The organism is Nostoc favosum CHAB5714 (genome assembly GCF_020829495.1).
Classification (GTDB): Bacteria; Cyanobacteriota; Cyanobacteriia; order Cyanobacteriales; family Nostocaceae; genus Nostoc; species Nostoc favosum.
On the sequence record NZ_JAIVFQ010000021.1, the window covers coordinates 1 to 57,671 of the forward strand.

The 57,671-nt window shown below is 42.8% G+C and carries 32 protein-coding genes and 3 pseudogenes (1 of these 35 running past the window's edge); 28 read left to right on the forward strand and 7 right to left on the reverse strand.

What is annotated here, in order from left to right:
* Positions 1-122: 122 nt before the first annotated feature.
* Positions 123-863 (forward strand): annotated as a pseudogene (locus LC586_RS16015) (CHAT domain-containing protein); the annotation flags it as partial.
* On the opposite strand, the gene LC586_RS16020 reads toward LC586_RS16015, so the two are convergent.
* The 3 genes from LC586_RS16020 to LC586_RS16030 all read right to left on the reverse strand — a co-directional run bounded on the left by LC586_RS16020 (position 860) and on the right by LC586_RS16030 (position 6,108).
* Entirely contained in the window at positions 860-4,033 is a 3,174-nt protein-coding gene (locus LC586_RS16020) for an efflux RND transporter permease subunit (protein WP_229485766.1), read from the reverse strand. The pseudogene LC586_RS16015 and the gene LC586_RS16020 overlap by 4 nt on opposite strands.
* 157 nt (positions 4,034-4,190) lie before the next feature.
* Positions 4,191-5,540: an efflux RND transporter periplasmic adaptor subunit gene (locus LC586_RS16025; protein ID WP_229485767.1), complete on the reverse strand. Its 1,350-nt coding sequence runs from the start codon at positions 5,538-5,540 to the stop codon at positions 4,191-4,193.
* Between the two features lie 178 nt (positions 5,541-5,718).
* Positions 5,719-6,108, reverse strand: coding sequence for a hypothetical protein (locus LC586_RS16030; RefSeq protein ID WP_229485768.1), 390 nt, complete (start codon positions 6,106-6,108; stop codon positions 5,719-5,721).
* An 86-nt stretch (positions 6,109-6,194) separates the two neighbouring features.
* Here LC586_RS16030 and LC586_RS16035 point away from each other — a divergent pair, with 86 nt between their 5' ends.
* The 7 genes from LC586_RS16035 to LC586_RS16065 all read left to right on the forward strand — a co-directional run bounded on the left by LC586_RS16035 (position 6,195) and on the right by LC586_RS16065 (position 13,779).
* The gene (locus tag LC586_RS16035) at positions 6,195-6,869 is read left to right on the forward strand and encodes a response regulator transcription factor (protein ID WP_229485769.1); all 675 of its coding nucleotides are present in this window, start codon (positions 6,195-6,197) and stop codon (positions 6,867-6,869) included.
* Between the two features lie 101 nt (positions 6,870-6,970).
* Positions 6,971-8,245 (forward strand): sensor histidine kinase, encoded by a 1,275-nt coding sequence (locus tag LC586_RS16040; protein WP_229485770.1) that lies wholly within the window; start codon positions 6,971-6,973, stop codon positions 8,243-8,245.
* A gap of 990 nt (positions 8,246-9,235) precedes the next feature.
* The gene (locus tag LC586_RS16045; protein ID WP_229485771.1) at positions 9,236-10,267 is read left to right on the forward strand and encodes a FecCD family ABC transporter permease; all 1,032 of its coding nucleotides are present in this window, start codon (positions 9,236-9,238) and stop codon (positions 10,265-10,267) included.
* On the forward strand, positions 10,264-11,304 hold the full coding sequence (locus tag LC586_RS16050; protein WP_229485772.1) for a FecCD family ABC transporter permease: 1,041 nt from the start codon (positions 10,264-10,266) through the stop codon (positions 11,302-11,304). Before LC586_RS16045 ends, LC586_RS16050 begins: the two co-directional genes overlap by 4 nt.
* Before the next feature lie 84 nt (positions 11,305-11,388).
* Entirely contained in the window at positions 11,389-12,240 is an 852-nt protein-coding gene (locus tag LC586_RS16055; protein ID WP_229485773.1) for an ABC transporter ATP-binding protein, read from the forward strand.
* A 37-nt stretch (positions 12,241-12,277) separates the two neighbouring features.
* Positions 12,278-12,979 carry an ABC transporter ATP-binding protein gene (locus LC586_RS16060; RefSeq protein WP_229485774.1) on the forward strand — a complete coding sequence of 234 codons (702 nt, stop codon included), beginning with the start codon at positions 12,278-12,280 and terminating at the stop codon, positions 12,977-12,979.
* A complete protein-coding gene (locus LC586_RS16065; RefSeq protein WP_229485775.1) occupies positions 12,979-13,779 on the forward strand; it encodes an ABC transporter permease in 801 nt (266 codons plus the stop codon). The genes LC586_RS16060 and LC586_RS16065 overlap by 1 nt, the downstream gene beginning before the upstream one ends.
* 95 nt (positions 13,780-13,874) lie before the next feature.
* Here LC586_RS16065 and LC586_RS16070 read toward each other — a convergent pair.
* Together LC586_RS16070 and LC586_RS16075 are read right to left on the reverse strand one after the other, a co-directional pair.
* Positions 13,875-14,093: pseudogene (locus LC586_RS16070) on the reverse strand (sulfurtransferase); the annotation flags it as partial.
* Between the two features lie 747 nt (positions 14,094-14,840).
* Entirely contained in the window at positions 14,841-15,029 is a 189-nt protein-coding gene (locus LC586_RS16075) for a hypothetical protein (protein WP_229485776.1), read from the reverse strand.
* Positions 15,030-17,453: 2,424 nt separating this feature from the next.
* Between LC586_RS16075 and LC586_RS16080 the strand changes: the two genes are divergently transcribed.
* From LC586_RS16080 to LC586_RS16140, 13 genes are all read left to right on the forward strand, one after another.
* Positions 17,454-19,310: a fatty acyl-AMP ligase gene (locus LC586_RS16080; protein ID WP_229485777.1), complete on the forward strand. Its 1,857-nt coding sequence runs from the start codon at positions 17,454-17,456 to the stop codon at positions 19,308-19,310.
* Positions 19,311-19,446: 136 nt separating this feature from the next.
* Positions 19,447-19,752 carry an acyl carrier protein gene (locus tag LC586_RS16085; protein WP_229485778.1) on the forward strand — a complete coding sequence of 102 codons (306 nt, stop codon included), beginning with the start codon at positions 19,447-19,449 and terminating at the stop codon, positions 19,750-19,752.
* A gap of 41 nt (positions 19,753-19,793) precedes the next feature.
* On the forward strand, positions 19,794-21,197 hold the full coding sequence (locus tag LC586_RS16090) for a hypothetical protein (protein ID WP_229485779.1): 1,404 nt from the start codon (positions 19,794-19,796) through the stop codon (positions 21,195-21,197).
* Positions 21,198-21,224: 27 nt separating this feature from the next.
* Positions 21,225-25,976 carry a type I polyketide synthase gene (locus LC586_RS16095; protein ID WP_229485780.1) on the forward strand — a complete coding sequence of 1,584 codons (4,752 nt, stop codon included), beginning with the start codon at positions 21,225-21,227 and terminating at the stop codon, positions 25,974-25,976.
* Positions 25,977-25,980: 4 nt separating this feature from the next.
* Entirely contained in the window at positions 25,981-28,878 is a 2,898-nt protein-coding gene (locus LC586_RS16100; protein ID WP_229485781.1) for a type I polyketide synthase, read from the forward strand.
* 164 nt (positions 28,879-29,042) lie between these two features.
* Positions 29,043-30,908, forward strand: coding sequence for a TubC N-terminal docking domain-related protein (locus LC586_RS16105; RefSeq protein WP_229485782.1), 1,866 nt, complete (start codon positions 29,043-29,045; stop codon positions 30,906-30,908).
* A 155-nt stretch (positions 30,909-31,063) separates the two neighbouring features.
* Positions 31,064-31,960, forward strand: a complete 897-nt coding sequence (locus tag LC586_RS16110) for an SDR family NAD(P)-dependent oxidoreductase (protein WP_229485783.1) — start codon at positions 31,064-31,066, stop codon at positions 31,958-31,960.
* Between the two features lie 70 nt (positions 31,961-32,030).
* Entirely contained in the window at positions 32,031-33,206 is a 1,176-nt protein-coding gene (locus LC586_RS16115; protein ID WP_229485784.1) for an MGDG synthase family glycosyltransferase, read from the forward strand.
* A 41-nt stretch (positions 33,207-33,247) separates the two neighbouring features.
* A complete protein-coding gene (locus LC586_RS16120) occupies positions 33,248-33,574 on the forward strand; it encodes an NAD(P)-binding protein (RefSeq protein WP_267921686.1) in 327 nt (108 codons plus the stop codon).
* Positions 33,575-33,941: 367 nt separating this feature from the next.
* Positions 33,942-34,862 carry a methyltransferase domain-containing protein gene (locus LC586_RS16125; RefSeq protein ID WP_229485785.1) on the forward strand — a complete coding sequence of 307 codons (921 nt, stop codon included), beginning with the start codon at positions 33,942-33,944 and terminating at the stop codon, positions 34,860-34,862.
* Positions 34,863-34,976: 114 nt separating this feature from the next.
* Complete coding sequence (locus LC586_RS16130) at positions 34,977-36,200, forward strand: MGDG synthase family glycosyltransferase (RefSeq protein WP_229485786.1); 1,224 nt, start codon at positions 34,977-34,979, stop codon at positions 36,198-36,200.
* A gap of 8 nt (positions 36,201-36,208) precedes the next feature.
* The gene (locus tag LC586_RS16135; protein WP_229485787.1) at positions 36,209-37,774 is read left to right on the forward strand and encodes an MFS transporter; all 1,566 of its coding nucleotides are present in this window, start codon (positions 36,209-36,211) and stop codon (positions 37,772-37,774) included.
* 601 nt (positions 37,775-38,375) lie between these two features.
* Entirely contained in the window at positions 38,376-40,709 is a 2,334-nt protein-coding gene (locus LC586_RS16140; RefSeq protein ID WP_229485788.1) for an SBBP repeat-containing protein, read from the forward strand.
* Between the two features lie 34 nt (positions 40,710-40,743).
* On the opposite strand, the pseudogene LC586_RS16145 reads toward LC586_RS16140, so the two are convergent.
* Positions 40,744-41,085: pseudogene (locus LC586_RS16145) on the reverse strand (FAD binding domain-containing protein); the annotation flags it as partial.
* Positions 41,086-41,410: 325 nt separating this feature from the next.
* On the opposite strand from LC586_RS16145, the gene LC586_RS16150 reads away from it, so the two are divergent.
* The 5 genes from LC586_RS16150 to LC586_RS16170 all read left to right on the forward strand — a co-directional run bounded on the left by LC586_RS16150 (position 41,411) and on the right by LC586_RS16170 (position 48,204).
* Positions 41,411-42,106, forward strand: a complete 696-nt coding sequence (locus LC586_RS16150) for a response regulator transcription factor (RefSeq protein ID WP_229485789.1) — start codon at positions 41,411-41,413, stop codon at positions 42,104-42,106.
* A gap of 63 nt (positions 42,107-42,169) precedes the next feature.
* On the forward strand, positions 42,170-44,071 hold the full coding sequence (locus LC586_RS16155) for a sensor histidine kinase (RefSeq protein ID WP_229485790.1): 1,902 nt from the start codon (positions 42,170-42,172) through the stop codon (positions 44,069-44,071).
* 116 nt (positions 44,072-44,187) lie between these two features.
* Complete coding sequence (locus LC586_RS16160; protein WP_229485791.1) at positions 44,188-44,919, forward strand: DUF928 domain-containing protein; 732 nt, start codon at positions 44,188-44,190, stop codon at positions 44,917-44,919.
* 600 nt (positions 44,920-45,519) lie between these two features.
* Positions 45,520-47,196, forward strand: a complete 1,677-nt coding sequence (locus LC586_RS16165) for a filamentous hemagglutinin N-terminal domain-containing protein (protein ID WP_229485792.1) — start codon at positions 45,520-45,522, stop codon at positions 47,194-47,196.
* A 384-nt stretch (positions 47,197-47,580) separates the two neighbouring features.
* On the forward strand, positions 47,581-48,204 hold the full coding sequence (locus tag LC586_RS16170; protein WP_229485793.1) for a hypothetical protein: 624 nt from the start codon (positions 47,581-47,583) through the stop codon (positions 48,202-48,204).
* 243 nt (positions 48,205-48,447) lie between these two features.
* Here the strand turns inward: LC586_RS16170 and LC586_RS16175 are convergent, their stop codons facing one another.
* Positions 48,448-51,249 (reverse strand): CHAT domain-containing protein, encoded by a 2,802-nt coding sequence (locus LC586_RS16175; RefSeq protein WP_229485794.1) that lies wholly within the window; start codon positions 51,247-51,249, stop codon positions 48,448-48,450.
* A gap of 441 nt (positions 51,250-51,690) precedes the next feature.
* Here LC586_RS16175 and LC586_RS16180 point away from each other — a divergent pair, with 441 nt between their 5' ends.
* The gene (locus LC586_RS16180) at positions 51,691-51,840 is read left to right on the forward strand and encodes a hypothetical protein (protein WP_229485795.1); all 150 of its coding nucleotides are present in this window, start codon (positions 51,691-51,693) and stop codon (positions 51,838-51,840) included.
* 401 nt (positions 51,841-52,241) lie between these two features.
* On the forward strand, positions 52,242-57,671 hold the 5' portion of the coding sequence (locus tag LC586_RS16185; RefSeq protein WP_229485796.1) for a two-partner secretion domain-containing protein. Its footprint extends 741 nt past the window's final position; 5,430 of the gene's 6,171 nt are visible here — the first part of the coding sequence; it begins with the start codon at positions 52,242-52,244; its stop codon lies beyond the right edge, outside the window.

Consider the following 57,671-nt stretch of genomic DNA (forward strand, 5'->3'; position numbering starts at 1 on the left):
GGTAGATTCGGTAGCGGAAGTTCATGGTTAACATTCCGCTATTTTAACATATTTAGTGGAGAATCTGACTCTAGTAAATCAAAGCCGTGCTAGAAGCACGGGGTTTTAAACCCATTTTTCTGATAAAAATTTTGCAAACGGCTAAACCCTCTGCCGATGCGATTATCTGGGCGCAAATACTGAATACTCAAGCAAATTTACAACTACATACAGACAAAACTGAAGCCGCCCTAGAAATTTGGCAACAAGCTCAAAAATATTATGAGCAGGCAGGCGATAAAATGGGCAGCTTAGGCAGTCAAATCAACCAAGCACAAGCCTTACAAAGTTTGGGATTTTACCGCCGCTCGAAACAACAATTGGAGGCGCTAACGCAAAACCTGGCAGCAATGCCAGATTCGGAAATCAAAGTTAGTGGGTTGCGATCGCTGGGTTTAGCTTTGCACGCGATCGGTGATAATAAAAGCCAGCAAGTTTTAGAACAAAGTTTAGCCACAGCGAACAAAATTGCCGCTAAAACCCAGTTAAGTTCTATTCTTTCGAGTCTAGGGAAAGTTGCCTCTGACTTCCAAGATCCAGAAGCAGCATTAAATTATTTTGAAGATGCCCAAACAGCAGCTACGAACCCGAATGAAGCTTTACAAGCGCGTTTAGCTCGTTTCAAATTATTGGTACTGAGTGCCTGCGATACCGCAACGGGAGACGATCGCGCCGTTCTTGGACTAGCAGGCTTGGCTGTTAAATCCGGTGCGCGTTCCACCATTGCCACACTTTGGCCAGTCAAAGATAAGGCAGCCCAAATGCTCATGACTCGCTTCTATGACCAACTACGGCAACCCAGAATTACTAAAGCTGAATGCTAGTTAGTAGCTAGTTTGTCCGGCTTTTTTGCAGTTGCCGATCGCGGCGATTTACGTCCAGAAAGATCGTACAGTAAACCCATAAGTGCGGGTACAACAGTAGGAGTCAAAATAGTAGAAAAAGCCAGACCACCTGTTAAGACAATGCCTAACCCCTGATATAACTCTGAACCCTGACCTGGTAAAACTGCTAGCGGTAACATCCCCAACACACTAGTTCCAGCAGACATGAAAATCGCCCGTAGGCGATCGCTCGTCGCATTATATAAGGATGCATCAAAATCTTCACCTGCTTGCTGGAGTTGCAAGGCGCGATCGACTAGCAAAATGGCGTTGTTAACAACCACACCTGTAAGGATCACAAATCCCAAGGCTGTAATCATGTCCAATGCCACATTCATTCCTGGAATCAGGTTAGCAATCACTAGGCTCAATAGTGCGCCACTCATACCCATCGGCACTGTTGCCATAATCACCACGGGGTAAAGGAATGAGCGATACAACGCCACCAGTAACAAGTAAGTAATCAAAATCGAAAATGCAAAGGCAGCAGCTAATTGACCAACAGTTGTTGCTAACTGATCTGCTGAACCTGACAGTTCTAGCCGATAGCCTGTTGGTAAACTGGCACGCAGAGGAGCGAGAATTTCCTCTTCGGTACGTTCTACTAGCGTAGCAAGAGGGGCATCGGGTGCAAGGGAGACAGTGAGGCTAATTGAGCGCTCTAAATCAACGTGGTTAATGGCATCGGCTCCCGTTGTTTCCACGACTTCGGCAATATCCCCCAGTTGCACTTGTCGTCCTCGCGCATATAGAGGCAGTTGGCGCAGTTGCTCTGGGGTTTCCACAGCAGTATTTTGTAGTTCCACTGAGACATCTAATTCTTCTTTGCCATCAATGTAATCGGAGGCAACTTTACCACCCAATGCTGCTTCTACCATCGAACCAATTTCCGCTTCCGATAGTCCTACTTCAGCGATGCGTTCGCGGTTGGGAATCACTTGTAATTCACTTGCACCCAATACAAAGTTTGAGCGCACATTCTGCACCCCAGCTAGCGATCGCAATTTTCCGGTAATTTGCTTTTCTAAGTCACCAATCTGATTTAAATCAGCCCCAACAATATCCACTTCAAATTCTTTACCCGGATCGCGGAATATAGAAATCCGTGTTGGGATCACAAAACGGTATCCCGCAAAGCTACTGCTTTGGGCCCGTAACCGATCCACCATATCAGCGAGTCCTGTAGTGGTGGCAAATTCTGGTTTTAAAATAGTTGCAATACCTCGCAGTGCCCCTGGACGGTCAACATACATGATGCGCTCAACTTCTGGTTGCGATCGCAGAAATTTTTGCACAGGTTCAGATTGCCGAATCGCTTCTGGGATACTGGTTCCCGGCAACGGTTCCGCCCGCAATACAACTAAGTTACGATTTCCTTCGGGTAGATAATCGGCAGGTGGTAAAAGAAAAATACTAGTCACTAATAAAACAATAGGAATCGACAGCACAATTAACCTGCGACCAATACGCTTACGCCCCAGCGACCAACTAACAGTAGAAGCGAGAAAGTTTTCCAGTTTGCTTTGAAAATGACGAAACACCGCAGAGGTTTTGGCCACCATGCGCTCAAACCAATTGCCGCCTTGATATTCACCACCCTGGATCATTTGCATGGCTTCCGATTGTTTAAGGAACAATCCCGATAGCATTGGGACTAAAGTTAATGCCGCAAACAGCGAGAACAGAGAAGAGGCAGAAAGAGCGATCGCCATATCGGTGTAGAGTTGCCCGGCTTCACCTGTCACCATTAACAGTGGTACAAAAACCACTACGTTGCTTAAGGTAGAACCAAGCATTGCCCCCCAAACTTCTTGCGTACCTTCAATGGCTGCCCGTATGGCACTTTTACCTTGCTGCATGTGGGTGAAGACATTCTCAATCACAACAATCGAGTTATCTACAACCATACCCACAGAAAATGCTAGTCCTGCTAAACTGATGATGTTCAATGTGCGTCCAAATACAGACATGACAATGAACACAATAATTGTACCGATAGGAATGGTGATTGCAACTACAGCAACAGTTCGCATTGAGCCAAGGAATAGAACTAAGACGATAGTTGCTAGTAATGCTCCACTGATCAAGTTATCTCGAACGAACGTTACCGATTGATTGATGTACTCACTTTCGTCATAATTGTAGACAAAGCGAATACCTTGGTTTTGCCGGTCAAATTCAGTTTGCAGTGCAGCAATTTCCGCCCGAATGCCTTTAGCCACCTCTGGCACATTCGCCCCAATTTGCCGAATTACACCGACTGCTACCCCAGGTTTGCCGTTGAACACCAACGCACTATCTTGGGGTTTGCGTCCCATCTGTACTTTTGCTACATCTCGCAAGTAAACTGTGCCTGATTGGTCGCGTCGTAGTACAAAACCTTCAATTTGCGATAAATCTTGCGATCGGCTGATTGTGCGGACTCGATATTCCCGTCGTCCTAAAATTAACGGCCCACCCCGAATATCGCGGTTGTTTTCTTGAAGAACTCGGACTACATCGCCAATTGCGAGGTTGCGATCGCTTAATGCTTTCGGATCAACCTTTACCTCGACTTCTCGTTCTTGTCCACCCACTAACAAAAATTGTCCAGTTCCCTCGACTCGCCGCAAACGGGGAATCACTACTTCGTCTGCTAAGTCCCGATAACGGTCTGCATCTGGTTGAAATCCTTCTTTGGTATCAAACGGAATCCACATCATCGGTGAACTGTTACCACCCACCAGTTCTACATTCGATTCTTGCGCTTCTGGAGGCAAGCTTTCCACCTGTTGCAAGCGGTTGAGAACATCTATCATCCGTTCTCTGGCGTTGGCATCCTGAGCAAATTCTAAGGTAATGCTGCTGCGTCCAGCACGAGAAGTACTGCTAATTTCTTGGACACCTAGCACCTCTTGCATCTGTTCTTCGATGGGGCGGGTAATCAGGTCTTCTACTTCTGTTGGCCCTGCGCCGGGATAGGTAGTTGTGATCGTAATTTCAGGGCGATCGCCTCCTGGTTGCAATTCTAGGGGTAACTTTAGTAGGCAGAACACCCCGAACATTCCTAGCAAGCAAAACAAAACAAAAGTTCCATGTCGCCAACGAACGGCGGTTTCAATAAAACTCATAACTAATTCGTAATTCGTAATTCGTAATTCAGAAAGTCATATTTAAACTGGGTTTCCAGTATTTTGAAGAAGGAAAGGCTAAAGGAGAAAGAGATGATTCTTTCTCTTTAACCGACTTCTGCAAGAAGTCTATGGAAGTGTAGGTACAACCTATGTTTTAAGTTGGATCAACTATCTTTACAGGCGCACCATCTTGCAATCCATCACCGCCACGTAGCACAATACGTTGACCGGTGCGTAAAGTGGGATGATAAATTGCGACATTTTTACCCATGTCAGAAACCATCTCGACTGGAATTTGTTTAGCTTTGCCCTCAGCAACTGCAAAAACTAGCCACTCGTTTTGCCTTCTGGTTAATGCATCTCGTGATACTACAAAGCTAGAGCGGTTCGAGGGCATATTTAGGTTGCCTGCGATCGCCATTCCTGGTATTAATCCTGACGGGGGCTTGTTAATTTGGACACGCACACGCTGGCGACGGGAGGCTGTATCGGCAGAAGGGACTACAGCAGTGATGGTGGCGCGTTGTTTCCATTGCGGTAGGGCGCGAGTTGTGAGATCGATTGTCATACCTGGGGTTACAGAACCACTGAGTTCTTCGGGTAACTCTAGGAAAATATCGAAGCGATCGCCTGCTACTAAGGTGACAATTTGATCAGAACTTTGGACTAAATCACCATTGCTAATATGACGAGTCTGGACTATACCCGATTCCGATGCCAAAATCCGAGTTCGCTGTTTTGCTAATTCTGCTTGAGCTAAGGTGGCTTTAGCTGCTTCTACATTTGCCCGTTGAGCGGCGATTTCTTCCTGAATCGGCCCAGCTTTAGCTTCGGCAAGTTCTGCCTCGGCTTCTAACCGTTCTCCCTGAATGTTATTTAATTGTGCTTGAGCTTCCACTAACAATCTTTGAGACAAAGCACCCTCTTTGACAAGATCACTCGTGCGTTTCAGGTTATCCCGTGCTTCCAGTTCTCGCGCTTTAGCAGATGTGACAGCCGCTTGACGTTGAGCAATGATTTCTTTTCGAGTACCGACTTCCAAACGTGCCAGATTGCTCCGTTGTTGTGCCAGTTGCGCTCGTGCTTGGCTAATTGCCAATTGCTGATCGGTATCGTCGAGTAAAGCGATCGCCATGCCTATTGTCACGCGATCGCCTGGTTGCACTGATATTTGCTTTACAATTCCACTAGTTTGAGCGCGGATTGTTGACTGCTGAGTGGCTTCTACTTGTCCCAACAACTGGACACTTCTTGTAGCACTTCCAGTTGCGAGAGAGATTGTTTCAATTGGTCTTGGAGGTGGCCCTTGTTGCTGTGCAACAGAGGAGCGTGGTGCGCCACCAGGAGCTAACATCCGCCATAGAATAATGCCACCGGTTGCCAGAAATAGAATCAGCAATCTCCAGAACCAAGGTTTACGCGAACGAGTAGGCGCTAGCTCAGAAGGCACAGAACTATCTGATTGGGTTTCAACCGTTGAAACTTGATTTTCAGAAGTATCCATAGCGATTAACGGTGGGCTACTGAGGGTTAAGGGCTAAAGATTAACCTTTGAAAGTGAACAATGAATAGTCAAATGTTCGCTATCAACAGTCAATTATTTAGATAAAAGTAAAATTACGTTACTTTTCTTGTAGTTTATTAGATAAATATGACAGAGAAATGTCAAGGTTAGTCAGTTGTCATTTGTCATTCGACTCAACTATTAGTTCTTTAACGCGATCGCGCGGTAAGCCTAACTCCTGACTAAGAGCGGCTTCAAGTTTGCTTATATCTGTGATTGGAAATTCAAATACTATCGTTGTGAGAACTGAGTTATTTGTTTTAACGTTTACCCGTGAAATTCCTTTTTGGGGAAGAATTTCCACTTTGATCGCTACTATTCTTTTCATAATCTGTCGTGCCGATTGGGTATCTGCTAGCAGATATTTCTTGGTGAGGTTGGAACGACTTAAAATCTGATCTCCGACAAAGTTGCTCCCCAGCCAAAAAACTAACCCAATCAACGGCAAGGACAACCAAAACACAAAGCCTAATGATCGCAACGCTTGAAAAAGTTGAAGTTGCTGCATGAAAGGTATAAGGTTGAGTGTTTCCCGTCACTTTTACTTTAATCTAAAATTAGCAAGCAAAAATTACGGCAACCTGAGCAAATAGGATGTTGATCTTACTAGTCGAAGATGACCCATCGCAGTTAGAGCCACTGCGGGCAGCGTTATTGAAGGTGGGGCATACAGTCGATGCGATCGCTGATGGGGAAACAGCACAGTGGTTTGCCTTTCGCAAAGACTATGACTTGCTGATTTTAGATTGGATGTTGCCTAAAGTGAGTGGCGTAGAATTGTGTCAAGTATATCGACGGGCAGGTAAGCTGGCTCCTGTATTGATGCTGACGGCGAAAGACACGGTTTTAGATAAGGTAATGGGTTTAGATGCTGGAGCCGATGATTACTTGGTAAAGCCTGTGGATGTCCTGGAGTTATTGGCACGAGTGCGGGCACTAGGACGGCGATCGCCTATGTGGCAAGGAGATATACTTAGCTTAGGCGATTTGCAACTTCATTTATCCAGTTTGACGCTCGAACTTGGTTCGTTGACAACTCAACTTTCTAGCCGGGAGTTTCAATTGATGGAGTATTTAATGCGTCATCCCCGCCAGATATTATCTCATAATCAAATTGAACAAGCCCTTTGGAGTTGCGGAGAGGAACCAGAAAGTAACGCGGTTACTACCTTGGTTCGCCGCTTGCGCCAGCGCCTACAAACCATTGGTGTGAAAGATTGGATAGAAACAGTACATCGGATGGGCTATCGAATAAATCCGCCTTTCTAAGCCGTTAGGAGGCAGGGGGCAGGGGAGCAGGGGAGCAGAGGAGGAAAAACTAATGACAAACGACAAATGACTAATGACTAATGACTAATGACTAATGACTAATGTTTGATCGTAGCCGCCGTAATCTTGCTCACTGGTTTGCCCTGTCAATGGGTGGAATTTTGTTCGCTTTTGCAGGGGTGGGCTATTGTCTGAGTGTAGAAGAACAGTTGCGAGTTTTTGACGACGAACTCTTTTCACAAAGTAAAGCCTTTGCCGTCAAAACCCAATACTCGCTTTATCAAAGTCAATGGCAAAATCAGCGCGGCCAGACTCCTGTAGAAAGCGGTGTATCGTTGAATGGCGGGTTAATGTACGCGCGGTGGTATAACTCTAATAAACAACTTTTGCAGTTTATCGGTTCATCGGGTGGCAAACAGTTGACCGCAGAACCTGGATTTCAAACAATAGAAACACCAATAGGCTCAGAGTCATCTACTACAAGAACCTGGGTTCGCCAAGTTACACTTCCTGTTTTGGAAGGTAAGGTGCTGATTGGCTACTTCCAAACGGCGGCTCCAATGAACTCTCTACGCGTTGGGCTAAATCAAGCCCGCTTGTTTTTAACTTTCGGGGTTCCCGTGACCTTTGGTGTAATAGGCATTACAGGTTGGTTTTTGGGCGGATTGGCAATGCGACCAAGCCTTCGTGCTTATCAGCAATTGCAGCGATTTACAGCCGATGCTTCTCATGAACTACGTACACCCGTTGCTACGATATTGAGCAATGCCCAAGTTGCCCTGATACCCCCCGAAGACCCCTTGGAGCAAAGATTGCGGTTGCAAAATATCGCCCAAACTGCTAAGTCTATGAGTACGCTGATCAATGATTTGCTTTTTTTGTCGCGTCATGATGGTTCCCTTGCGGAAACCGGATTAAAACCCGTTGATTTGTGTGAGATATTGCGATCGCTTGCCCAGGAATTCGCAGCCCTTGCTCCTGCCCCAAGTCTCAATTTCAATGCTCACCTTCCAGAGCATCCCATCATGTTAAAAGCCGATGCTAATTTGCTCAAACAAGCTGTGATTAATCTTCTGACTAATGCCTTCAAGTATACACCAGCAGACGGTAAGGTAGAATTACATCTTTTTACCCAGTCTCACTACGCGGTAATTCAGGTCAAAGACAACGGGATTGGCATTCCGTCCACTGATTTGCCATATATATTTGATCGTTTTTATCGTGTAGATACTGTCCGATCTCGGCAAACAGGCGGCTTTGGACTTGGACTTGCGATCGCTCAACAAATTGTGCAACGATACGGAGGGCAAATTACTGTAAATAGTATGCTAGGTCAAGGTTCCACATTTCAAATTAGCCTTCCCCTGAAACTTTGACAAAAATAATTCAAAATGTTTTTCGCTTTCGGCTAGGAAGAGAATAGGACTTACGCATTGACAAGAAATACCAAATATGGATTAAGGTTAAAAACCATATCTTTCGTAAGGGCACAGCAAAAGCTTAGCCCCTACAGCATCGTCTATTTACGATCGCAGGATAATTAAGAAAAGCCTGAAAACTTCCCATTTTAGGTAATGCACATCACGATGCATTTGTACAGTGCGTAAGTCCTAGAGAACTTGAGATAGCGGTTTAGTCCTAAGTTTATAAAATTGAAAACATCTTAATTAGCTCAAGAAAGTTTAGTTTACCGGAAAAAATGAGATTGACAACTATTAACAAAAAGCAAAGTTAATTACAGGATGGCAGGATGGCGCTTATTTAGAGAAGACAAACATTGGTATTTCCCCTTAAAAAAGCTTCAGAAGTACTAAACCTTTTTCAAGGATACGAAATTGACCCAAAAATAGAAGTCTTTCTGGCTCTAATCAAAAATCACCCAAAAGCACTGCAACCAAATAAGCTGTTACGCATTTAACTTGCACATTTACCTGATGACTGTTGACTGTTGACCGTTGACTGATGACCGATAACTGTCAACCGTCAACCGTCAACGATTATAAAGAATGTTTATATAATTTAGACGCATATCAGCTTATCTTGGTTTATATTATTTTATCTTATCAGTTGAAAAATAATTGCAATAAGTTTAAAGTAATATCTTAATTTCCCATGTAATACCACTTCTTTTTAAGGCTGCGCTTAATTCGACCCCCTATAGTCCCCTCTTAGTAAGGGAGGCGGGAGGTAAATATAGTGCAGCTTCACAGAGAAAGGGTATAACACTTAAAAAATAGCGATCCAAAACTAGTATATTTGGTTACTTTTTTCAAGTTAATAGCCAAAAATTTTATCAAACTATCAAAAATTATTATCAATTTGATGGCTAATAAACAGTTAAGTGTTGAGAGAGTACATAAATAGCAATGATAAAAGCGTCCACAACGTCGCCTAGAGAATGGAAAAAGCTTCAAATATCACCCTTAGCTGGTCTGGTTTTGGGGCTGGTTATCTTGTTGATTTGCTTGGTATACAGTGTCACGCTAGGTGCAGCAGAAATACCTCTAGATAAGGTTTTGACATCTTTTATAACCTTTGATGGTTCATATCAACACTTAGTAATTCAAACTGTGAGATTACCGCGATCGCTGATTGCTATCCTTGTAGGATCAGCCTTGGCAGTATCAGGGGCGTTAATGCAAGGCTTGACGCGCAACCCCCTAGCAGATCCAGGGATTTTGGGTATTCAGTCGGGGGCTGCATTAGCTGTAGTTGGCACAATTTTTGTTTTTGGCAGCTCGGACTTGAGTGTTTTAACCATTGTGGCCTTTTTGGGTGCAGGAGCCACAGCAATTTTAGTCTACTTCCTTGGTTCTCTAGGAAAAGGAGGGCCTACACCATTAAATCTCACAGTAGCAGGCGCAGCATTGACGGCTCTGATTTCTTCCCTGACCACTGCTATCCTTATTGTCAGTCAACGCACCTTAGAAGAAATTAGATTTTGGTTAGCAGGTTCACTGGCTGGGCGCGATATCAATATGTTCTTGCAAGCACTGCCCTTCGTCGCCCTTGGATTAGTCGTTGCTTTTGCCCTTGGTAGACAAATTACTACCATGAGTCTCGGTGAAGATATAGCAAAAGGCTTAGGTCAACAGACAGCTTGGGTGAAAATCATCACGGCTATTAGCGTTGTTTTACTGGCGGGAACTTCCGTATCTATTGCCGGGCCAATCGGCTTTATCGGCTTAGTTGTTCCCCATATCGTGAGATTTTTCATTAAAGCGGATTACCGTTGGATTTTGCCTTATTCCGCAGTGTTGGGCGCAACTTTACTTCTGGTTGCAGATGTTGCGGCGCGTATATTACTCAAACCCCAGGAATTACCTGTGGGTGTGATGACAGCACTTGTTGGCGCACCCTTTTTTGTGTACCTGGCTAAATCAAAGGTGAAAAAATGAAGTTGGATTGGCTAGTCATTCGTTCCGAGACAATATCTTTTCGCATAGACCGACGTGTACCACCAATCCTGGTATGTTTGGCAGTAGTGATTGTAGTGGCGATGGTGATGAATGTGGGCAGAGGTGAATATCCCATTTCGCCCTTGGATATCGTCAAAACTGTATTTGGTTTAGATACAGGGAACCCAGACCATGCTTTCGTGATTCACAACCTACGGCTACCCCGCACCCTTGTCGCTTTTATGGTGGGAGTGGCCTTTGCTATTTCTGGCACTATCTTTCAAGGTTTAACACGCAATCCCTTAGCTGACCCTGGTATTATCGGCATCAATGCTGGGGCAAGTTTAGCAGCAGTGACAGTAATTGTCCTATTTCCATCAGCACCGATTTATACATTGCCTGTTTCAGCCTTTGCAGGTGCTTTATTGATGGCTGTTTTAATTTACTCCCTGGCTTGGAATAACGGTAGTTCGCCGATTTTACTAATTTTAATGGGTGTGGGGTTGTCTGCGATCGCCAGTGCATTCACCAGCTTGATGATTACCTTTGGGGATATTTATGATGTTAGTAATGCTTTGGTTTGGTTAGCTGGCAGTGTCTACGGCCGGACTTGGGAGCAAGTCTTTTCCTTCTTACCTTGGTTGATTGTTTTCGTACCAATGGCGTTGACATTGGCAAGACATTTGAACGTCTTAAATTTAGGAGATGATGTCGCCAAAGGTTTAGGTACTCGCGTGGAATGGCACCGTGGTTTGCTAGTGCTGGTGGGTGTAGCTTTAGCAGGTGCAGGAGTCGCTACTGCCGGAATGATTGGTTTTGTCGGTTTAATTGCACCTCATTTAGGCAGACAGTTGGTAGGTACAAATCATGAAGGGTTAATTCCTACTTCTGCATTGTTAGGGGGTGTGATTGTTGTAGTCGCAGACTTGCTAGGAAGAACCCTATTTGCACCTATCGAACTTCCTTGTGGAGTGGTAACTGCTGCTATTGGCGCTCCTTATTTTCTTTTTTTGTTAATTCGTAACCGGAAAAAATAAGGGACGAATCAATTCAAAATTCAAGAATTCTCGCTCCTATCCTTCTGTCTCCTGCGTTCTTCAAGATTCAAAATGGTATCAACTATGAAAGGATTATCAACCAAAAGTCTGTCTTTAGCTTATGATGGTGTGCCAATTATTAAAGATTTAAATTTGGCCATTCCTACCGGACAAATTAGTGCTTTAGTTGGTGCTAATGGTTGTGGTAAATCAACTTTGTTAAGAGGTCTGGCCAGACTTCTCAAGCCAGATCACGGTACAGTATATCTTGACAGCACCTCAATTTTTAAGCTTTCCACCAAGGAAGTAGCGCAGCAGTTGGGTATTTTGCCCCAAGGGCCAGTAGCGCCGGAAGGGTTAACAGTCAGAGATTTGGTAGCACAAGGGCGTTACCCTTATCAAAATTGGTTGCAGCAGTGGTCAGCCAAAGATGAAAAAATCGTGCAGCAGGCACTCTTAATTACAAATTTACTGGAGTTGGCACATAGAGCATTAGATACTTTGTCTGGTGGACAACGACAGCGAGCTTGGATTGCAATGGCGCTAGCGCAAGATACAGAGATTTTACTTTTGGATGAGCCGACTACTTTTTTGGATTTGGCACACCAGATAGAGATTTTAGATTTGTTGTATGAGTTGAACCAAAGTCAGGGAAGGACGATTGTGATGGTATTGCATGACTTAAATCAGGCGTGCCGTTATGCTGATTATCTGATTGCTGTCAAAGATGGTCGAATTTTTGCTGCTGGGGAACCAAAGCTAGTGATGAGTGAGCAAATGGTACAGGAGGTTTTTGAGTTAGAGTGCCGGATTATTCCTGACCCGATTCTGGGAACGCCAATGTGTGTACCCATAGGACGTAAGGGAAAGTTAACTGACTCACAAACAAACAGTTTTTCTTCAAAATTCCAAATAGAGTCAAACCATCCGCTATGAACTTTTGTGTCTGCATCTGAGGATTCTGGAAACAGCAATGAAAGATCAACTTATCACTAGCCAAAGTTCTGAGCTAAAATTATCTCCCAACAACCCTATTCTCTCGGTACAAGACTTAGGTCGAAGACTTGAGAAGCAGTGGGTTTGGAGTCACCTTAGTTTTCAATTATTTCCAGGGGAGCGAGTAGCGGTGGTAGGTGCTTCTGGCTCTGGGAAAAGCTTACTGCTACGAGCCTTAGCTGGTCTTGAACCAGTACAAGCAGGACAAATCATTTTTCAGGGACAGCTGATGAATTCCTGGTTTATGCCCAGCTATCGTTCCCAAATTATCTATTTACACCAACGACCAGCTCTTTTGGAAGGAACTGTAGAGGAAAATCTCCAGCTAGTTTACCGATTAGCAGTTCACCACCATCAAGTTTACAACCGCAAGTTGATTTTAGACTATCTGCATCTTTTGCATAAAACGGCTGACTTTTTGCAGCGTCCGATTAGTGCTATTTCTGGTGGTGAGGCGCAGATTGTCGCCTTTTTACGAGCTTTGCAACTTTCACCAAAAGTACTACTACTGGATGAACCTACTGCCTCACTGGATGCTGGAACTAGCAAAAGTTTGGAAGCTTTAGTTACAGTTTGGCAAAATCAAGACCCGCAACGGGCATATCTCTGGACAAGTCATGACCCAACTCAGTTGTCACGCATTACCAACCGCCAAATTACCTTGAAGGAAAAAGATTGATGGAGACTACTAATTATATCCAGATTAGTTACGGACAACTGGCTTTAGCGACTTTGTTTATTCTGATCAATATAGGGCTTTCCTTGAGTTTGCGGTTAGGGCTAGAGCAGAGTCTGGGGATAGCTTCGCTACGAATGGTAGTGCAGTTGTTATTAGTGGGGTATATATTGGAGTGGGTATTTACTCTCAGTAACCCTATATTGGTAATACTTTTGGCTTTGGGTATGACGGTTATAGCTGGTGTATCTAGTGTTAACCGCACACGTAGACGGTTTTCCAGTATTTATTGGAATAATTTTATTTCGCTTTTGAGTGGTTCCTTTTTAGTCACAGGGATAGTACTTGGTGGTATTTTACGCGTCCAACCTTGGTATGAGCCTCAGTATCTCATTCCCCTTTTGGGTATGGTGTTGGGTAATGCCCTTACGGGTACGTCTTTGAGTTTAGATCGGTTTATGGAAGACTTGACTAATCGGCGGCAAGAAATAGAGGCGCTACTGACTTTGGGCGCAACCCGTTGGGAAGCTGCACATCAAACTATTAAAGAAGCCCTCAGAACAGGAATGATTCCTACTATTAACTCAATGATGGTGATGGGATTAGTTAGCCTACCGGGAATGATGACTGGTCAAATTCTGGCTGGGGCTAGTCCTAATGATGCCATACGTTACCAGATTGTGATTATTTTTGCACAGGCATCAGGAGTTGCGATCGCGACAATCGGCGTTGTTATACTAGCTTTTCTGGCTCTGTTTAATCGAAATCATCAGTTTACACATTTGTTAAGTAAGCTTGGTTAGCTGGATGGTAATACGGTTCGGATAACAAGAATGTGTTTTGCCATTGTAATTAATGCTTTTTAATTAGCAAATTATATCAAGTTGTAACGCTTTGCTATTTCATCGGTAGTAGGTAATTTTGCCTTGAGCCATGCTCTATATCCTCCGTGTAAAATAGATACCTGAGCGCAACCCAAATACTTCAGCAAGAAAGCTGCTCGACAAGATTGACCATAACCTTTATTTAAAGCATCTTCATAAATAATTAACTGTTCTGCACCAGATATTCCTACCCTGCTCATAATCTCTGCAAAATACTCTTGCAGTTCCTTTAACTAGTTCCGTGGGTTTAAGTCCCCCGGTTCAATAAAAATTTTGTTTTGTGTTGGGGTTAAATCCCCATTACAAAACAAAATTTACGAAAGCGTTGCGGGGCGAAGCCCATTACGAATTACGAATTACGAATTATTTAATCCTGCTGGGGAGGAATTCTCTAAAAGATAGGTGAAAAAAGCAGGGGAAGCAAGGGAGGCTCTTGAGTGCGAAAGGTGGCTTTTAGTGTCGTGCAAGAAAAAGGCAAAGCCGAAGACCTGTTAAATATAGGACTTACGCACGGGTAACGGAAAACGAACCACAGAGAAGCCAGTGCGCCCTTGCGGTTCCCCGACTTGAAGCAACTGGCGCGGCGCAGAGGTCAAAATAATTCGTAATTTATAATGACGAATTATTTGGTCACGGAGGAATGAGAGTTTGAGAGGGTTTTTGCGTAAGTCCTAAAATACTTTGCTGGCAAAGAGAATCAAGATTTAGGAGTAGTCAAAGCTCTGTAAAAACCACTCACCAAGCTGAATTTATCCCCTTTTAAAATGATTATCATTCTATTTACTGGTGATTTTATTTTTTGGAAGTCCCTAGTAGTCTGTCAAATTCATTTTGACGGTTAGAAAGACGCGATAAATCGCCGTCTCTAAAGGGAATTTATCCGTCAATTAGTTCTTGACAGACTACTAGTGTAAAAAAGGCAAAATACAGGTATGCTAAATTTATAACAATGCAATAAGTGTGTGGGTTTATAACCTACGCTAAGTGATAGCCACAAAATCAGAGATTTTACTGGTTACTTTAACCATGTGGCTATTTTCACTTGCAATTCTTGGGTTCGGGCATTTCATTGAAGGAATAAATCCCTTTTGCCCTCTACCTTTAGAGGTAAAGTAAATATCTAAGTTGTTAAACCAGTAATCTAACCGAAGAAGTGTTGCATTAACCATAAAAAAAATGTATCGTTTAAATTGGTTTTTACAAATACACACTAAACAATACAAAAATAAATGGAAAAAGAAAAAATTGCTTTAATTAATTTATGAACAGTATGAATTTGCACTTTTGAGGGTTCACCTTTGCGAATAAATACTTAATAGGCATGGTAAGATTTCGCAATGATTGCATTTTTTGAATAGGTTCTATGGGTTAGTAGTTTTCGGCCCTAATATCTGTAGCCTTTCAAAGAGGGTTCCCTGATTTCAACTAATTTCATTTGTAGCCTTTCAAAGAGGGTTCCCTGATTTCAACTAATTTCATTTACGGATATTGTTTTTAAATTGGAAGGGTGTGATGTTTATTTTCAATAGCAGATTAACTTCAAAAATCAACTAAAAACCATACCAAGGTTGGATTTACCTTTGAACATCCAAAATGTTAAAAGGTAAAAGCTAAACTGTCACTAAAACCGGGAGTTAACCCCCCTAGTCTCCAAAAATCCCAGAGGGATTATCCCAGTTTTAGCTGTCTATCAGGCTGTTAAAAAGTTAACCTTTGTGGGCTAACTTAATATCCATTTTTCTGCAAAATCTCGGGTAAGAGAAATTCAGAATCAGCTGCGGCACTTTTGTGCAGCCATTTTCACCATGAATGACAACTAACTACAATTATGACACTAACTCTTCATCAAAATCAAGCTGTAATAAGGCAATTTTTTGTAAGCATGAACGCTTGCAAGAGCGATTTATTCTACCAACCCACCTCTACAGCCAAAATTGTGGCTTATAATCAAAAATTTGGCTCAATATAAAATTTGTTTATCTGTTTTCAAGGAAATTCTCAATTAGCGCCAAAATTGGCAGAATCAAATCTTTAAAATTCTAAAAATGGGCAAATTTGGGATTTTAAGACACAAATCAGCCAAGTTAAATTTATCTCTAGAGAAGATAATTTTGCATTATTAGCAAAATTAAACAACTAGCAAATTTGGTTAGCTAATCTGGGAATTCTACCAATGAATCATCTATCCACTCCATCAAAATAAATAAACAGATGTGGAAATTGCTTATTTAGCAATGCCTGTATTTGGAGTCAAAGCGGATAGTTATATTCAAAGCAACATAGGTGCATAGAAAGCAGAGATCAAAATTTGAATTTTTGTGGCGCGTTCTAGGAGGTGAGTAAGTGCTATCTCTATTTTCCAAGCATCAATTTATTTGCATTCAAGGATCAATCTATTTGCATCATTATCTTCATTTGAGCGAGGCGATCACCAAATGAGTTTTTCATTCCAAAAATTTTACGAGAAAGGCAGAGGTCACAAACCAGAAGGAAAGAAATATTAATGAAAACCTTAGTTGTAAGTAGAAAACGCACTAACAAAATTTATATCAAGATGCGTAGCACAAAATACAAAAGAGCTAGTGCAGTCTCTGGTTCTACCAAATAGAAGAATCTGCCGCGTGGGCGGGTATTCCGACTTGAGTGGACTGGGATCATCTGGCGCCGAATCTCGCGCTTAAAAATGTCGTTGCTTCTGCCTTCTGAATAAGATAGCCAATACTGCAACATTGGACAGAATGGAAATTGTTCACAAACTTGAATGAAAGATCCACTATTCTTGTTCCCTTGCAAATCTAACTTAGTTGATTGCAAGCACTACAAGAAGTTAGCATTTGCAAATATTAGTAATTAAATCATTTACAAATATGCCAATGCTAATTTTTTTAGCCTCTAAACTGACTAAATAAAACTTTTACCAAAATATTTGAGTGAAGAAAAATATATGCTATAGAGTTTTTAAATAATTATTTAAAAATACATCCAATAAGGATGAATAAATACTTTCATAATAAGATTGCAGCAAAAATCTGGAACAGATTTTGAGGGTATTGATGCCAAGCTTAGAAGTTAAATAGGCTTGTATATTGGCTTTTAGGCTTTGATTGCCTGGAATTGAATAATTAAAAGTATTCACTGTAATTTGCTTTTTTGCTAGTAGGTAAAAAAGCAAATTACAGATGGGATTGTTTACTATATTTTTAAGATATTTAAATCTATATCACTAGAGGGATTTGTTAGATTTTTTTTAATAGGTGTTGACTTATAAGAAATTTACCTATATTATAAAACCAAGAAACACAAATAAAAGTTATCTCTAATTTGTGGAATTGGGGAAACCGATCTAAATTAATTTAGATTGTAACCAAGGTTAATTAGCAACGAATAAATCAGTATTTCTAACTGGATTTATGTTCTTAGGTTCAAATCCATAACTTAAATCTTTGTTAATAAACAGGATTTAGTGAGATTAACTCAGAATCTTTAGAAAATCAAATAATCTGACTGGCATCATGCGATCGCCCTAAATTGAAGCAGATTAAAGATAATATCTGCCTGAAAAAAATAACTGTAATTGAATAGAGGCACATTGAATGAGTGTTTATTCCAATAGCTTGATAACTCCGCATCATTTTTCAACGTTAGTTGAATTGCTGATTTATAGAGCAAAAAATCAGTCTGAGCAGAAAGCTTATACTTTTTTACAAAGTACAGAGACAGAAGCAGCATCATTGACTTATGGAGAGTTACATCTGCAAGCACAAGCGATCGCAGCTAGTCTCCAGGCTCTAAATCTTGGCGGTGAACGTGCTTTGCTGCTATATCAACCCGGTCTAGATTTTATTGCTGCTTTCTTTGGATGTTTATATGCCGGCGTTATTGCTGTTCCTGCATATCCACCCAGACGAAATCAAAAGTTGTCCAGGTTGCAGGCAATAGCCGCAGATGCCCAAGCCAAGATTGTACTGACTTCTAAATCTATTTTAGATAACCTCCAAACTAGTTCTACTCAAGAGGATTTAGAAATTTCGGGATTGCATTGGCTAGCTACCGATGAGTTGAGTAACGATCTTGCGGTTGCATGGCAACCGCAAGAATTGACCGATAATACCTTAGCTTTCCTCCAATACACATCTGGCTCTACAGGGACACCAAAGGGCGTGATGATCACTCATGGGAATCTGCTGCATAACGAGCGGATGATCGAGAAAGCCTTCGGACATACAAACAAAACTATCGTTGTTGGTTGGTTGCCTGTTTTCCATGACATGGGACTCATTGGAAATGTCTTGCAACCCTTATATTTAGGGGTTCCTTGCATTCTGATGTCTCCAGTAGATTTTCTCCAAAAACCAATTCGCTGGTTACAAGCAATATCTCACTACAAAGCTACAACTAGTGGTGGGCCAAACTTTGCTTATGATCTTTGCATTCGCAAAGTGACACCCGAACAGTTAGCGACTCTCGATCTCAGCAGTTGGGAGGTTGCTTTTACCGGTGCTGAACCTGTTCGTGCTGAGACTTTAGAGCAGTTTGCTTCTACTTTTGCGCCTTGTGGCTTTCGCAAGGAAGCATTTTATCCCTGCTACGGTATGGCAGAAACCACTCTGATAGTAAGCGGGGGTGAGAAAACAGCTTTACCAATCACTTGCAACGTAGAAAAAGCAGCATTAGAGCAAAACCGGATTGTCAAGCAGCACAAGGCTCAGGGAAATACCCAGACAATAGTAGGTTGTGGGCAAAGTCCTTTGGATCAGAAGGTGATCATTGTTGATCCCCAATCTTTAACGATGTGTGCGTCTGAGCAAGTTGGGGAAATTTGGGTAGCAGGCCCGAGTGTTGCTCAAGGTTATTGGAATCAACCTGAGCAGACAGAGAAGAGTTTCCATGCCTATTTAGCAGATACAGATATTAGCGATGGTGCAACCTCAGTCCCATTTTTTCGCACTGGAGATTTAGGATTTTTGCAAGATGGGGAGTTGTTTATCACAGGGAGACTCAAAGATGTAATTATCATCAGAGGTCAAAATCATTATCCACAAGATATTGAACTGACTGTTGAAAAGAGCCATCCAGCCCTGAAACCTGATTCAGGAGCAGCCTTTTCCATCGATTTTAAAGGTTCCGAACGACTAGTTATTGTTCAGGAGGTAGAGCGGAGTTACTTGCGGAAATTAAACGTTCAAGAAATTCTTGGAAATGTGAGACAAGCAGTGATTGCACAGCATGGACTGGATATATTTGCTACGGTACTCATCAGGACTGGAAGTATCCCTAAAACCTCTAGTGGTAAAATTCGCCGTCAAGCTTGTCGAACTGCATTTCTTGCCGGCACTTTGGATGTCATGGAGGATTGGAGTGAGAATCCTCAGAACAAAGCTAAGTTTAAGGATCTAGAAGCAGAGGTTGATTCTGTTCTCAAGCAGTTAACACCTACTAAGCAGCTATAAACTAGCCAGGACAAGGGCTGTTCTAGAGTTTTTTAGCTTGGTTAGGAATATTCATATTCCTAAGACAGGTATGGTTGCAGTGAAAAATTGAACACATTTGATTGTTGAAACATCTACATAGGCGAGGACTTAAATTATGACAATGCAGAATCTTGAATTGAATACCACATCTAAAGTTGTAACCAAGCAGATCCCAACAGCAGCAGAGATTCAAGCATGGATAGTCTTATATCTAGCTGACTTGCTGGAAGTCGATTCAGACGAAATCGAAGTCACAATACCTTTTGACCGTTATGGATTAGACTCTTCAGCAGCAGTCGGTTTGACAGGTGACTTAGAAGACTGGTTGGGATGTGAACTCGATCCAACCCTACTATACGATTACCCAACTGTTGAGGCTCTAGTTAAGCATTTAGTCTCAGAGTTAAAAATTGAAAAATAATCTCAATTCTGTTCATATTTAGTGTCATTCAGGAGAAAATCATGGTAACTGTAAACAAGACTCTCGAACCATTAGAAGCGCAGGAGCCAACGCACTTCCATCGGATTGAAAAAACTTACAAAAATAATCAAGACTCAGATTACACTGAAAAAATTAAAGAACTGGGTCAGGAATTTAATTACGCCAAAAACAGCAATTATTATTGGAGTAAACCTGACCTTTCGCTTCTTTATGGAACTCCTCTTTACGATGCGGCTTCTGACAGCCAAAAGCTAGCGCTTAACCATCTTTATTGGGTTGGTAATTATAACCATACTGCTGTTAGCGAAGCCAGTACAAGTATTTACAACATGGTCACGTCTGGTGTTTTCCGTGCCGTTGGTGGTTATGAAACACTTTGTGATGAACTGGACTTTGAAACCGAGCAGGAAAGCTACCACATTCGTACCTTTCAAAAGATAGGTTACAAATCGAAAATGGCTATTGTTGGCAAAACCATATTGGGTAATTCCCTTTATGGCAAAACAGAAAGAGACAATAATAGTTGGCTTAATCTTTTGATCCCTCAACCTGTACGAGAGTATTTCACCTCTACTCAAGGAAGTTCTCCCTTTTCAATACAGCGAGACAATACCTTAAGCGCGATCGCTAAGACAATGTTGAGCGATAAAAAACAGTATTATTCTCAGTATTTGAGAAATTTAGAAGAAAAAGGTGAGCCGATTCCCGCACCAGCAGATGGACTAGCAGGACGAATCGCACCCCGCCACTGGTTACGGTTTTTTACTGTTCACTGGGGTATGTCGCCGTTTATGGCGTGTCAATACTATTCCTTGCGCTACACGGCTAATGCGATTCTTAAGAATCAAGAATATCCTTATGTCAGGTATTACCGAGAGTTAGAGCAAAAAGGCGAGTATATTCCGACCCCAACAGCTGTTTCTTATTACCACTTGTTGGATGAGGCTTTCCATACCACGATCTCTCAAACCATTGCCAGAGATATGTATAAGGATTTCCCGAAGCCAACTGCTTACGAGAAATTTATATCTGGTTCGATAGTCTATCAAATCCAACGCAACCTTTTGAGTGGACTTTCTGGAGTCTTACCTGGTCGTTGTGTTTACGATGACCGGATGTTGATGCTATTTTTCTATAAGCTTTTGAAGTCTCCTTTATTTGATATGGAAACAAAAGAAGCACTTGATTGGATGGAAAAATGCTTTTGCCAAGAACACGAAGGCTTCCAAACCGGGCTGAAATATCATCAAAGTCTTTTGGAATTGATGCGGAGATTATTTAATCGCTTAGACTATCAGTGGTCTGTCAACCGTAATATGGGGATCATGGCTGCTGGAGCCTCAATTGACAAAGCAATTCAAAACAATATTCCGGTCTTTAAAGAGTTCAAAAAATCGGTTCTAGCTCAAGAAAGTAATTCGTAATTAATTAAAGGGGGGCATAATATTTTGATGGAAGCCATAGCAATTGTTGGCATTGGTTGCCGTTTTCCCAAAGCTAAAAATCCTGAGTCCTTTTGGCATCTCTTGCGTGATGGAGTAGATGCGATCGCCCAAGTACCACCAGAACGATGGGATATAAACGCCTTTTATGAATCTAAGCCAGCGACACCAGGAAAAATGAACTCCCGTTCGGGCGGTTTTTTAGATCAGGTAGATTTGTTTGATCCCAACTTTTTTGGAATTTCTGCCCGCGAGGCAGAACATCTAGACCCCCAGCAAAGATTAGTCTTGGAAATAGCTTGGGAAGCTTTAGAAAATACTGGACTTGTGCCAAAAACTCTAGCTGGTAGCCAAACAGGGGTGTTTATTGGTGTTACCAACGCTGACTATCACAAAATTATCTACAAAGACTCTTCCCAGATCGGTGCATATAGTGCTACGGGTACTACCCCTTGCATTGCCGCCAATCGTCTATCCTACTTGCTAAATCTGCGTGGCCCCAGTATGGCCATAGATACGGCTTGTTCTTCGTCATTAGTGGCAATTCATTTAGCTTGCCAGAGTTTGCGAAACGGAGAGTCCAATCTCTGCCTAGCTGGAGGAGTTAACTTGATGTTAGCTCCAGAACCTGCAATCTCTTGCTCCCAAGCTCAGATGATGGCTCCTGACGGTCGTTGTAAGACTTTTGACGCTAGTGCTGATGGTTATAGCAGAGGAGAAGGTTGCGGCGTAGTCGTACTTAAGCGTCTAGAAGATGCCCTCCGTGATGGAGACAACATTTTGGCGCTGATCAGAGGCTCGGCAGTTAACCAAGATGGTACAAGTAATGGACTGACAGCCCCTAATGGGCCTTCCCAGCAAGCAGTTATTCGCCAAGCCCTAGAACAGGCTGGAGTCGCTCCAGCGCAGATTAGCTATGTAGAAGCTCACGGCACTGGCACTTCTTTAGGAGATCCCATTGAGGTCAAATCCCTCAAAGCCGTACTAATGGAAGGTCGTTCCCCAGATCAACCCTGTTGGATTGGCTCAGTCAAGACCAACATTGGTCATTTGGAAGGTGCTGCTGGCATGGCTGGCCTAATCAAGGTGGTCTTACAAATGCAGCAACGGGAAATTGCTCCCCATCTGCATCTCAAGCAGCTTAATCCTTATATTTCTCTGGAAGGCACACCCTTTGCCATTCCAGTTGAGCTACAGCCTTGGTCTTCCCCTGGAAGTCGCTTGGCAGGGGTCAGTGCTTTTAGCTTCGGTGGTACCAATTGCCACATAATTTTAGAAGAAGCACCGCTCCCAACCCCAGTCACGAGTGAAGTTGAACGCCCCCAGCACATTCTGACCCTATCGGCGAAAACTGCTCCGGCTCTAGCGGAACTGGCACAAGAGTATCAAGATTTCTTTGCGTCTCATCCAGAAGTATCGTTGGCGGATGTCTGCTTCAGTGGCAATACGGGGCGATCGCATTTTGAGCATCGTCTCGCTGTTGTTGGTGAATCTGCTGTACATCTGTGTCAGCAATTGAGTGCTTTTGGCGCTGGAGAAGATACTTCCGGTCTTAGGAGTGGGCAATTAACGAAAAAGAAGTTGCCGAAGCTAGCATTTTTATTCACGGGTCAGGGATCGCAGTATGTCGGTATGGGTCGTCAACTCTACGATACCCAACCGATTTTTCGGGAAGCTATTGACAAATGTTCCCAAATTCTGCATCCATATCTTAAGCAACCTTTACTTGAAATTCTCTATCCCAAAGCGGGCAAATCTTCGCCTTTAGATGAAACTGCTTACACTCAACCAGCTTTGTTTGCTCTGGAATATGCTCTATTTCAGTTATGGGAATCCTGGGGGATCAAACCAGATGCAGTGATGGGGCATAGTGTAGGTGAATATGCAGCTGCTTGTATTGCCGGGATATTTAGTTTAGAAGATGGTCTAAAGTTAATTGCCGAACGCGCTCGTTTGATGCAGGCATTGCCCCAAGATGGTGAAATGGTGGCGGTGTTTGCGTCGGAAGCTTTAGTAACCTCAATTATTCAACCTTATGCCCAAGTGGCGATTGCTGCGATTAATGGCCCTAAGAATATAGTAATTTCTGGCGATCGCCACGTTATAGAAACAGTTACCAACATTCTGCGGACACAAGGAATCACGACAAAAAAATTACAAGTTTCTCATGCTTTCCACTCTCCCTTAATGGAACCAATGCTAGGTGAGTTTGAGCAAGTAGCCAAAAATGTTACCTACTCTTCACCTAAAATTAGCCTAATTTCCAATCTCACTGGTCAACCAATTACAGATGAAATCGCTACTCCTGAGTATTGGTGCAATCATGTGCGGCAGCCAGTACGATTTGCAGACAGTATAGAGTCGCTGTATCAGAGGGGCTACAAGATATTTGTAGAGATCGGCCCCAAGCCTATACTAATGGGAATGGGTCGTTATTGCTTACCGGAGGGAGAGGGAACTTGGTTACCTAGCCTGCGGACTGGGCGTGAAGATTGGCAACAAATCCTTGACAGTTTGGCGGTATTGTACATTAGTGGTGCGATCGTAGACTGGAATGGCTTTGATCGAGACTATGCCCGTCGTCAAGTGGTGTTACCAAATTATCCATTTCAACGCCAGCGCTATTGGTTGGAACCAGTTAATAATGGGCATTCAAAAATACAGTCTTTATCCCAAGATCGTATCCAGACCCAAATCTTCAATCTCTTGCATAAAGGGGAGACTGAAGAACTAGCCAAATACTTACAAACTGCAACACAATTCTCCCAAGAAGAAATTAAAGTACTGCCTAAGCTGTTAGAAATATTAGCCAAGCAACATCAACAACAACTAACAGCAGCATCCTACAAAGATTGGCTCTACGAAGTTAGTTGGCAGCCCAAACCCCTTCAGTTGAAACAAATCAGCGATCAAGAACCTGGTAGCTGGCTGATTTTAGCTGATAGATGGGGTGTTGGACAAGCTCTAGCACATCTTTTACAAGAGCAAGGTGAAAGTTGTTTTCTGGTCTATCCTGGAGACGGCTATGAAGTTAAACAGCCTGGAACTTGGAGTGTTAACCCATCGAACCCAGCCGATTTTGAGCGGCTTTTCCAAGAGGTAGTGGAAACTAACAAGTTACCGTTAAAAGGAGTTGTTCACCTGTGGAGTTTAGAAGCAGGATTGACTTCAGAATTAACCGTCCCTTTAATAGAAAAGATTCAGGTTCTTGGTTGTGCCAGTACCCTGCATCTAGTGCAAGCTCTTGCCTCGCGCCTCGCCTCACCCCGTTTGTGGTTAGTAACCAGGGGAGCAGTACCAGCAGTATCCTCATTGCAAGCACCAGCCCAGGCTTCTTTGTGGGGATTGGGTAAAGTTATTGCTTTGGAGCATCCCAAGTTGTGGGGAGGACTACTAGATTTGGCTCCCGATGCTCCAACAGATGAAGCAGTAAATCTGTTAGCAGAGATTTGGGATTCTCAAGGGGAAGACCAAATCGCCTTCCGAGAAGGACGGCGTTATGTGGCTCGCCTGATCCGCAGTGAAGTTCCAGAGGCTCGTTCAGTGCGGTTGCAATCGGATCGGACATATCTAATTACTGGAGGGTTGGGGGCGTTAGGTCTAAAAGTAGCACAGTGGATGGTGGAGCAAGGGGCGCGGCACTTAATGCTGACCGGACGCAAAGAGGCATCTGCTGAAGTACTGCAAGCGATCGCTCAGATGGAAAAAATGGGAGCTAAAATAGCGATCGCCACTGCTAATGTAGCCCAATGGAGTGATATGGTCAGAGTATTCGAGGAGATTAAAACCTCGATGCCGCCTCTGGGAGGAATTTTCCAGGCTGTTGGTATGCTCCACGATGGCATCCTCCTACAGCAGGACTGGAAGTCCTTCGAGCAAGTTATGGCAGCCAAGGTCAGAGGAACTTGGATTCTGCATACCTTGAGTCAGCAGTTACAACTGGATTTCTTTGTAACATTTTCCTCAGCTGCGGCGTTATTAGGTTCGCCAGGTCAAGGAAATTATGCAGCCGCTAATGCTTTCATGGATGCCTTAGCCGATTATCGTCGGGCGTCGGGACTGCCAGGATTGAGCATCAACTGGGGACTCTGGAAAGATGCTGGCATGGCTACAAGTCTGGGAAACCTCCACCAAGCAAGATTAGCTGCCCAAGGAATTGAGTCAATACCACTAGAGCAGGGATTGCAGATATTAGGAAATTTGCTAGGAAAGGATACAGCCCAAGTAGGAGTATTGCCAGTTAACTGGTCTAAGTTCTGCCAACAAATTCCTCAAGGTGTGGTTTTGCCATTTCTGGAATCTTTCATTGCAATAGATAAAAAACCATCGTTGCAGCGAACAAAATTTTTACAACAGTTAGAAACAACTCCTGTAAACGAGCGGCAAACTCTTTTAATTGCTCACATCCAAACTGAACTTGTTAAGCTTTTAGGGATTGATTCATCGGAATTAGAGCCGCAACAAGGTTTTCTTGATCTCGGCATGGATTCTCTGATGGCGGTGGAGTTGAAAAACCGTTTGGAAAGTACTCTGAGTTGTTCTCTACCTGCAACTTTAGTTTTTGACTATCCCACAATCGAAGCGCTTGTCGATTATCTACTGAAAGATGCGATCGCATCTTTAATTTCTGATGAATCTGCTGTGGAGTCACAAGAAACCAACCATGAGGAGCAAGTTGTAACTGATTCATATTTAGACGATTTATCAGACAGCGAAGCCGAAGCACTGCTGCTTGGTAGATTAGACAGCATGAGGTATTGAACAGATGAATTCAGAACAAGAAAAGACTGTATCACCCATCAAGCGGGCACTTCGGGCTATTGAAGACCTGCAAGCCAAAGTTGACCTGCTAGAGTACGCCAAACGAGAACCAATTGCCATCATTGGCATGGGTTGCCGATTTCCCGGTGCTGACAATCCAGAGGCATTCTGGCAACTGTTACGCAACGGAGTTGATGCCATTACTGAAGTTCCTGCCGATCGCTGGGATATTGAAAAATTCTATGACCCAGATCCTGATGCACCTGGTAAAGTGTGTACCCGCAAAGGCGGTTTTTTGACCCAGGTAGATGGCTTTAACCCAGAATTTTTTGGGATTTCAGCTAGGGAAGCAGCAAGTATTGATCCCCAACAACGGCTCTTACTAGAGGTTGGTTGGGAGGCTTTAGAAAATGCAACTCTTGCACCAGAGCATTTGTATAACAGTTCTACAGGAGTGTTTATCGGCATTTACCTCAATGATTACAGCAAGGTAATGTCCTCAGTAGGAGACTCAACCCAAATCGACGCTTTTAGTGCGATCGGCAACTCCTTGAGCGTAGCGGCTGGGCGCTTGTCGTATATTTTAGGGCTAAAAGGCCCGAGTATGGCGATCGATACTTCTTGTTCTTCTTCATTAGTTTCAGTGCATTTGGCTTGTCAAAGTTTGCGGCTGGGAGAATGCAATCTAGCCTTAGCTGGCGGAGTTGGTTTGAATCTCGTCCCAGACACCAGCATTGCTCTCTCCAAGTCACGGATGCTAAATCCTAACGGTCGCTGTCAAACCTTTGATGCTGCTGCAAATGGCTTTGTGAAAGGAGAAGGGTGTGGTGTCGTCGTCCTCAAGCGTCTCAAAGATGCTTTGGCTGACGGGGATAATATTTTAGCCATGATTCGGGGTTCTGCGGTTAATCACAATGGTCGCAGTAGTAGCTTGATTGCTCCTAATGGGATGTCTCAGCAAGCTACGATTCGCCAAGCCTTAGAAAATAGTGGCGTAGACTCAGCCCAGATTGACTATGTAGAGGTTCAGGGTACTGGGACATCAGTTGGAGAACCGATTGAGGTGGCGGCTTTGGGGGCAGTGTTTAGTAAGAATCGTCCTCAAGATCAACCTTTGGTTATTGGTTCAGTAAAAACCAACATTGGTCACTTAGAACCCGCTTCTGGGATCGCCAGTTTAATGAAAGTGGTGCTGGCTTTACAACATGGAGAAATCCCACCCCATCTGCATTTTCAGCAGCCTAATCCTAACATTAAATGGGATGAATTCAGGCTAAAAGTTCCAACTGAGCGAATGCCCTGGACTGTAGGAGCAAAAAGCCGACTGGCGGGAGTGAATACCTTTGGCTTTAGCGGCACTAACGCTCATGTGATTTTGGAAGAGGCTCCAATTTCAGAAGTAGCGCCAAGGTCAATAGAACGCCCCCTACACCTACTAGCATTATCAGCGAAGACAGACGAAGCTCTGATCCAGTTAGCCGAACGGTATGAGAAACACTTGGCTGCTAACCCAGACTTAGCTTTAGGAGATATCTGCTTTAGTGCCAATAGTGGGCGATCGCACTTTCAGCATCGCTTAAGTGTGGTAGCATCTTCAACTACCGAACTTTATGAAAAGCTAGCCACCTTCCGCGCTAGGCAAGAAGTAGCAGGGTTATTTAAAGGAAAAGTAGCAGGTTCTCCGAAAATAGCCTTCATTTTCACAGGCTTGAGCTACCAGTATCTAGGAATGGGGCGTAAACTCTACGAAACCCAACCTACCTTCCGTGCTGCCCTCGACCATTGCGATCAAATCCTGCGTACTTATTTAGAGCAACCATTACCAGAGATACTTTTCTCTCAATCTTCCCCTACCCCCCCTGTCCTCTTCTCCCTAGAGTATGCCCTTTTCCAGTTATGGAAATCCTGGGGTATACAACCCACCGCAGTTATGGGTAACGATGTTGGGGAATATGTTGCTGCCTGTGTAGCTGGAGTTTTCAGCTTGGAAGATGCTTTGAAGTTGGTTGTCAAGTCTCAAGTGGAGGAGTTTGAGCAAATCACTAGGGAAGTAACCTACTCCCAACCACGAATTCCCGTAGTTTCTCATCTAACTGGTGAAATAACGACCCCTCAGTATTGGTCTGAGCAAGTACGAAAACCCGTAAATGCAGCCAGCGTAGATATTCTAGCTCAACAGGGGTACGAAATATTTATAGAAATAGGTAGCGATCGCTTGTCTAAGAACGAAAAAGTTTCCCTTCCTAGTCTGCATCCAGAAAAAGAAGATTGGCAACAGCTACTAGAAAGTTTGGGGACTTTATATGTACATGGGGCAAAAGTAGACTGGTTAGCTTTTGACCTAGATTACTCGCGTCAACGTCTGCAATTACCAACCTATCCCTGGCAGCGAAAGCGCCACTGGTTTGGAGCTAATCGTAATGGGCACGAGAAAGTTGAGAGCTTCTCCCCGAATAAATCTTTCAAGAATGCAGACTTCAAACAATTAGTCAAGCAGTTAGAAATGACCACAGAACTCTCACAAGCAGAGTTGAATTTGCTGCCGAGACTGCTTGAGCTATTAGAGAAGCAACAGCAGCAGACCGAAACTGAGGAGGAAACTAACATAACATTGCAGCAACTCAGTCTCAAATCTCTAACAGCAGAAGATATTCAAGCTTGGTTAGTTAACCAAATTGCCCAAGAACTGGGAGTCAAACCCGATGAAATCAATGTCCGCCTACCTTTTGACAGTTACGGCTTAGATTCCGTACTAGCGATCGCCATTGCCAGTACTGGAAAACAATTCCTCGGACTTGATATGTCTCCACTTCTCTTAGTGCATTATCCCACTATAGAGTCACTTTCACAGCACTTAGCCAAAGAAGTAGAAGCTTCTGAATCAGAAACCTTTGAAATTTAAGTTAAGCATTTCTTCCTTCCTTTCTCTCTCTTTCTTTCTTTCTTTGTGTCCTTTGCGTCCTTTGCGGTTCGTTCAAAAAAAATGACTTTTAGAAAGAGTTTTAGCCTTAACTTAATCTCCTGACCCCTGAATTCTGTTTACATAACAAAAAAAATGGTGAATCTATGAACGTATCAGAGCTTTTGGAAAATCTTAATCATCAAGGCGTTCAGTTGTGGGCCGATAATGATAAACTCAAGATTAATTCTCCGAAAGGATTACTAACAGCAGAAATCCGCACCGAACTAGCTGAACGCAAAACAGAAATTCTCGCCTTTCTGCAAAAAAGTAACCATGCCATTAGTGATAGTTCTACAACTAAAGCTCAAGACCTGAGCTTGCAAACAATTGGCCGTTTGATTGGTGGTTATTGTCGTAAAATTACAGGCTTTATTCCTCCTGTCATCGATCCAAAACTGATGGCAAATAAGCTAAAAGTTACCTTTAGACCTTTGCCTAATGGTTACAAAGAAGAAACAGTTTTACAGTTTAGGAAAGAATTAGAACATAAATTACAAGAAAACGGAGTTCAAATATTATCTTGGGAAGAAGCAACTAAAGATTTTAACTACGAAATTACTATTCCCTTGATTAATTGGAAAAAAAATATCACAACAAGGGTAGTTAAATCAGGTGTTAATGCTGTCGTAGATGTTGAAAAACATCCTTCTTTAGTTGGGAAAGCAAAAATATTTTTAGCAGAATTGCTCTATCGATTATATTCTCGTTTTGTTTTCAACAATAACCCAATATCTGCTTCTAAAATCATGCAATTTATCAGTTGGGCTGAAGAGAGTGTCCAACCACTTGAAGACCCAACAAATACTCAAGCGATCGTTTTAACAAAACTTAATCCAAAGCTAGTCGATCCAGAAATTCCTTATCAGCAAAAGATTCCAATTGGTGTAAATACCCTCATCAAGAACTTTTCGGAAATTGTGATTGGGGTTGACAACACCAATATCTCTATCTTAAACATGAACCTCTCAGACTCGGTATTTTCTACAGAGTTCCTTGATGAGTTCGTTTCTAAGTCTTTAATTCCTAAAATCTTTGTACCAATTCAACCATTACCTTTAAGTCGATTTGAAATTGGTGAATATGACGCGAAAGCATCTGTCTATGCAGGCCAATTAGTCAAATTGGGTAAAGAATTAGCATCAACAGAGTTACTACCTTCTGGGTTTAAAATTAACGATGTGATGAAAAGAAAGTCTCACCGAGATATTGTAGACTGGATGATAAATGGCAGAACCGGAGTTTCTTACGGTTTTGTTGCTTACGCCGAACCTCCACAATATATCGGTGCTGTAGAAATATCCGAAAGGGAGTGGGACAGCTTATCAACGATCGCAGGATTCAGCCGTGATGAACTGCGTCAAAATGAAATCGGTAGAAGGTATATCAAAACCAAGATTGCGGAAAAATACGTATTTAAACAGATACCAGATATCTGGCTTGCTAGTTCTCGTTCAGGCTCAAATAAAACAAACCTGAATTTAGAAACAGACGTGTTTCGGGTTGGATTACAAGACAGGTTATTACTCCAATTACCAAAAGGACTTGATTCTGTAGTAGGTGATATCAAACCATCTTACGATATCTATGTCATGGTGGCGATCGCACTGGCTGCTGCTTTATACGCACCAAAGTTAATTGAAAATGGGATGCCAATGGTTCATTTCCACGGATATCCTTCAAAAGAGTGGTTGCAACCCCATGAATACTGTACTGGAGTTCAAAATCCCTCGGTTCCTTGTGGAACTTATGAATCAGGAGTTTTTAATTTCTTAGGTATATACAATCTAGTGAATAAATATGGCAGCAATATTGCCTTAGCCAGTCTGATAGAACCAGATCATGGCACCAATATCATCGCCTCTGACTGGAAATATTTACTAGCCAGAATTAAAACTGGAGTTGAACAGGAACAAATTGAACTGGGTGGTAAGCATTTCCCTTCTCTAAAAGAAAGCGTTGCTACTCCCTAGTGGTCTGTCAAGCTAACTTTGTGGGGTTAACGAACCACAGAGGCACAGAGAACACAGAGAAAAAGAGAGAAAGATTCTAAAACTTGGTTTACTTAAGCATTGTTGGCTTGGTGAACTACTAGGTTGGTACTGATGAAAGAGGATGTTAAGCAATCATGTCAATTATTGCAGGTCAGACAGTACTTCTGACAGGAGCCTCACGCGGCATTGGAGTATTTATTGCGTGTGCTTTGGCAAAAGAAAAGGCGACTATAGTTGGTGTTTCGCGATCGCAAGAGGCACTAGATCAAGTAGCTGCCGAAGTCAAAGCTTTAGGAGGTCGCTGGTTAGGTATTAAATATGACCTCAGCAAGCTTGAGGATCTGCCAAACCTCATTCAGCAAATCAATCAGCTTGCAGGGCCAATTGACATTTTGATTAACAACGCAGGTATAGAGATATACAATAAATTTCAAGATTATTCAACTGCGGAGTTACAGTCAATATTAACAATTAACTTGCTATCGGGGATGGAATTAAGTCGTTTGGTACTACCAACGATGTTAGCCCAAAACAGGGGTCACATTGTTAATATTGCTTCTCTAGCTGGTAAAAAGGGAAACCCTTACAACAGTGTTTACTCTGCTAGCAAAGCTGGTTTTCTTATATGGACTGATGCACTCAGACAAGAACTAGCTAGTACTGGCGTGGGAATTTCTGCAATCTGTCCAGGATATGTTTCTGGTGAGGGAATGATTGCCGATACTGGTGTACCGATACCAAAGTTAGCAGGCGCATCTACACCAGATGATGTAGCAAAAGCCGTCATCCGCGCTATTAAGCAGAATCAGGCAGAAGTGATTGTCAATCAAGATCCGACAACAGAAACTATATCAAAACTGCTAATGGGGCTGTGGCAAATTTTTCCCCTATTTGGCGACGCAGTTTATCAGTGGATGGGAGTAGGTAAGCTCAATCAACTCCGCATCGAGAATCAAAAGCACGTTGCGTTGAAATTTAGTGGAAGTAAATCAATGGTAATAGCAACATCAGACAAAACTACTGAAAGATGACGTTGTTGAATTTAGATATGAAATTTAAAAAGATTGTCTCGAACCCAAATACAAACCCAATGGAAAAGCCATGAAAAAAGTATATTTGATGATTTATGATTTAGGCGCAGGTCATCGCAGCACAGCCAATGCTTTGCAAAAAGTGATCGAGAAGCGGCAATTGCCTTGGGAAATTCATATAGTCGATGCTTTCAAAGAAATTATTGGCACGACTGCTCCACACTACGTTTACAATCAGCTAATACTCAAAAAAGACTGGGCAAAAATTATTAATGACCCTTTCTTAGTTCCCTCATTCAAATTACAAATACGCCTTTCTCGTTTTGCTTGGCTAGGACGTTTTAAAAGATACTGGCAGCAGCATCAACCTGATATGGTGGTTTCATTACTGCCCTATATCAACGGGCTGATTAATCAAAGCTTGCAGGCAGTATCGCCCAGTGTGCCTTTTGCAACCGTAATGACCGATCATGCCGATTGTCCACCCCACTTCTGGATTGATCCACAAGGGCAATTTTTAATTTGTCCTACTCAACGAGCAGTTGAACAAGCAAAAAACTTGGGTTATACGCAAGAGCGAATTTTCAGCACTTCAGGAGTGGTAATTCATCCTCGATTTTCTGAACCCGTAAATAGCGATCGCAAAATTGAAAGAGAACGCTTAGGTCTAAATCCAGATTTACCAACAGGTTTAATCACTTTTGGTAGTCAGGGATCAAAAGCAATGCTAGAAATTGCCGATTCTCTAGAGAAATCGTCACTGAATCTACAACTCATTTTTATCTGCGGACGCAATGAAGAAATAGCAAATACTTTGCGCCGTCAACAGAGTCGCTTACCAAGATTCATTGAAACTTTTACTAGTGAAATTCCCTACTATATGCATTTGTCGGATTTCTTCATTGGTAAATCCGGCTCAGTAGGTGTTAGCGAAGCTGTGGCAATGAGCTTGCCAGTAATTACAGATTGCAACGCCTTAAGTATGTTTCAAGAACGACCTTCGGCTGAGTGGATTGCAGAAAATGAGATTGGAATTGTAGTCCCCGATTTTCGGGATATTAACCAAGCTGTAGCAAAGCTAATCCAACCGGAAACTCTGGCTCAGTACCGTGCTAACGCCGCCGCAATCAACAATCAAGGAGTATTTGAAGTTGTTGATATTTTGGAACAAATGCTTGAAAACTCCTTCTCTGTTGCGCCTTCTCCAACAGTTGAGACAAATAAGCAGTTATCCTCGGCAGTTTGATGGATATAGCAATCCGAAAAAAATAACCGGAGTGAAATAATATGCTATTTGATTGGCTGATCGTAGGGGCCGGATACTCAGCCTGTGTAATGGCTGAACGGCTTGCAACTCAGCTTGGACACAGAGTACTGATTGTAGAGCAGCGAGACCACATCGGGGGCAATGCCTACGATTACTACAACGAGCATGGCATTCTCGTTCATAAATATGGGCCTCACATCTTTCATACTAAATCTAAAAAAGTATGGGATTATCTCTCTCACTTCCAAATAAAAAAATATCCCACTGTTCACAGTCAACAGTCAACAGTCAACAACTTCAAGCGGTTGTTTTTATTTCTTGGAGTTCCCATAGCTAATTCTATGTAGAAAGTGCCAAAAAGATGCGATCGCACTTGTGATGGATAAAAAACATACAACTCTTTCCTAGGACTTACGCACGGGTAACGGAAAACGAACCACAGAGAAGCCAGTGCGCCCTTGCGGTTAAGAGACTTGTTCGCGCAGCGTCTCCCCTTGGGAGAAGCAACTGGCGCGGCGCAGAGAAGCCAGTGCGCCCTTGCGGTTAAGAGACTTGTTCGCTCAAGCGCGTTCCCGTTCGCGCAGCGTCTCCGTCAGGAGAAGGGTAGCAACTGGCGCGTCACGGAGGAATGAGAGTTTGAGAGGGTTTTTGCGTAAGTCCTATTTCCCTAAAATTCTCACTAAAAAATTGTTAATATTTTCTCACAGAAGGATTATGGTGCAACAACAACTCGTTAGTACAACCAAGCAACGCCTTGAATGTTCCATTTGCAATTATCGCGTCGATCCGAATGATAAATCTGCATTTTCTACGTTTCCTTGTAGTGTCAGAGCCTTTATAGGCGAAAAGTTTCAGGTTTGGCGATGTCCTGATTGCAAGACGATACACTGTTTAGATGTCGTAGACCTTGACCACTATTACACACAATACCCGACTGCTAAGGCAGTACTTACATGGTCATATCGATTTCTCTATGGCAACCTGTGCCGCCAGTTGACAAAGCATGGGTTTTCCAAGACTCACTCGTTACTCGATTATGGCTGTGGTGCTAACGGTCTGTTTGTACAATATCTGCAAGAACGTGGCTTTGCCAATTCCTATGGATATGACCCTTATGGGTCAGAAGATGGCTTTGGCGATCCAACAACCCTCCAGCGTAGACCATTTGATTACATCTCGCTCCAAGATGTCATCGAACATGTTGAAGATCCTAATGATCTATTAAGTAAGTTAAACAATATGTTGTCTCCTGGTGGTTACATTCTAATCAGTACACCTAACGCCGCTAATATCGACCTCAAGCGACCCGACTTACCCGATCACTTTAACTGTATGCATATCCCCTACCACCTTCATGTATACACGCGTGAAACCCTCGAATCTTTAGGAAGATGTCAGGGATGGGAGCCTGTAGATTTCTTTGACCGAAAATATGACGATACACCCTGGTTCGGCTTCAACAATCGAGTTTATAACGTTTACATGAGCCTCTTTGACAACTCACCAGACGTTTTTGTTGAGCCGTTGAAACTAGGGAAAGCGTTGTCCTCTTATAAATTCCTTTTCTACGCTATTTTTGGTTATTGGCTGAGTTTCCATTCTGGGATGAGCATCATGTTCCGCAAAAGTATTTAATCCGATGCTCGCCTCCTTATGGAATTGCTGGTGAACTGAGTTGAATAGAAGTTCGCCCAGCAGGATAACAAAAAAAGTTTTGTTTTTAAGAGATATTTTGTATTTATGAAAACAATGCAATCACCCTCATATCCAAAAAAAAAGTTTTTGATCAATGTTGTCACCGGAAATAGTGGTGGAGGGCATATCGCTACTTCTAATGCGATATCTTCAATCATTGAGCAACAACTCCCCTGTCAAACTAGTGTTACCGATGTAGACGTATTAGCGCAGCGTTTAGCAGAAGGACAAAAGACACTGGATATTTACAGGCTATTCGGAACTAGTGGGGATCAAGTTCTCAACCAGATTATGCAAAGTGGTTGGACATGGATTCACCATCTGATGATGCCTTTTAATAAACTACTTATCAAACTAAATCACGATGCTGGTGTGAGGATATTTGAAGAACATTGGCGTGAGCAACAGCCAGATATGGTAGTTTCTGTAGTGCCCTTGTTTAATAAAATGATATGGGAAAGTTTACAAAGAGTAAAACCAGACACACCTTTGGTGACAATTCTGACAGATTTTGCTGATTTTCCGTCCGCTTATTGGATAGAACCGGAAACAGGAAGTTATATAGTCTGTGGCACCCAAAAAGCAGTGGAGCAAGCTCGTTCTTTGGGAGTAAAGGAGGAGCTGATCGTCAAAACTTCGGGACTGGTGATTAACCCTCGCTTTTATGAACCGATTGTGAGCGATCGCGCCCAGGAAAGGCAACGGTTGGGTTTAGATCCAGACTGTCTGACTGGACTTGTATTATTCGGGGGTAATGGCTCCAAAGTAATGCTGGAAATTGCCAAGCGTCTAGAGTCTTTTCAACAAAAGCTACAACTCATCTTTATTTGCGGACGCAATGAAGAACTAGCTTTAGCTTTACGTGAGAGCCAAGCTCTTCAGAAAAGGTTTGTCACCACCTTTACAAAAGACATTCCTTACTATATGCATCTTAGTGATTTTCTGATTGGTAAACCAGGCCCTGGTAGTATTAGTGAGGCGCTAGTAATGAAGCTACCAGTGATTGTGGAACGCAGTGCTGCAACAATGCCACAGGAACGATACAACACTGACTGGATTCAACAGCAGCAGGTAGGTCTGGTTATCCGCAGTTTTCGAGATATTGACCGAGCAGTTGAGCAGTTTCTTGAGCCGGAAAATTTTGCCTGCTACCGTGCAAATGTTGCTGCGGTAAACAATAGAGCCGTGTTTGAAGTTCCCGATATCTTACAGAAGATTCTTGCTAATAATTATAAAACAACTAAAACAACAGTGGCAGAACCACTCCAGCAGAGGTAGTAACAGCGATGAATCGAGATCGTATTAAAGCAGTTACCCTGGCGGCAATGTGTTTCGCCCTCTTCATGGCCAATCTTGATGACACTGTGATGAATGTGGCGCTTCCCCAGATTCAGATAAGTCTAAACTCTGGCGTGTCGGGATTACAGTGGATTCTCAACGCTTACACTTTGTCTGCGGCTGGTATAATGCTGCCAAGCGGAACATTAGGAGACATTTATGGACGTAAGCGAGTCTTCCTTACAGGGCTAGTCATCTTCACGATCGCTTCTTTAATTTGTGGTCTGGCTCCAAATTTGAGTATCTTGATTACTGGGCGAACCCTTCAAGGAATTGGGGCTGCTGCCCTAGTGACTGGTTCTCTCTCGATCATTGCTGATACCTTTCCTGAACCGAATGAAAAATCAAAAGCCCTTGGTATTTGGGCTGCCGTGTCAGGACTTGCCCTCGTTGCGGGGCCTGGACTAGGCGGACTCCTAGTAGATACTTTGGGATGGCAAAGCGTGTTCTTTCTCAACTTACCACTGGGCGCGATCGCTTTTCAGGTGACTTTGCGTGTTGTTAAGGAAAGTAAAGATTCCAACAAACAACGTCTTGATGTGCCTGGTTTACTGCTCAGTGTCATATTTCTGGCTTCACTTACATACGCACTTACCCAAGGGAATACTGGGCTGTGGCGATCGCCGCTCATTGTCTTGCTGCTGATAGTTGCTGGACTTAGCTTTATAGCATTTTTATTTGTTGAGTCCCACAGTAGCCACCCAATGGTGCCATTAACCTTGTTTCAGAATTCGACATTTACTGTTGTCAATGTCGTTGAGGTTTTGGTATTCTTCAGTGTTGTCAGCTTACTTTTTATCTTCAGCCTGTTCTTCCAACAAGTGCAGGGGTACTCGGCAATGGCAGCTGGCTTGCGCTTCCTGCCGATGAATGGAGCTTTTGTAATTGCATCTATATGTTCTGGGTGGTTTGCTGCTCGCTTAGGGTGGCGCTTTGCGATCGCGACAGGACTTATCGTAGCAAGCATAGCTACATTTTCGTTGATCCGAATTAGTGCTGATACAGAGTATGGAGCGATTTTGTGGAGCCTGATTCTTTCGGGGTTTGGTAGCGGCTTGACACTCGCGCCCTTAGCAGCAGTAGGTCTGAATTCTGTACCCTCGACAAAAGTGGGAATTGCCTCAGCAGTAATCAACACTAGTAATCGTATCGGCACTATTTTAGGAGTTGCTATACAAGGAACAATTCTCACACAACTGCTAGCCTCAGATTTGGCGCGATCGCTCTCTACTTTGGGTCTACCCTCCAACCTCCAGGATCGCCTTCTCGCTGATGTTTTGCATAGTGGAGTTAAAGTCCCCAGTGACCTGCCACCTAACATTTCCGCCCAAGCTATGCATCAGGCGATCAGCAATGCATTTGTATCAGGTCTACACGCAACTGTGCTTCTCGCTAGTGTTGCCTTGCTAGGTGGGGCATTTTTGATTCTGGTGTTTGTTCAGCCAACTTTTAACCAACTCACTAAGAATTCTCTTGTTTCTATTAAACACAAGAAGCAGGGTAAGCGTATCTAAATTAGACTTTACAAAAAAGATGATTTATGTATTGAACAAAAAAATCAGGTTTATCGTTTATTTGAAACTGTTAAAGGAATTTGCGAAAAATAAATCATTTACCATTTGGCCTAATTATTGGATATTATTCTTTGCAGATGCCTAATATAACCACCAGAGTATCAGCACCAGGTAACGGAAATTAGTCAAAGGATGTTTTAAAAGTATTTTTGGTAACATAAAAGCCTCGGAATTAACCCCCTAGCCCCCAAGGCTGTTTCATACCCTAAAAGGCGCTGGTTTACAAGCGTTTCAAGCAAAACAAATCAGATAACTAAAAAATCTGATTAGACGAGGAAATGGCATTTGCACTTAAAATTATCCGTTGAACTGGTAATTTTTCTTTTTCCCACTTCCCTAAATTTATCGCTCATACTCTTGACAAAATCATGATCTTATCGAATGAAACAGCCTTGCCCTAGCTCTCCGGTACGTTTCATTCGATCAGGTGTAGAACTTATCAAGATAGTATATTTTGCGACTTTTAAAACATCCTCTCACAAGTGCAAAACTGAGTCTGGAAAAAATCTGAATTGTTTCTCAAATAAGGGATTTAAACAAAATGGCTGATGAACAATTAGCAATTTCATTATTGACACCTGCCAGCGATTTAGTAATTGGAGGGGGTACAAATGCTTCTGAAGCCCTTTTCGGTCGTGCCGGAAACGATACCATTTATCCTGATAATCCGATTGTAAGCGCCACTCAAGCAACAAATGTAGATTATTTGTTTGGCGATATATTTGACAACTCTGCCGAAGAGTATGAGATTATTCTGAATATTCAGGCTGCTCAACAAGGTGGTAATCCATTTCTGATTCTAGACAGAAATATCCCATCTGTAGGAGCAGACAGATTTGTTCTTGGTGATACAACTCAGCCCTACTATACTACCTCTAACCCAGATACCCTACTAACTACAAACTTCCTTGGTTTGAACGAGTTTGCTGTCATTTATGATTTCGGCGTAAATAATGACATCATCCAACTAAATGGTCAAAAGAAAGACTATCTATTAGTAAAAGTTAACGGATTACAGGTTCAAGGAGTCGCACAACCGATTTCTGGAGAAGGTATCTTTTCACTGCAACAGGGAGCACCTGACCTCGTCGCTTTTGTGGTTGCCAAGCCTGAAGTCAATTTAAATTTGAACTCGGATAATTTTCGGTTTGTCGGTGAAAAACCACCAAAAAAACCAGCACTAAACAAGAAGGTTGAGCAATTAGGAACTACCGGAAACGATCTCAGTCTTGCTGTGAATACAGATTCTGCTGGCAATATCTATCTCGGAGGAACTACCACCGGGCCGTTGTTTGGAACAAATCTTGGTTTTACAGATGCTTGGATAGCCAAATATGACAGCAATGGCAATCAGTTGTGGGGTAGACAGTTTGGCTCCTCTGGTGATGAGTCTAACTGGGCAAGCGTCACAGACAATAACGGTAACACCTACCTAGCGGGTGGCACGTCGGGTAGCGTGTTTCCAACCAACCAACCATCAGAAACTGATGTTTGGGTGGCAAAATATGACACCAATGGCAATCAGTTGTGGGGTAGGCAGTTTAGCGCTGGTGGTTTTTCGAGTGGAGCCTTTGCCCTAGATATAGATACAACAGGCAATGTCTACTTATCAGGAATAGCAATTAAGGAGAATCAAAGAACAGACATTTTCAATTTTGCGGTTCAGGATGATTCCTGGGTGGCGAAGTTTGACACCAATGGCAACCAGCAGTGGGTTACCTCGATTAAAAATCCTTCTGCGAGCTTCCCTTTTGACATAACTCCTTTCTTTGACGAATGTTACGACCTTGCCGTAGATAATAATGGCAACAGCTACGCAATCGGCTGGACTCAGGGCTTAGTCGTAGAGTCAGACCCATCACGACAGCTTTTGAAGTACGATGCCTGGGTGTCAAAGCTGAACACCGCAGGGCAGGTAGAGTGGGTGCAACAGCTTGGAAGTATAAATCAGGGACTTGATTTTGCCTGGGGTGTTGATACTGACAGCAACGGCAATATTTACGTTACAGGATGGACTACAGGAGATATTGGCACAGAGGTGGGGAAAAAGAGAATCGGGGCCCGCGATATTTGGATTAGCAAACTTCGTCCAGATGGCTCTCAAGTGTGGGCTAAACAATTTGGTTCTCCAGATGATGATGGTATGTACCTATCGGACATGGAGATCGATGAAAATGACAACATCTTTATCATCGGACATTCTAACGGTAAGTTAGGAAAAGGCCAAAAAGATGAATCTTATAATGCCTGGGTGGCGAGGTTCGACACTGATGGCAATAACAAGTGGATTCAACAATTTGGAAGCAAAAATAATCTTGACTACCCTATAGGTGTTACTACTGGCGGCTCTGGTAAAGTTTACGTGACTGGAGCTACTGATGGCTTATTAGGGAACACTAATGGTGTTAATACCTCAGCTGTGGACGGTTGGTTGGCTCAACTTGATGTCAACAACGGAAAACTGCAAAAATTTATCGGTGGTTCATCAAAGAATAATGTCGTGAGTAGTTTAAGTGATGACATCACTAGTTCAAGTGATGTCAACACTAGTTCAAGTGATGTCAACACTAGTTCAAGTGATGTCATCAGTATTGCTGATCCTACTCCCATTCCCACCATTGATATCACTAATGTTTTAGTCACTAAAGAAAGGCTGCCTCAAGGCGATAACCGGATTAACCCTGCTGAGGGTATCAATCTTAACTTTGCTCAGGGAATCAGTGCTAACTTTGCTCAGGGAACCAGTAGTACCAGCAGTGCATTCAACTATGGACAGATCGTTTCTGGTCTTGGCAGCATATTTGACCCTCAATCTGAAAATTCTTTTGGTTCAGCTTTGGCTGAGGCGGTTAATAATGGCACTATAGTGATTTGAAATGATTAGGACTTACGTACTGACAGATTATTAACGGAATGCGGCGCTGAGTGCCGTCTGCCTTTTGAACGTGAACGATCGCATCGAGCGCGACGAGCGCGATCGCCATATCCGACGGGTGCGTGGCAACGCAATCTTTTGACCAGCCGAAGATTGCGTGATTGCGGTTGATGCCTTCAAGCGTGCCGCAGCCCCCCGGCTCGCGTTTGTTGCACGCCATCGCCGTATCGTAAAAATACGGGCAGCGCGTCCGCTGATTTAAATTTCCGCCGTTAGTCGCCATATTGCGAATCTGCCCGCTCGCGCCCGCCAAAATCGCCTGCGTCAAAAGCGGGTAGTTTTGCCGGACGAGCGGATGATTCGCCGTATCGGGATTAAATTATCCCATAAGTTAGTATTCTTATGATTTTCAAATTTTCTCAAAATGAACCGTTCAAAGCTTCTGAATTATCTGGAAATTTTATTTTCTGGAAGTCTCTTGCCGTTTGAGTTTAGACTTGCTGTCTAGATTTGCACTTTTGTGCATAGCTTGAAAATTGATCTCCAATTAGAATAGGTGCATACTTCAACGAGTAGAGTTAGGGATAAAAAGTGCAAGATATGAATCTCAGGGTAAACATCGTAGAGTACAGGATTTTTTGTAAAGCTTAAAGAAATTTTTAGTTTAAATAAACATAAATAAAAATACGGTAGGAGTAAGTTTGGAAGAAGATCAAGCTTGGGGACATTTACTAGTGGAAAAAAAACTGGGTATTCTTGTTGTCGATGACCATCAATTAATTTTGACTGGTACTCTCGATGTATTAAGTCGAGAGTATCCCGAAGCTGCTATTATTAAAGCTCAGACTGGAGAAGAGACACTTTATCAACTCCAATTTCATCAGTTTGACCTAATTGTCATGGATTTATCAATTCCCGATCAGCAAAAGAAGATAGCAGAAATTGATACCGGAATTAAGCTGTTGCAAAATTTGCTTAAAGAATATCCTCATCAGAATTTCATGGTGCAAACTAGTTATGTGAAGGCGTTAATTCGGATTAAACACGAGATAGATAATCATCAAGGTGGGTTTGCGATCGCAGACAAAGGATTACCCGAATCGGAAATGCTAATGCGGGTTAATTTGGCACTTCACGGTGCAACTCACACGAAAGACATCAAAACGGGGATTGAACTCAAACCGGAATGGTTGGAGGTGTTGCGGTTGGCTTTTGAAGAGAGTTTGACAGATAAGGCGATCGCTGAGAGAATGTATAAATCAGAACGAGCAGTGCGGACTTACTGGACGAAGATTCAGGATGTTTTGGGGGTATATCCTGAAGACTGCAAGCAAGGTGGTAAGAATATGCGAATCCAAACTGAAGTTCGTTCCCGTGAAGAAGGTTTAATCGATTAGTGCTCTTTTATGACTCTGGAGAGCGTTAATCCGAACGGGGAAAATTAATCCAGAAAAAACTAGATGAGAAAGAGAATCTGGAATCACATTTACCAAGAAATTGGGTTATGGTCTCTTGCTGCACGTCCGGGAATACTAGTGTTGGTGTTGGTGATCTTGATACGTATGGTTGGAGGAATGCAATCTTTGGAATGGATGTTCCTCGATACCATGTTACGTCTGCGTCCCGCAGAAAAACTTGATGAGCGTGTAGTCATTGTGGGGATCGACGAAAAAGATATTGAATGGGTTAAGCAATATCCGGTTCCAGATGGGAAAATTGCAGAGTTACTCACCAAGCTGGAAACCTATAAACCGCTAGCAATTGGGCTGGATATATTCAAAAATGTTCCCGTTGAACCTGGTGGCGAACAACTCGCTAAGGTATGGCGGGAAAATACTAATATTATTAGTATTGAAAAAATCTTACCACCAGCACAGATTCCTCCACCCCGAAGTTTGCCACCTGAACAAATTGGATTTGTTGATTTATTTAATGATGCAGATAGCAAAAATCGACGCTATTTGTTATATACAACGAACCCAAATAATGATAAAGAAGATAAATATTCTCTAGCACTACAGTTAGTTACTAGATACTTCAAAAAAAAAGGAATGGAGTTGGAAACGGGGAAAAATGACCCGAATACAATCATGATTCAGGGAACTGAATTGCACCGAATTACCCCTAATTTTGGTGGATATGTAGATATTAATCATGGGGATGGGGGATTGTCAATTTTGATTAATTACCGCAATAATTATCAGCCTTTTCATGTTCTATCACTGCGCGATATTCTCAATCAGAAAAATCAGAACGTTTATGCAAAATTGTTGGGCGATCGCATTGTATTAGTTGGCAACCGAAATCTCAGCGGCGGTGATATTTTTTATACATCTGCTTTGCCAACATTAGAATTAAAGGGTCAAATTTACGGTGTTGACTATCATGCTCACGTCATCAGTCAAATTCTCAGTACTGTAATCGATGGTCGCCCAATGTTGCACAGTTGGGGAGATATGGGAGAATACACATGGATAGTGATTTGGGGTTTTCTGCCGATTATTATCGGACGGCTTACCCAATCTGTCTGGAAAAATCTATTTAGTGTTGGTCTAGCCGGAGTTTGTCTGTTTAGCTACGGCTATGTGATGCTGTGGTTGTGGGGTATATGGATTCCTGTAGCACCTAGTTTGATCGTATTAGCTGTGAATGGGGTTGGCTTGAGTGCTTTTGCATTTTACCAGCACGATAAATTCTTGCGATCGCAAATTAACGAACGTCAAAACACAATTCAACACACTTTTACCGTAATTCATAATGGCCCCCTACAAACCCTCGCCTATGGATTAAAGCACATGCGTGCTAAAGATGTACCCTATGAACAACTGCTTGGACAATTTGAAAAGCTCGATCGAGAAATTCGGGAAATTGGCGAATTTCTCAAACTCGAAACATTAACCCCAGAAGAGAGCTTGCGTTTAGGAAGCGGATTGATTATCGAATTGAACCGACCGCTTCATGATTTGTTATATGAAGTTTATTCAAGTACATTAGAGCGGAATGATTTTGAATATTTTAAAACATTAAAAGTTAAAATTCGCAATTTTGATCCAATTGATGATAAGTATTTAAGTAGGGAACAAAAACGGAAAATTTGTCTCTTTTTAGAAGAAGCTTTGTGTAATGTTGGCAAACATGCTCAAGGAGTAAAGTGTGTTCAAGCAACGGGTGTTTATGGTGCAAGTCAATATAAGTTGTGCGTCAAAGATAACGGTTCTGGGATTCAATCAAAGCTGGAAAATAAAGGTACAAAACATTCTAAACTACTCGCCAGACAATTAGGAGGAGAGTTTCGACGGGAATCGCTTTCCCCTCGTGGGACAGTATGCGAACTTAGTTGGAAACCTACGAAGGAATTTTAGATTTTCAATTGGAGACTGGGGATTCATAACCCCAAGCAAATCTTACTCATAATTTCTTCCCCAGTACCGATAAGTCAAGATTTTAGTAGATAACCATAGAATTATCAGCATTTACCATGAATCATCAATATTTTAGATTTTGGCAAAACAGCCGCAGACTTACAAGTTTAGTTGTGGGAGTGATTTTTTTTATTAGCGCAGTCCCCGCCTATGCTCAGTTTAAACCACGCGATCGCAAACCTGCCAGTGGATATTCCAGTGCGGGTGGTTCGCGTGGATGTTCGAGTAGTAATATCCCAATGATGCAGCTTGCACCTGTGACATTTATCGGTAAAACCGCTTCCACACGTCCAATGCTTGCTTGGTATATGTCAAGTTCCCAAACCGTGCGATTAAGAATTTTTGAATTCGATTCAGCGACAACTGTTAAACAAATCGGCAAAGTTAAAGAAATACCAACAACAGTCGGGATCAATAAATTAAAACTTCCCCTTGATTATCCTGAACTAACTGTAGGTAAAACATATTTCTGGCAAATTGCAATTGACTGCGAAGCGCGTCCAATTGTTAGCAATGCAGAATTTACCGTCATCAATCCTCAATCACTAGCTAAAAACCGATTTGCTAGCATCCCAGAAAGTGTAAATTATTATGCTGAAAATGAACTGTGGTATGAAGCATTTGAAGAAGCATTGAAAGCAAGCAGTAATGGTAAATTGGGTAAAACTGGATCAAGTTTAGTTCAAGACCTCGCACAGTCTGAAATCCCCATAGGAAGCGAAGTCGATATCAAAATCATTCAGCAACGCATCGAAGATATCCAGAAAATTTCAAGCGAAAGAATATAGAGAAAGTGGGGAGATAGGACTTACACACTGTACAAATGCATCGTGATGTGCATTACCTATCTTGAAGAAGTTTTCAGGCTTTTCTTAATTATCCTGCGATCGTAAATAGACCATGCTGTAGGGGCACAGCATTGCTGTGCCCTTACGAAAGATATGGTTTTTAACCTTATATCAATTCTGTATGAAGATGCGCTAAACCATATATAAATACAAAAAAGAAAAAAGAAGAAAGAAAAACGAACCGCATAGACGCGGAGCGGCTTCCCGCAGGGTAGGACGCAAAGGACACAAAGAAAGAAGTTAGAAGGGTTTGGCGCAGCCTCACAAAGAAATGGTATTAATCCATCTTTGGTATTTCTTGTCAATGCGTAAGTCCTATAGTTTAGCCCTTTCAAGGTGAACGTTTGTACTATGAAATAAATGATATTTTAACCCAATTTTGGTATTTTGGCGAAGGTGATCGCTTAATTTACAGTCCAAAAATTTGGAGTTTAATGCATAAATTCTTTGTTCAATTCCAGCCGATGCCTGAAATGCCGTAAAAACGTTGATAGTACATATGCTCACCTTGAAAGGGCTAGTCCTAGGAGAATAGAAATAATGGAAATTTTGCGGTTTGGTGTAGCGGGATTACTAGGGTGCGTGGGAGCGTTAGCAGTTTCTATTCACCCTACTTTTGCTCAGTTAACTCCTGATAACACCCTTGGGATAGAGCGATCGCAAGTCGTTCCTATTGATAAAGATAATGACCGCATCGGGGGCGGTGCGGCTCGTGGCATAAACCTATTTCACAGTTTTCAAGATTTTAACGTTGGTGTTGGTCGAGGCGTTTATTTCGCCAATCCAGAGGGGATAACAAATATTTTTTCTCGCGTTACTGGTGGTAACTCATCGAATATTTTCGGGACTTTGGGGGTATCGGGTAATGCGAATTTGTTTTTGCTAAATCCTAATGGCATTGTGTTTGGGAAAAATGCCCAGTTAGATATACAGGGTTCTTTTTTGTGGACGACAGCAAATAGCTTAGTCTTTGCCAATGGCGTAGAGTTTAGCGCTACAAATCCGCAAGCACCGCCGTTGTTGGCTATCAATGTACCAATTGGCTTGCAGTTTGGTTCGCAACCTGGAAGTATTACTAGCCAAGCAGTGATTCGGAATTCTCAAGGAAATGCTGTTGGTGGTTTGAGTGTTGGCTCTGGCAGCACTTTAGCACTTATGGGCGGTGAAATTGCCTTGGATGATAGTTATTTGTCTACTCAAAATGGACAAGTGAAATTGGGAGCAGTGGGTGGAGATACAACCGTTGGGCTGAATGTCAATGGCTCCTCATTGGGTTTTAAGTTCCCAGAAAATTTCGGACGGGCAGCCATTAACTTAACGAATGGAAGGATTTTCGCTACAGGTGGAAATAGTGCAATTGAGCTATTTGGGGGAAAAATTGGGCTTAACGGAAACCGTTCGTATCTATTTAGTTTGAATGGCGGCTCAATTGTTGTTGATGCGACTCAATTGAATTTAGACAACGGTGCTGGAATTGGTAGCGCTACTTCTGGTGCAGCGAAGGGTGGTGATATTCAAATTCAAGCCAGCGATGCAGTAACTTTCGCTAACAACAGTCGGATTTTTTCCCAGAGCAGGGCAAACGCTACGGGTGCGGGTGGTGACATCACCCTCAATATCGCTGATTTATTACTTTTGCGCCGTGGCGGTTTAATTTCAACCACCGCAGGTAGAAGCCAAGCTGGGGGTGATGGCGGTAACATCAATATCAACTCTAAATTTATCGTCGCCATCCCCGAAGAAAACAGCGACATCAGCGCCAACGCATACAGTGGCACAGGTGGAAATGTCCAAATCAATTCTCAAGGGATTTTCGGTATCGAGTCGCGTCCAAAGCCAACCGAAAAAAGTGATATTACTGCAAGTTCCGAATTAGGCGTTTCAGGTGTAATTAAAATTAATGCACCCGATACCAGTTCTATTCAAAACAGCTTCACAGAATTATCCGCAAACGTTATGGATACTGATGCATTGATCGCTAATAGTTGCATTTCACGCAGTCCCAAACAAGAGGGTACATTCTTCATCACGGGTTCTGGTGGTTTACGTAATAGTCCGGGAGATGAATTAATTTCAATCTATTCGACTGGTGAGGTGCGAAGTGTCAATGACAAGACATCGCGGACTTGGAAAAAAGGCGATCGCATAGTTGAACCACAAGGGGTTTATCGACTTGCTGATGGACGCTTGGTACTCAGTCGAGAATGTCAATTGTAACGGATGATTTATTGGGAACATCCCAATTTTGCAAATTTACCAACATCATTAGTTGTCATTGCGAATGAAGCGTAAAGCCTTTGGCATAGCTTCGCTTAACGCGGTAGCGTCTCGTAAGAGAAGCGAAATGTTCGCCCTTGACGTTCCCGAAGGGTAGCAATCGCAACATCTCTACTTTGCGATTGCTTTGCTCCACTGCGTTACGCTCGCAATGACAAATTGTATTTTTACACATTTGGGATGCTGCCGATTTATTTGTTAGAAACAACATAGGCATGAAAGAGCGCCCTTAAAACGAATCAACATACTTATAATTAAGCTAAGTTGGCTTCACTCTGTGGAACAGTGAGGACGCTTTCTTATTAGCTATATATCGGATTTATTATGTCTAAACCAAAAATTTTGCAAGAAGGACAGAGTTACACTTTTCGTTCTTACTTCGAGTTCCCTTATGAAACAGAAGATATTTTAGCTGAATTGGGTTATAGCTTTTCACGTGCGCGTATGACCTTACCCTCTTCTCAACGTGTACCACAACGTTTACCTGAATTACGTCAGCAAATCGAGGAGTTGTTACCATTAGTAACTTTATCGAGCGAAACTGCACGTCGAGAAATTATGGTAGCACCAGTACTTTCGGAACTAGCGCGTTTTTGTAAGTGTCAAATGCGTTTAGAATATCCTCTCCAGGTAAGTTCTCAACTCAAAGGTAATTTAGATTATTTACTGCGAAATATGAACACAAATGAAAGAGGTAAAAATTTTCTGGTAGTTGAGGCTAAAAACGACGATTTGTCAAGAGGTTTTACTCAACTATCAGCAGAGTTAATCGCTTTGGCAATAGCAGAAGAACAAGATATTCTTTATGGTGCAGTCACAGTAGGTGATACTTGGCGTTTTGGTTTATTAGAACAACAGCCTCTTCATATTACTCAAGACATTACTTTGTATCGTGTGCCTGATGATTTAGATATTTTAATGCAAATATTGATTGGAATTATTGAATAATATAGGAATCTGGTTTGATTTTTGAACAAAATTAAGTATTTGTAGGGTGCGTTATCGCCGAGAGTACGGCACTATTCTTAAGAATTTGGTGCGTTACGCTGTCCCTACGTATCTGACCTAACCCCCTAGCCCCCTTCCCTGCGTTCGCGCAGCGGCACGAAGTGCGGGAAGGGGGAAAAATTCAAAGCCTCTCCCCTTGTAGGGGAGAGGAATGGAAGTGAGGTTTTCGGGGATCTGTGGCTTTCAAAGCCAATTACCGATCGCAATCATTGGTGCCCAGTATACTGGGTTATCATACTTAATATTTATACCTTCCGATGGGGGTAATTTCTTAGCATTAATCATCCGAATTTGGGCTTTTTGCAGTGCTTCTGCAATACTCATTCCCGCGTTGCGGTAATTGGTGTAAAATGTTTTGACTAGTTCGGCTGTCGATGCATCTGTGACACTCCACAAAGATGCGATCGCACTCTTAACCCCAACTTGTAATGCAACTCCAGCTAATCCTAGTGTAGCCCGGTCGTCGCCAACTGCGGTTTCACATGCAGTAAGTGCGAGAACTTCGACACTATCTAATTTGTTGTTGAGGTTTCGCAGTGAGTTTTCTAATTGACTGATGGTGAGTTTTTGGTTTTTGCCTGTGACAATGAAGGTGTCTTCGGGAATGATGCCAAATTGAGCGTGACTAGCTATATGGACAATGGGGTATGTTGTTTTCTCCAGTTTTTGTTTAAAACTTTCGGGGACAAAGTTATCGTCGATGAGGTCGGTATAATTGGAAAATAGACTTTTAACTGCACCGACTTCTTCGGGAACTGAAAAAAGCGCATCAAAAACCTTTCCGTCGATTGTGGCTTTTTGTGTCAAAGCCAAAATTAACGCCTTTTGCGTACTGCGATCGTGTACTTTGGGCGTAGTAAGTCGTAAACTAGGAGTTGTGGCAACTGCGTAGGTTTCGACTAAATATTTCTTTTCTTGGTTATCATAAAGTGCTGCCATTGGCACACTACGCAAAAACCCATCCTGAATAAACACAAGGGTTTTGACTGTCTCAGGTTTAATATCTTCAGCAAAAGGGCGAATTATCCAATCATAAAGCTGTGCCGCAGTTGTTGTATCGTAGTTAACTTCTTCTTCTCCTTTAACTAGTCCGCTACGAAACTCGGCAATTTTTTTCTGTAGCCTATCACTGCTAACTATCTTACTTGTACCTTCTTGATTGGAGTCTTTAATCCACTTAAATTTGGTTGTCTGATTAGGTAATTGCAATAATATCCCGGTTTTGCCATCTAAAATTATCGAACTCAAAAACCCAGTATTTTTAAAGGTTACACTATTATCTTGCAGGAGTTCGCCTATCTGTTTGGGATTCAACCCACTCAAAATGCAATCATTGCCAAAATAATTCTGTAATTCTGCCAGTTTCAACGCATCGATGGTGTTAACTACTTTTGATAATTCTTTGGCACGTTGTTTGTCTGCAATTGCCCCAACTTCCAACAGATCAAGCCGCGATCGCGCCAATGTGCGGTACAATGGTCGAACGACATCGCGGAAGTCAAACTGGACATCACGTTCTGCGGTTAAAATATCCTGGCGGATATCTTCCAAGGTTTCAAATGCTCTTTGATAGGATGCGATCGCTTCTTCTTTGCGATTTTCTTGATCTAAAATCCGTCCAGCTTGCCACTCCCACAAATACAAGCTATCTTTTGCACTCAAGTTTTTGTCTGCTGCAATGATTGCAGTTTGGGTATACTTTAATGCTTGTTTACTATCTTGACGGCATTCCCAAAAATGTCCTAAAGCACCATTAGCATAAGATTGTAGGCGATTGTCTTGTAATTTATTACTAGTTAATATTGAGCTTTTGAGCAAATTTAATGCTTCGTTTTCCGATGAAACCATCTGAGTTGGACAGTAGGTAAAGGGCGAAGTTCTTTGAGAATGGCGCTGCAAGTATGCTAAATCAATTGCCCCATACACTTTTGTGGCTGAATCGGGTAAATCTTTGAGAATCTTCAAAGCATCCTCATGAGCATTATTAAAGGTTTCATCGCTGATAACTTTCGTCTCATTTGTCTGGGAACCCAACTGAATTAAATTTAATAATCCCCGCATCTCTGCTAAAGGTTGTTTTTGGTTGTAGGCAAGTTTTATACTATTTTGAAAATATTCGCGGGCTTGGTTGTAATCTGCCGCAGACTTGTTGGTAAATTCTTTTTCTTTACTGACAATACCAGCTTGCTTTGCAGAATTGGCTTGTAACTCATGCAATTGAGCGCGACTTCTGTAAGCATTACCCAAACTATTTAACACCAAAAAGTCATATTCTGGAGAGACTTGTTGCGTGGCGTGTAAATACTGAATTGCTTGGTGATAATTTCCGATTAACCTATATGCCTCACCGAGAATTCCCAAAGCTGCAATCTTACCGCGTTTGTCGTTGTGTTTGGTGGCGATTTGTTCGGCACTTTCGGGAGTGCATTTTATTTCCTGACTTGCTTGATTTTCTGAGATTTTCGATTCTACCAATTTACCACATAAAAGTGCGATCGCTTTGCGAGGTTGTCCCAAATTGCTGTAAACTTGGGCGAGTTCTGACTGCATTCGTCCAACTTGCTGGATATCTTCCACCGCCCTATAATCATGAATGGCTGCTGATAACGACTCAATAGCTTCTTTATTTTCTCCTAGTTGTTGGTAGGCACGCGCCAAATTTTCATTTACAACCGCCGCACCTGACGGATTATTTTTATACTGATTTAATGCCTCTTGCCAGTGTTTTACCGCATTGTAAAAATTTCCGGCATCATAGTCTTTAATTCCTTGTTCAACTAGTACACTAGCATTTTGAGTTTGTGCAGATACGACTTGTCCAAACAATAAACAGATGACGAGGGTTGCCAAAAATAATACTTTGATCAGGTGTTGCTGCATGAAGAGATGAATTAACCTCACGCAAAGAAAAGTTCGAGCCACGGAAGTCGGTGGACGTAAAAGCGTAGAGAGTAATAGTTTGAGATATTTCTTTGGGAACTTCATATTTTAATTCAGCAACGCCTGGTTTTTATGATGTTCGGTTAAAAAAGTTAGTTTTTATACAGTTTGTTTTGGCGATCGCAAGTTATTCCAAGTCAATTGATAAAGGAAATACTTATGTGGTTTTTATTTTTAACTTACCAGAAATAGGCAATTTAATTAAGTTTATATTGCATAACATAGTTTGATTGATTATTGCCCAGTTACTTGCTTAATTTTGCATTAATCCACGCAGGTGAACTTAGTACACAGTTTCGTAAATTCATAGCCAATTGAGGGTTTAAGTTTAAACTTGCTACTTCCATTGGCACTAAGAGGATGTTTGAAAAGTCTAATTTATTACTAGCCCTGGCACAGGTGCGGCTATACAGGCAAAACCCACCTCCGTGGGTTAGAGGATGTTTGAAAAGTGTCGTATAGCACATATAATACTCCAATATAACTTTGAAGTACCTCAACACGACTTTGAAGTACCTCAACACGACTTTGAAGTACCTCAACACGACTTTGAAGTACCTCAACACGACTTTGAAGTACCTCAACACGATTTCGAGGTATCCGTTAGTTATTTTTACAGGACTTACGCAACAATAACGTAATTTCGTCATTGCGACCGTTCGCTCTTAGCGTTCCCGCAGGGTAGGGAAGCAATCGCAAAGCCTTGTTTTTTCGTTGTAAGTGCGTAAGTCCTATTTTAGTTAGGCGATGGAAAAATAGTATGTGCAGTTTTCTGCAAAATGGTATGCACGATCATGCGATCGCACGATACAAAATCATGCAACTATATTTGCATGATAAGTGAATGCATTATCTTGTCGTTTAGCTGCTCGTGGATTTTATATCATGTCCGGTTGAACACTTGTCATTGCGAACGAAGTGAAGCAATCGCAGAGGTCTTGTGATTGCTTCGCTCCACTTCGTTGCGCTCGCAATGACATATCGTAAGTGATTTAGCGGACTTGATATTATTTGAATTTATCCAAGGTAAATTATTTATGAATCAAGCACATCATCCCCAAAAAGCCAGTATTAAAAGTATTCTTTGTTTATGCCTAATATCCACTGCATTAAGCCTTGCCTCACCAGCCCAGGCACAAATCACACCCGATAACACACTCTCGTCAGAAGCTTCTCAACTCAATCAAAATCTGATAATTAATGGCGCACTGGGTGATAAAATTGACGGTGGTGCAACACGTGGCAGTAATCTTTTTCATAGTTTCAGTGAATTTAATATCCAAGATGGGCAACGAGTGTATTTTGTCAATCCCTCTGGGATAGAAAATATATTAACACGGGTAACAGGTGGCAATGCGTCAAATATTTTTGGGACATTGGGAGTTGATGGTGCAGCAAATTTGTTTTTGATTAATCCCAATGGAATTTTATTTGGGCAGAATGCGCGGTTAGATGTGCAGGGGAGTTTTGTCGGGACAACAGCCAATGGAGTGCAATTTGGGAATCAGGGATTGTTTAGTGCGACAAATCCGCAAGCGCCGCCATTATTAACTATTCAGCCTTCGGCGTTGTGGTTTAATCAGCTTAATCAAAACGCAGCGATTCAAAATAACTCAGTAGCACCAGCAGGAATAGATGCAGCAGGTTTCAATGCATATGGTTTACGAGTACCAGATAGTAAAAGTTTACTGCTGATAGGTGGTAATGTCAGCATGGATAAGGGACAATTAAATGCTAATGGTGGACGAGTTGAGTTAGGAGGATTGGGCGAACCTGGTACTGTAGCGCTGGGTGTAGATGGCGATAATCTCAGCTTGATATTTCCTGAGAATGTTGGGCGAGCTTCAGTATCCCTTACCAATCAAGCAGGTATATATGTAACTGGGGCTGGTGGCGGTAATATTGCAGTCAACGCCAGAAATCTAGAGATTTTAGGAGGAACTATCTTAACTGCTGGTATTGGCCAAGGTTTGGGGACACCTGAAACTGTTGCAGGAGATATTACGCTGAATGCTACCGGGGAAATCAAAGTTGCTGGTGGGAGCATAGTTCGCAATCTTGTGCGCTTGGGGTCACAAGGTAATGGTGGTAAGATTACTATCGATTCTGGTTCTTTCTCATTACAAGATGGCGCTGCACTTACTGCCTCAACTTCAGGAGTGGGGAATGCAGGGAATGTGACAGTGGGTGCAAAAAATGCTGTTGACCTTGCAGATGCTTCCATCCTCAGCACAGTGGAAGCCGGAGGTGTGGGTAAGGGTGGCAATATCGACATCAATGCTGCAACACTGTCACTCACTGATGGCGCTCAACTGCTAACCACTACTGATGAAGCATCTGATACCCAACCAGCCGGAAGAGGGGATGCAGGCAATGTCAATGTTTTGGTAACAGGTGCTGTTGATATTGCTGGGAAGAAAAACCGTTTTCCCAGTGGGATTGGCAGCTATGTGTCCACGGGAACAGTTGGCAATGGGGGTAACATTACCATCGATTCTGGTGACTTCTCTCTAAGTGATGGCGCTAAACTTGTTGCCTCAACTTCAGGAGTGGGGAATGCGGGGAATGTGACAGTGGGTGCAAAAAATGCTGTTGACCTTGCAGATGCTTACATCTTCAGCACGGTGTCAGCAGGAGGTGTGGGTAAGGGTGGCAATATCGACATCAATGCAGCAACCCTGTCACTCACTGATAGCGCTCAACTGCTAACCACTACTGGTGGTGCGTCTGATACCCAACCAGCCGGAAGAGGGGATGCAGGCAATGTCAATGTTTTGGTAACAGGTGCTGTTGATATTGCTGGAGAGAAAAACGGTTTTCCCAGTGGGATTCGCAGCAATGTGGAGACGGGGACTGTTGGCAATGGGGGTAACATTACCATCGATTCTGGTGACTTCTCTCTAAGTGATGGCGCTAAACTTACTGCCTCAACTTCTGGAGTGGGGAATGCAGGGAATGTGACAGTGGGTGCAAAAAATGCTGTTTCCTTTGCAGATGCTGGCATCCTCAGCGAGGTGTCAGCCGGAGGTGTAGGTAAGGGTGGCAATATCGACATCAATGCAGCAACCCTGTCACTCACTGATGGCGCTCAACTGCTAACCACTACTGATGGTGCATCTGATACCCAACCAGCCGGAAGAGGGGATGCAGGCAATGTCAATGTTAAAGTAACAGGTGCTTTTGATATTGCTGGGAAGAAAAACGGTTTTCCTAGTGGGATTGGCAGCTATGTGTCCACGGGAACAGTTGGGAATGGGGGTAACATTACTATCGATTCTGGTGACTTCTCTCTAAGTGATGGCGCTGGACTTACTGCCGAAACCCGTGGACAAGGCAATGCGGGGAATGTGACAGTGGGTGCAAAAAATGCTGTTTTCCTTGTAAATGCTTCCATCTTCAGCACCGTGGAAGCAGGAGGTGTGGGTAAGGGTGGCAATATCGACATCAATGCAGCAACCCTGTCACTCACTGATAGCGCTCAACTACTAACCCTTACTCGTGGTGCATCTGATACCCAACCAGCAGGAAGAGGGGATGCAGGCAATGTCAATGTTTTGGTAACAGGTGCTGTAGATATTGCTGGCGAGAAAAACCGTTTTCTCAGTGGGATTTTCAGCCTTGTGGAAACGGGGACTGTTGGGAATGGGGGTAACATTACCATCGATTCTGGTGACTTCTCTCTAAGTGATGGCGCTCAACTTTCTGCCTCAACTTTTGGACAGGGAAATGCAGGGAATGTAACGGTGCGTGCAAAAGATGCAATTTCCCTTGCAAATAATGGTGGCATCCTCAGTATAGTAGAAGCAGGAGGCGTAGGTAAAGGAGCCAATATCTACATTAATGCAGCAACACTGTCACTCACTGATGGCGCTCAACTGCTAACTATTACTCGTGGTGCATCTGCTACCCAACCAGCAGGACAGGGGGATGCAGGCAATGTCAATGTTTTGGTAACAGGTGCTGTTGATATTACTGGGGAGAAAAACGGTTTTTCCAGTGGGATTTTCAGCTATGTGGGAACGGGGACTGTTGGGAATGGGGGTAACATTACCATCGATTCTGGTTCATTCTCTCTAAGTGATGGCGCTCGACTCGTCGCTAGCACTGGTGGACAAGGTTTAGATTCACCTAATAGTCAGGCAGGAAATATTACCCTCAATACCACAGGAAAAGTAGAAGTTGTGGGGGCAGACAGTGCTATCCACAGTACTTTGCTCACGGGAGGAGTTGGCAATGGGGGTAACATTAGCATCGATTCTGGTTCATTCTCTCTAAGTGATGGCGCTCGACTTTCTGCCTCAACTTATGGACAGGGAAATGCAGGGAATGTAACGGTGCGTGCAAATGATGCAATTTCCCTTGCAAATGGTGACATCCTCAGTGCAGTAGAAGCAGGAGGTGTAGGTAAAGGAGGCAATATCGACATCAATGCAGCAACACTGTCACTCACTGATGGCGCTCAACTGCTAACCATTACTCGTGAAGCATCTGCTACCCAACCAGCAGGACGGGGGGATGCGGGGAATGTTAATGTTAAGGTCACAGGTGCTGTTGATATTGCTGGGGAGAAAAACGATTTTATCAGTGGGATTAGCAGCCTTGTGGGAACGGGGACTGTTGGCAATGGAGGTAACATTTTTATCGATTCTGGTGACTTCTCATTACGAGATGGCGCTCAACTTGTTGCCTCAACTTATGGACAGGGAAATGCAGGCAATGTCAATGTTAAAGTAACAGGTGCTGTTGATATTGCTGGAGAGAAAAACGGTTTCAAGAGTGGGATTCGCAGCTTTGTGGAAACGGGGACTGTTGGGAATGGGGGTAACATTACCATCGATTCTGGCTCGTTCTCATTACGAGATGGCGCTCAACTTGAAGCCTCAACTTATGGACAAGGAAATGCAGGGAATGTGACGGTGGATGCAAAAGATGCTATTTCTCTTGCAGGTAACGCTTACATTTTCAGCACGGTGGAAGCAGGAGGTGTAGGTAAAGGAGGCAATATCGACATCAATGCAGCAACACTGTCACTCACTGATGGCGCTCAACTGCTAACCCTTACTCGTGGTGCATCTGCTACCCAACCAGCAGGACAGGGGAATGCAGGCAATGTCAATGTTAAAGTAACAGGTGCTGTTGATATTGCTGGGGAGAAAAACGGTTTTCCCAGTGCGATTTTCAGCTATGTGTCCACGGGGACTGTTGGCAATGGAGGTAACATTTTTATCGATTCTGGTGACTTCTCATTACGAGACGGTGCTTACCTTGCAGCCTCAACTTCAGGAGTGGGGAATGCAGGGAATGTAACGGTGGGTGCAAAAAATGCTATTTCCCTTGCAGGTAACGCTTACATTTTAAGCACCGTGGAAGCAGGAGGTGTAGGTAAAGGAGGCAATATCGACATCAATGCAACAACACTGTCACTCACTGATGGCGCTCAACTGCTAACTATTACTCGTGGTGCATCTGCTACCCAACCAGCAGGACGGGGGGATGCAGGCAATGTCAATGTTAAAGTAACAGGTGCTGTTGATATTGCTGGGGAGAAAAACGATTTTTCCAGTGGGATTCGCAGCAATGTGGGAACGGGGACTGTTGGGAATGGGGGTAACATTTTTATCGATTCTGGTTCATTCTCTCTAAGTGATGGCGCTCAACTTGTTGCCTCAACAACTGGAAGAGGAAATGCAGGGAATGTGACGGTGCGTGCAAAAGATGCTATTTTCCTTGCTAATGCTGACATTTTAAGCACCGTGGAAGCAGGAGGTGTAGGTAAAGGAGGCAATATCTACATTAATGCAGCAACACTGTCACTCACTGATGGCGCTCAACTGCTAACTATTACTCGTGGTGCATCTGCTACCCAACCAGCAGGACGGGGAGATGCAGGCAATGTCAATGTTTTGGTAACAGGTGCTGTTGATATTGCTGGGGAAAAAAACGGTTTTCCCAGTGGGATTCGCAGCAATGTGGGAACGGGGACTGTTGGGAATGGCGGTAACATTACCATCGATTCTGGTTCATTCTCATTACGAGACGGCGCTCAACTTTCTGCCTCAACTTCAGGAGTGGGGAATGCGGGGAATGTGACAGTGGGTGCAAAAGATGTGGTTACTGTTTCTGGAACTAGTCAAGAAAGCGGAGATTCTAGTGCTTTATTCACATTTACTGATTCTACTTCCACTGGTATTGGTGGTGATATCACTGTAAACACCAATATCTTTCGCGTATCAGACGGCGCTTTACTGGATGCACGCACTAGAAATAATCAAAAGGGTGGCAATATTACGGTAAATGCAAATATTTTTGAAGCACTCAACGGCGGACAACTCACCACCACTACCTCAAGCAATGGACGTGCAGGTAAAATTACTGTCAACGCTGACGATAAACTAATAATTAGCGGTATTGACCCTAGTTACAGCGATCGCATTACTAACTTTCCTGACAGAGTAGCAAATATCGGT

Coding starts and splice junctions, on each gene's coding strand:
- LC586_RS16020 (WP_229485766.1), bottom strand. CDS start 4,033: ATGAGTTTTATTGAAACCGCCGTTCGTTGGCGACATGGAACTTTTGTT.
- LC586_RS16025 (WP_229485767.1), bottom strand. CDS start 5,540: ATGGATACTTCTGAAAATCAAGTTTCAACGGTTGAAACCCAATCAGAT.
- LC586_RS16030 (WP_229485768.1), bottom strand. CDS start 6,108: ATGCAGCAACTTCAACTTTTTCAAGCGTTGCGATCATTAGGCTTTGTG.
- LC586_RS16035 (WP_229485769.1), top strand. CDS start 6,195: ATGTTGATCTTACTAGTCGAAGATGACCCATCGCAGTTAGAGCCACTG.
- LC586_RS16040 (WP_229485770.1), top strand. CDS start 6,971: ATGTTTGATCGTAGCCGCCGTAATCTTGCTCACTGGTTTGCCCTGTCA.
- LC586_RS16045 (WP_229485771.1), top strand. CDS start 9,236: ATGATAAAAGCGTCCACAACGTCGCCTAGAGAATGGAAAAAGCTTCAA.
- LC586_RS16050 (WP_229485772.1), top strand. CDS start 10,264: ATGAAGTTGGATTGGCTAGTCATTCGTTCCGAGACAATATCTTTTCGC.
- LC586_RS16055 (WP_229485773.1), top strand. CDS start 11,389: ATGAAAGGATTATCAACCAAAAGTCTGTCTTTAGCTTATGATGGTGTG.
- LC586_RS16060 (WP_229485774.1), top strand. CDS start 12,278: ATGAAAGATCAACTTATCACTAGCCAAAGTTCTGAGCTAAAATTATCT.
- LC586_RS16065 (WP_229485775.1), top strand. CDS start 12,979: ATGGAGACTACTAATTATATCCAGATTAGTTACGGACAACTGGCTTTA.
- LC586_RS16075 (WP_229485776.1), bottom strand. CDS start 15,029: ATGGTTAATGCAACACTTCTTCGGTTAGATTACTGGTTTAACAACTTA.
- LC586_RS16080 (WP_229485777.1), top strand. CDS start 17,454: ATGAGTGTTTATTCCAATAGCTTGATAACTCCGCATCATTTTTCAACG.
- LC586_RS16085 (WP_229485778.1), top strand. CDS start 19,447: ATGACAATGCAGAATCTTGAATTGAATACCACATCTAAAGTTGTAACC.
- LC586_RS16090 (WP_229485779.1), top strand. CDS start 19,794: ATGGTAACTGTAAACAAGACTCTCGAACCATTAGAAGCGCAGGAGCCA.
- LC586_RS16095 (WP_229485780.1), top strand. CDS start 21,225: ATGGAAGCCATAGCAATTGTTGGCATTGGTTGCCGTTTTCCCAAAGCT.
- LC586_RS16100 (WP_229485781.1), top strand. CDS start 25,981: ATGAATTCAGAACAAGAAAAGACTGTATCACCCATCAAGCGGGCACTT.
- LC586_RS16105 (WP_229485782.1), top strand. CDS start 29,043: ATGAACGTATCAGAGCTTTTGGAAAATCTTAATCATCAAGGCGTTCAG.
- LC586_RS16110 (WP_229485783.1), top strand. CDS start 31,064: ATGTCAATTATTGCAGGTCAGACAGTACTTCTGACAGGAGCCTCACGC.
- LC586_RS16115 (WP_229485784.1), top strand. CDS start 32,031: ATGAAAAAAGTATATTTGATGATTTATGATTTAGGCGCAGGTCATCGC.
- LC586_RS16120 (WP_267921686.1), top strand. CDS start 33,248: ATGCTATTTGATTGGCTGATCGTAGGGGCCGGATACTCAGCCTGTGTA.
- LC586_RS16125 (WP_229485785.1), top strand. CDS start 33,942: ATGGTGCAACAACAACTCGTTAGTACAACCAAGCAACGCCTTGAATGT.
- LC586_RS16130 (WP_229485786.1), top strand. CDS start 34,977: ATGCAATCACCCTCATATCCAAAAAAAAAGTTTTTGATCAATGTTGTC.
- LC586_RS16135 (WP_229485787.1), top strand. CDS start 36,209: ATGAATCGAGATCGTATTAAAGCAGTTACCCTGGCGGCAATGTGTTTC.
- LC586_RS16140 (WP_229485788.1), top strand. CDS start 38,376: ATGGCTGATGAACAATTAGCAATTTCATTATTGACACCTGCCAGCGAT.
- LC586_RS16155 (WP_229485790.1), top strand. CDS start 42,170: ATGAGAAAGAGAATCTGGAATCACATTTACCAAGAAATTGGGTTATGG.
- LC586_RS16160 (WP_229485791.1), top strand. CDS start 44,188: ATGAATCATCAATATTTTAGATTTTGGCAAAACAGCCGCAGACTTACA.
- LC586_RS16165 (WP_229485792.1), top strand. CDS start 45,520: ATGGAAATTTTGCGGTTTGGTGTAGCGGGATTACTAGGGTGCGTGGGA.
- LC586_RS16170 (WP_229485793.1), top strand. CDS start 47,581: ATGTCTAAACCAAAAATTTTGCAAGAAGGACAGAGTTACACTTTTCGT.
- LC586_RS16175 (WP_229485794.1), bottom strand. CDS start 51,249: ATGAAGTTCCCAAAGAAATATCTCAAACTATTACTCTCTACGCTTTTA.